The 53,725-nt window shown below is 68.6% G+C and carries 63 protein-coding genes (2 of these 63 running past the window's edge); 20 read left to right on the forward strand and 43 right to left on the reverse strand.

The features are described from left to right. The 5 genes from sdhA to PSV23_RS14335 all read right to left on the reverse strand — a co-directional run. Positions 1-1,272 carry the 5' portion of a succinate dehydrogenase flavoprotein subunit gene (gene sdhA / locus PSV23_RS14315; RefSeq protein WP_300470181.1) on the reverse strand. The gene continues 513 nt to the left of window position 1, outside the view, so only the first 1,272 of its 1,785 coding nucleotides appear in the window; its start codon is at positions 1,270-1,272; the stop codon falls past the left edge of the window. Between the two features lie 6 nt (positions 1,273-1,278). Next, positions 1,279-1,686 carry a succinate dehydrogenase, hydrophobic membrane anchor protein gene (gene sdhD, locus PSV23_RS14320; protein ID WP_300470183.1) on the reverse strand — a complete coding sequence of 136 codons (408 nt, stop codon included), beginning with the start codon at positions 1,684-1,686 and terminating at the stop codon, positions 1,279-1,281. Continuing rightward, positions 1,683-2,168 carry a succinate dehydrogenase, cytochrome b556 subunit gene (gene sdhC / locus PSV23_RS14325; RefSeq protein WP_300470185.1) on the reverse strand — a complete coding sequence of 162 codons (486 nt, stop codon included), beginning with the start codon at positions 2,166-2,168 and terminating at the stop codon, positions 1,683-1,685. Before sdhC ends, sdhD begins: the two co-directional genes overlap by 4 nt. A 117-nt stretch (positions 2,169-2,285) precedes the next feature. Further along, entirely contained in the window at positions 2,286-2,726 is a 441-nt protein-coding gene (locus PSV23_RS14330; RefSeq protein ID WP_300470187.1) for an HIT domain-containing protein, read from the reverse strand. Positions 2,727-2,732: 6 nt separating this feature from the next. Then, positions 2,733-3,635: an SIMPL domain-containing protein gene (locus PSV23_RS14335; RefSeq protein WP_300470189.1), complete on the reverse strand. Its 903-nt coding sequence runs from the start codon at positions 3,633-3,635 to the stop codon at positions 2,733-2,735. Between the two features lie 223 nt (positions 3,636-3,858). Between PSV23_RS14335 and PSV23_RS14340 the strand changes: the two genes are divergently transcribed. Both PSV23_RS14340 and PSV23_RS14345 read left to right on the forward strand, forming a co-directional pair. Continuing rightward, the gene (locus PSV23_RS14340; protein WP_300470191.1) at positions 3,859-4,413 is read left to right on the forward strand and encodes a peroxiredoxin; all 555 of its coding nucleotides are present in this window, start codon (positions 3,859-3,861) and stop codon (positions 4,411-4,413) included. A 199-nt stretch (positions 4,414-4,612) separates the two neighbouring features. Beyond that, positions 4,613-5,146, forward strand: coding sequence for a carboxymuconolactone decarboxylase family protein (locus PSV23_RS14345; RefSeq protein ID WP_300470194.1), 534 nt, complete (start codon positions 4,613-4,615; stop codon positions 5,144-5,146). On the opposite strand, the gene PSV23_RS14350 is transcribed toward PSV23_RS14345, so the two are convergent. Both PSV23_RS14350 and PSV23_RS14355 read right to left on the reverse strand, forming a co-directional pair. Further along, the gene (locus PSV23_RS14350; protein WP_300470196.1) at positions 5,143-5,676 is read right to left on the reverse strand and encodes a hypothetical protein; all 534 of its coding nucleotides are present in this window, start codon (positions 5,674-5,676) and stop codon (positions 5,143-5,145) included. The genes PSV23_RS14345 and PSV23_RS14350 overlap by 4 nt on opposite strands. A gap of 44 nt (positions 5,677-5,720) precedes the next feature. After that, positions 5,721-6,572 carry a glutamate racemase gene (locus tag PSV23_RS14355; protein WP_300470198.1) on the reverse strand — a complete coding sequence of 284 codons (852 nt, stop codon included), beginning with the start codon at positions 6,570-6,572 and terminating at the stop codon, positions 5,721-5,723. A 123-nt stretch (positions 6,573-6,695) separates the two neighbouring features. Here PSV23_RS14355 and PSV23_RS14360 point away from each other — a divergent pair, with 123 nt between their 5' ends. Next, positions 6,696-8,864, forward strand: coding sequence for a M3 family metallopeptidase (locus tag PSV23_RS14360; protein WP_300470200.1), 2,169 nt, complete (start codon positions 6,696-6,698; stop codon positions 8,862-8,864). Positions 8,865-8,967: 103 nt separating this feature from the next. Here PSV23_RS14360 and PSV23_RS14365 read toward each other — a convergent pair whose 3' ends face one another. Further along, the gene (locus tag PSV23_RS14365) at positions 8,968-9,285 is read right to left on the reverse strand and encodes a UrcA family protein (RefSeq protein ID WP_300470202.1); all 318 of its coding nucleotides are present in this window, start codon (positions 9,283-9,285) and stop codon (positions 8,968-8,970) included. Between the two features lie 175 nt (positions 9,286-9,460). Beyond that, complete coding sequence (locus tag PSV23_RS14370; RefSeq protein ID WP_300470204.1) at positions 9,461-9,760, reverse strand: UrcA family protein; 300 nt, start codon at positions 9,758-9,760, stop codon at positions 9,461-9,463. A gap of 337 nt (positions 9,761-10,097) precedes the next feature. On the opposite strand from PSV23_RS14370, the gene ffh reads away from it, so the two are divergent. The 4 genes from ffh (at position 10,098) to PSV23_RS14390 (ending at position 13,312) form a co-directional block, all read left to right on the forward strand. Further along, the gene (gene ffh, locus PSV23_RS14375) at positions 10,098-11,621 is read left to right on the forward strand and encodes a signal recognition particle protein (protein ID WP_300470206.1); all 1,524 of its coding nucleotides are present in this window, start codon (positions 10,098-10,100) and stop codon (positions 11,619-11,621) included. Between the two features lie 25 nt (positions 11,622-11,646). After that, entirely contained in the window at positions 11,647-12,282 is a 636-nt protein-coding gene (rpsP, locus tag PSV23_RS14380; protein ID WP_300470208.1) for a 30S ribosomal protein S16, read from the forward strand. Positions 12,283-12,425: 143 nt separating this feature from the next. After that, on the forward strand, positions 12,426-12,953 hold the full coding sequence (gene rimM, locus PSV23_RS14385) for a ribosome maturation factor RimM (protein ID WP_300470211.1): 528 nt from the start codon (positions 12,426-12,428) through the stop codon (positions 12,951-12,953). Between the two features lie 152 nt (positions 12,954-13,105). Continuing rightward, entirely contained in the window at positions 13,106-13,312 is a 207-nt protein-coding gene (locus PSV23_RS14390) for a KTSC domain-containing protein (protein ID WP_366524247.1), read from the forward strand. Between the two features lie 570 nt (positions 13,313-13,882). On the opposite strand, the gene PSV23_RS14395 is transcribed toward PSV23_RS14390, so the two are convergent. Together PSV23_RS14395 and PSV23_RS14400 are read right to left on the reverse strand one after the other, a co-directional pair. Next, complete coding sequence (locus tag PSV23_RS14395) at positions 13,883-14,560, reverse strand: Mov34/MPN/PAD-1 family protein (protein WP_300470216.1); 678 nt, start codon at positions 14,558-14,560, stop codon at positions 13,883-13,885. 70 nt (positions 14,561-14,630) lie between these two features. Beyond that, complete coding sequence (locus PSV23_RS14400) at positions 14,631-15,428, reverse strand: enoyl-ACP reductase (protein ID WP_300470467.1); 798 nt, start codon at positions 15,426-15,428, stop codon at positions 14,631-14,633. A gap of 193 nt (positions 15,429-15,621) precedes the next feature. Between PSV23_RS14400 and PSV23_RS14405 the strand changes: the two genes are divergently transcribed. Then, positions 15,622-17,703, forward strand: a complete 2,082-nt coding sequence (locus PSV23_RS14405; RefSeq protein WP_300470217.1) for a DNA/RNA non-specific endonuclease — start codon at positions 15,622-15,624, stop codon at positions 17,701-17,703. A gap of 4 nt (positions 17,704-17,707) precedes the next feature. Here PSV23_RS14405 and PSV23_RS14410 read toward each other — a convergent pair whose 3' ends face one another. Further along, a complete protein-coding gene (locus tag PSV23_RS14410) occupies positions 17,708-18,901 on the reverse strand; it encodes a sodium:proton antiporter (protein WP_300470219.1) in 1,194 nt (397 codons plus the stop codon). Between the two features lie 132 nt (positions 18,902-19,033). On the opposite strand from PSV23_RS14410, the gene PSV23_RS14415 reads away from it, so the two are divergent. Continuing rightward, entirely contained in the window at positions 19,034-19,552 is a 519-nt protein-coding gene (locus tag PSV23_RS14415) for a hypothetical protein (RefSeq protein WP_300470221.1), read from the forward strand. A 9-nt stretch (positions 19,553-19,561) separates the two neighbouring features. Here the strand turns inward: PSV23_RS14415 and fabB are convergent, their stop codons facing one another. The 5 genes from fabB to PSV23_RS14440 form a co-directional block, all read right to left on the reverse strand. Further along, on the reverse strand, positions 19,562-20,791 hold the full coding sequence (gene fabB, locus PSV23_RS14420; protein ID WP_300470223.1) for a beta-ketoacyl-ACP synthase I: 1,230 nt from the start codon (positions 20,789-20,791) through the stop codon (positions 19,562-19,564). A 56-nt stretch (positions 20,792-20,847) separates the two neighbouring features. Then, positions 20,848-21,381 (reverse strand): 3-hydroxyacyl-[acyl-carrier-protein] dehydratase FabA, encoded by a 534-nt coding sequence (gene fabA, locus PSV23_RS14425; protein WP_300470225.1) that lies wholly within the window; start codon positions 21,379-21,381, stop codon positions 20,848-20,850. Positions 21,382-21,518: 137 nt separating this feature from the next. Next, the gene (locus PSV23_RS14430; protein WP_300470227.1) at positions 21,519-22,205 is read right to left on the reverse strand and encodes a Crp/Fnr family transcriptional regulator; all 687 of its coding nucleotides are present in this window, start codon (positions 22,203-22,205) and stop codon (positions 21,519-21,521) included. A gap of 108 nt (positions 22,206-22,313) precedes the next feature. After that, positions 22,314-22,529, reverse strand: a complete 216-nt coding sequence (locus PSV23_RS14435; protein ID WP_300470229.1) for a hypothetical protein — start codon at positions 22,527-22,529, stop codon at positions 22,314-22,316. A gap of 102 nt (positions 22,530-22,631) precedes the next feature. After that, positions 22,632-23,198 (reverse strand): SH3 domain-containing protein, encoded by a 567-nt coding sequence (locus tag PSV23_RS14440; protein WP_300470232.1) that lies wholly within the window; start codon positions 23,196-23,198, stop codon positions 22,632-22,634. A gap of 21 nt (positions 23,199-23,219) precedes the next feature. Here PSV23_RS14440 and PSV23_RS14445 point away from each other — a divergent pair, with 21 nt between their 5' ends. After that, a complete protein-coding gene (locus PSV23_RS14445; RefSeq protein WP_300470234.1) occupies positions 23,220-24,206 on the forward strand; it encodes a D-glycerate dehydrogenase in 987 nt (328 codons plus the stop codon). Positions 24,207-24,209: 3 nt separating this feature from the next. Here the strand turns inward: PSV23_RS14445 and PSV23_RS14450 are convergent, their stop codons facing one another. Next, positions 24,210-24,950, reverse strand: coding sequence for a molybdopterin-synthase adenylyltransferase MoeB (locus tag PSV23_RS14450; protein WP_300470236.1), 741 nt, complete (start codon positions 24,948-24,950; stop codon positions 24,210-24,212). A 59-nt stretch (positions 24,951-25,009) separates the two neighbouring features. Then, the gene (locus PSV23_RS14455; protein ID WP_300470238.1) at positions 25,010-25,399 is read right to left on the reverse strand and encodes a BLUF domain-containing protein; all 390 of its coding nucleotides are present in this window, start codon (positions 25,397-25,399) and stop codon (positions 25,010-25,012) included. A gap of 143 nt (positions 25,400-25,542) precedes the next feature. Between PSV23_RS14455 and hslV the strand changes: the two genes are divergently transcribed. The 3 genes from hslV to hslU all read left to right on the forward strand — a co-directional run bounded on the left by hslV (position 25,543) and on the right by hslU (position 28,410). Next, entirely contained in the window at positions 25,543-26,100 is a 558-nt protein-coding gene (hslV, locus tag PSV23_RS14460; protein ID WP_300470469.1) for an ATP-dependent protease subunit HslV, read from the forward strand. Between the two features lie 65 nt (positions 26,101-26,165). Further along, entirely contained in the window at positions 26,166-27,089 is a 924-nt protein-coding gene (locus tag PSV23_RS14465) for a DUF4440 domain-containing protein (RefSeq protein WP_300470239.1), read from the forward strand. 19 nt (positions 27,090-27,108) lie between these two features. After that, positions 27,109-28,410 (forward strand): ATP-dependent protease ATPase subunit HslU, encoded by a 1,302-nt coding sequence (gene hslU / locus PSV23_RS14470; protein ID WP_300470241.1) that lies wholly within the window; start codon positions 27,109-27,111, stop codon positions 28,408-28,410. 22 nt (positions 28,411-28,432) lie between these two features. On the opposite strand, the gene PSV23_RS14475 is transcribed toward hslU, so the two are convergent. Then, the gene (locus PSV23_RS14475) at positions 28,433-28,894 is read right to left on the reverse strand and encodes a hypothetical protein (RefSeq protein WP_300470243.1); all 462 of its coding nucleotides are present in this window, start codon (positions 28,892-28,894) and stop codon (positions 28,433-28,435) included. A gap of 132 nt (positions 28,895-29,026) precedes the next feature. Here PSV23_RS14475 and mmcB point away from each other — a divergent pair, with 132 nt between their 5' ends. Further along, a complete protein-coding gene (mmcB, locus tag PSV23_RS14480; RefSeq protein WP_300470245.1) occupies positions 29,027-29,485 on the forward strand; it encodes a DNA repair putative endonuclease MmcB in 459 nt (152 codons plus the stop codon). On the opposite strand, the gene PSV23_RS14485 is transcribed toward mmcB, so the two are convergent. The 7 genes from PSV23_RS14485 to rph all read right to left on the reverse strand — a co-directional run bounded on the left by PSV23_RS14485 (position 29,470) and on the right by rph (position 34,789). Continuing rightward, positions 29,470-29,940: a hypothetical protein gene (locus PSV23_RS14485; RefSeq protein WP_300470247.1), complete on the reverse strand. Its 471-nt coding sequence runs from the start codon at positions 29,938-29,940 to the stop codon at positions 29,470-29,472. The two genes, mmcB and PSV23_RS14485, sit on opposite strands and share 16 nt — an antisense overlap. A gap of 63 nt (positions 29,941-30,003) precedes the next feature. Further along, entirely contained in the window at positions 30,004-30,960 is a 957-nt protein-coding gene (locus tag PSV23_RS14490; protein WP_300470249.1) for a magnesium transporter CorA family protein, read from the reverse strand. Positions 30,961-30,987: 27 nt separating this feature from the next. Beyond that, a complete protein-coding gene (locus PSV23_RS14495; RefSeq protein ID WP_300470251.1) occupies positions 30,988-31,509 on the reverse strand; it encodes a CHAP domain-containing protein in 522 nt (173 codons plus the stop codon). Between the two features lie 38 nt (positions 31,510-31,547). Continuing rightward, the gene (locus PSV23_RS14500) at positions 31,548-32,690 is read right to left on the reverse strand and encodes an acyltransferase (RefSeq protein ID WP_300470253.1); all 1,143 of its coding nucleotides are present in this window, start codon (positions 32,688-32,690) and stop codon (positions 31,548-31,550) included. Between the two features lie 154 nt (positions 32,691-32,844). Then, a complete protein-coding gene (locus PSV23_RS14505; protein ID WP_300470255.1) occupies positions 32,845-33,624 on the reverse strand; it encodes a DUF3800 domain-containing protein in 780 nt (259 codons plus the stop codon). A 3-nt stretch (positions 33,625-33,627) separates the two neighbouring features. After that, positions 33,628-33,996 (reverse strand): hypothetical protein, encoded by a 369-nt coding sequence (locus PSV23_RS14510; protein WP_300470257.1) that lies wholly within the window; start codon positions 33,994-33,996, stop codon positions 33,628-33,630. A gap of 76 nt (positions 33,997-34,072) precedes the next feature. Continuing rightward, positions 34,073-34,789, reverse strand: a complete 717-nt coding sequence (rph, locus tag PSV23_RS14515) for a ribonuclease PH (protein ID WP_300470259.1) — start codon at positions 34,787-34,789, stop codon at positions 34,073-34,075. Between the two features lie 99 nt (positions 34,790-34,888). Here rph and hrcA point away from each other — a divergent pair, with 99 nt between their 5' ends. Both hrcA and grpE read left to right on the forward strand, forming a co-directional pair. Then, positions 34,889-35,947 (forward strand): heat-inducible transcriptional repressor HrcA, encoded by a 1,059-nt coding sequence (gene hrcA / locus PSV23_RS14520; protein WP_300470472.1) that lies wholly within the window; start codon positions 34,889-34,891, stop codon positions 35,945-35,947. A 47-nt stretch (positions 35,948-35,994) separates the two neighbouring features. Continuing rightward, a complete protein-coding gene (grpE, locus tag PSV23_RS14525; RefSeq protein WP_370461089.1) occupies positions 35,995-36,576 on the forward strand; it encodes a nucleotide exchange factor GrpE in 582 nt (193 codons plus the stop codon). Here the strand turns inward: grpE and PSV23_RS14530 are convergent. From PSV23_RS14530 to PSV23_RS14540, 3 genes are all read right to left on the reverse strand, one after another. Continuing rightward, a complete protein-coding gene (locus tag PSV23_RS14530) occupies positions 36,573-37,478 on the reverse strand; it encodes a dienelactone hydrolase family protein (RefSeq protein WP_300470263.1) in 906 nt (301 codons plus the stop codon). The two genes, grpE and PSV23_RS14530, sit on opposite strands and share 4 nt — an antisense overlap. 74 nt (positions 37,479-37,552) lie before the next feature. Beyond that, positions 37,553-38,137, reverse strand: a complete 585-nt coding sequence (locus tag PSV23_RS14535) for an alpha-ketoglutarate-dependent dioxygenase AlkB (protein ID WP_300470265.1) — start codon at positions 38,135-38,137, stop codon at positions 37,553-37,555. 115 nt (positions 38,138-38,252) lie between these two features. After that, positions 38,253-38,663, reverse strand: coding sequence for a hypothetical protein (locus PSV23_RS14540; protein WP_300470268.1), 411 nt, complete (start codon positions 38,661-38,663; stop codon positions 38,253-38,255). A gap of 282 nt (positions 38,664-38,945) precedes the next feature. On the opposite strand from PSV23_RS14540, the gene dnaK reads away from it, so the two are divergent. The 3 genes from dnaK (at position 38,946) to dapB (ending at position 43,053) form a co-directional block, all read left to right on the forward strand. Next, positions 38,946-40,883, forward strand: a complete 1,938-nt coding sequence (gene dnaK / locus PSV23_RS14545; protein WP_300470474.1) for a molecular chaperone DnaK — start codon at positions 38,946-38,948, stop codon at positions 40,881-40,883. Between the two features lie 169 nt (positions 40,884-41,052). After that, a complete protein-coding gene (gene dnaJ / locus PSV23_RS14550) occupies positions 41,053-42,234 on the forward strand; it encodes a molecular chaperone DnaJ (protein WP_300470270.1) in 1,182 nt (393 codons plus the stop codon). Between the two features lie 69 nt (positions 42,235-42,303). Further along, on the forward strand, positions 42,304-43,053 hold the full coding sequence (gene dapB, locus PSV23_RS14555; RefSeq protein ID WP_300470273.1) for a 4-hydroxy-tetrahydrodipicolinate reductase: 750 nt from the start codon (positions 42,304-42,306) through the stop codon (positions 43,051-43,053). Positions 43,054-43,197: 144 nt separating this feature from the next. Here dapB and PSV23_RS14560 read toward each other — a convergent pair whose 3' ends face one another. The 3 genes from PSV23_RS14560 to coaBC form a co-directional block, all read right to left on the reverse strand. Further along, on the reverse strand, positions 43,198-43,563 hold the full coding sequence (locus PSV23_RS14560; RefSeq protein ID WP_300470275.1) for a hypothetical protein: 366 nt from the start codon (positions 43,561-43,563) through the stop codon (positions 43,198-43,200). Positions 43,564-43,635: 72 nt separating this feature from the next. Continuing rightward, positions 43,636-44,085 carry a dUTP diphosphatase gene (gene dut / locus PSV23_RS14565; RefSeq protein WP_300470277.1) on the reverse strand — a complete coding sequence of 150 codons (450 nt, stop codon included), beginning with the start codon at positions 44,083-44,085 and terminating at the stop codon, positions 43,636-43,638. A 12-nt stretch (positions 44,086-44,097) separates the two neighbouring features. Continuing rightward, positions 44,098-45,324, reverse strand: a complete 1,227-nt coding sequence (coaBC, locus tag PSV23_RS14570; RefSeq protein WP_300470476.1) for a bifunctional phosphopantothenoylcysteine decarboxylase/phosphopantothenate--cysteine ligase CoaBC — start codon at positions 45,322-45,324, stop codon at positions 44,098-44,100. A 123-nt stretch (positions 45,325-45,447) separates the two neighbouring features. On the opposite strand from coaBC, the gene PSV23_RS14575 reads away from it, so the two are divergent. Next, positions 45,448-45,966, forward strand: coding sequence for an S-type pyocin family protein (locus tag PSV23_RS14575; RefSeq protein ID WP_300470279.1), 519 nt, complete (start codon positions 45,448-45,450; stop codon positions 45,964-45,966). Between the two features lie 22 nt (positions 45,967-45,988). On the opposite strand, the gene PSV23_RS14580 is transcribed toward PSV23_RS14575, so the two are convergent. From PSV23_RS14580 to PSV23_RS14625, 10 genes are all read right to left on the reverse strand, one after another. After that, positions 45,989-46,405 carry a helix-turn-helix domain-containing protein gene (locus tag PSV23_RS14580; protein ID WP_300470281.1) on the reverse strand — a complete coding sequence of 139 codons (417 nt, stop codon included), beginning with the start codon at positions 46,403-46,405 and terminating at the stop codon, positions 45,989-45,991. Between the two features lie 168 nt (positions 46,406-46,573). Next, a complete protein-coding gene (gene lnt / locus PSV23_RS14585; protein WP_300470283.1) occupies positions 46,574-48,196 on the reverse strand; it encodes an apolipoprotein N-acyltransferase in 1,623 nt (540 codons plus the stop codon). Further along, a complete protein-coding gene (ybeY, locus tag PSV23_RS14590; RefSeq protein WP_300470285.1) occupies positions 48,171-48,632 on the reverse strand; it encodes an rRNA maturation RNase YbeY in 462 nt (153 codons plus the stop codon). Before ybeY ends, lnt begins: the two co-directional genes overlap by 26 nt. Further along, complete coding sequence (locus tag PSV23_RS14595; RefSeq protein ID WP_300470288.1) at positions 48,629-49,624, reverse strand: PhoH family protein; 996 nt, start codon at positions 49,622-49,624, stop codon at positions 48,629-48,631. The genes ybeY and PSV23_RS14595 overlap by 4 nt, the downstream gene beginning before the upstream one ends. Continuing rightward, on the reverse strand, positions 49,614-51,158 hold the full coding sequence (gene miaB / locus PSV23_RS14600) for a tRNA (N6-isopentenyl adenosine(37)-C2)-methylthiotransferase MiaB (RefSeq protein ID WP_300470290.1): 1,545 nt from the start codon (positions 51,156-51,158) through the stop codon (positions 49,614-49,616). Before miaB ends, PSV23_RS14595 begins: the two co-directional genes overlap by 11 nt. A 9-nt stretch (positions 51,159-51,167) precedes the next feature. Continuing rightward, positions 51,168-51,848, reverse strand: coding sequence for a hypothetical protein (locus tag PSV23_RS14605; protein ID WP_300470293.1), 681 nt, complete (start codon positions 51,846-51,848; stop codon positions 51,168-51,170). Beyond that, positions 51,845-52,324, reverse strand: coding sequence for a Fur family transcriptional regulator (locus PSV23_RS14610; RefSeq protein WP_300470295.1), 480 nt, complete (start codon positions 52,322-52,324; stop codon positions 51,845-51,847). Before PSV23_RS14610 ends, PSV23_RS14605 begins: the two co-directional genes overlap by 4 nt. A gap of 28 nt (positions 52,325-52,352) precedes the next feature. Further along, positions 52,353-52,778, reverse strand: a complete 426-nt coding sequence (locus PSV23_RS14615; RefSeq protein WP_300470298.1) for a GNAT family N-acetyltransferase — start codon at positions 52,776-52,778, stop codon at positions 52,353-52,355. Then, the gene (gene tsaB, locus PSV23_RS14620) at positions 52,775-53,461 is read right to left on the reverse strand and encodes a tRNA (adenosine(37)-N6)-threonylcarbamoyltransferase complex dimerization subunit type 1 TsaB (RefSeq protein WP_300470300.1); all 687 of its coding nucleotides are present in this window, start codon (positions 53,459-53,461) and stop codon (positions 52,775-52,777) included. Before tsaB ends, PSV23_RS14615 begins: the two co-directional genes overlap by 4 nt. A 22-nt stretch (positions 53,462-53,483) precedes the next feature. Continuing rightward, positions 53,484-53,725: the 3' portion of a helix-turn-helix transcriptional regulator gene (locus PSV23_RS14625; RefSeq protein ID WP_300470302.1), read on the reverse strand. The gene runs 148 nt beyond the window's last position; only the last 242 of its 390 coding nucleotides appear in the window; the start codon falls outside the window, past its right edge; the stop codon is at positions 53,484-53,486.

Here is a 53,725-nt window from a genome sequence, read left to right on the forward strand (position 1 = left end):
CACGACCTCGCCGCACCGCAGCCCGGCGGCGCGGCCGAACACGACCAGATCGGTCAGGCTGTTGGAGCCGAGGCGGTTGGCCCCGTGCACCGAGACGCAGGCCGCCTCGCCCACCGCCATCAGGCCGGGCACCACGCTGTCGGCATTGTCGCCGACCTTGGTCAGGACCTCGCCGTGATAGTTGGTGGGGATGCCGCCCATATTGTAGTGGACGGTCGGCAGGACCGGGATCGGCTGTTTCGTCACATCGACGCCGGCGAAGATCTTGGCGCTCTCGGAAATGCCCGGCAGGCGCTCGTGCAGGATGGCCGGATCGAGGTGGTCGAGGTGCAGGTGGATGTGGTCCTTGTTCGGGCCCACGCCGCGGCCTTCACGGATTTCGATGGTCATGGAGCGGCTGACCATGTCGCGCGGGGCCAGGTCCTTCACGGTCGGCGCATAGCGCTCCATGAAGCGCTCGCCCTCGGAATTGGTCAGATAGCCGCCCTCGCCGCGCGCGCCCTCGGTGATCAGGCAGCCGGCGCCGTAGATGCCGGTGGGGTGGAACTGCACGAACTCCATGTCCTGCAGCGGCAGGCCGGCGCGCAGCACCATGGCGTTGCCGTCGCCGGTGCAGGTGTGGGCCGAGGTGGCGCTGAAATAGGCGCGGCCGTAGCCGCCGGTGGCCAGGATCACCAGCTTGGCGCGGAAGCGGTGCATCGTGCCGTCGTCGAGCTTGAGCGCCGTCACGCCGGTGCAGGCGCCGTCCTGCATGATCAGGTCGAGGGCGAAATATTCGACGAAGAACTCGACCTCGCGGCGCACCGACTGGCCGTACAGGGTGTGCAGGATGGCGTGGCCGGTGCGGTCGGCGGCGGCGCAGGTGCGCTGCACCGGGCCCTCGCCGAAATTGCGCGTCATGCCGCCGAAGGCGCGCTGGTAGATCTTGCCCTCATCGGTGCGCGAGAAGGGCACGCCCCAGTGCTCAAGCTCATAGACGGCCTTGGGCGCGTTGCGGACCAGGTATTCGATGGCGTCCTGGTCGCCGAGCCAGTCCGACCCCTTGACGGTGTCGTACATGTGCCACTGCCAGCTGTCCTCGCCCATGTTGCCGAGCGAGGCGGAGATGCCGCCCTGGGCCGCGACGGTGTGGGAGCGGGTCGGGAAGACCTTGGTGACGCAGGCGACCTTCAGCCCCTGCTGGGCGGCGCCGAGCGCCGCGCGAAGGCCCGAGCCGCCCGCGCCGACGACGACGACGTCATAGGCGTGATCGACGAATTCATAAGCAGCCATCAGCCGTCAGATCCCGAAACCGGCGGGCAGGGGCGCGGAACCCAGCGCCAGCCGCACGATGAAGAAGACTCCCGCCGCCGCGATCACGAGGCAGAGCAGAAGGATCAGGCCCAGCAGCGCGCCGCGCGAGCCGGGCTTGTGGATATAGTCGTCGACGATGACCTTCAGGCCCATGTTCATGTGCCAGACGCTGACCAGCAGGGTCACGGCCAGAATTACGGCGTTAACCGGAGAGGCGAACCATTCGCGCGCGCCGTCATAGCCGCCGCCCGACAGGACGAAGCCGCTCCACAGACCCCAGAGGGTCAGGGGAACGAGGATCAGGGACGACAGCCGTTCGGCGGTCCATTCGCCGGCGCCGTGGCGCTCGGAGACCTTGACGCCCTTCACGAAGGCCTTGGTTTCGGCGCTCACAGCACGACCCTCCCCGAGGTGAACAGGAAGGCCCAGAACGCCACCGCTCCGACGACGCCCAGGATGATGGAGCCCCACGACAGGGCGTCGGCCGTCCGGGGCGACAGGCCCACGGCCGCGTCCCAGATCAGGTGGCGCACGCCCCCGGTCAGGTGAAGGAACAGGGCCAGGGTCAGGCCGAACCAGACCAGCAGTCCCAGCGGCGACCCCATCCAGCCGGTGAAGGTCGCATAGGCGTCAGGCCCGAAGGCCAGGGCCATCAGCCACAGGGCGATCAGCACCGATCCGACCGATAGCGCGCCGCCCGTGAACCGGTTCAGGATCGAGGCGAACATGGTGACGTGCCAGCGCCAGATCTGGAGATGGGGCGACAGGGGTCGGACGCGGCCATTGGGCTGAATCACGAAACGGCCGGTCTGGTCGTCGCCAGAATTGGGGGTCGGATCGTTGGAGGCGTCGCCCGGCAGGGGAGAGGTCGACATATTGCGAATGGTTCTCAGAAACCTGAGCAAAATCAGGCGCTCGAAATCGGTGATCAGGCTTTAGTCCAGCGGAGCGGCGGGGGTCAACGAAGCTTGAGAGCGGGCGGCGATATGGCGCTATCCCGCCGGCGAACGGCGAGTCTCCTGGCGAAGGCCCGACACCGCCGCCTGCAGGGCGCTGGCGCCATAGGGAAGGGCGGCTCCCCGGCCCCAGACCGGGTCGGGCCACAGTCCGTCGTCGTGACGACGGCCGACCACATGCACATGCAACTGCGCCGTCACATTGCCCAGGGCCCCGACGTTCAGCTTCTCAACCGCCCGTCCCGCCGCCCCGCCCAGCATCCTCACCAGCTCGCCGGCCCGGACGACCTCGTCCATCAGCGTCGCGCGATCAGCCGGCGTCAGGTCCTCCAGTTCGCGCAGGCCCGCGCGGCGGGGGATCAGGATCAGCCAGGGAAAGCGCGCATCATCCTGCAGCCGCACCTCGCACAGGGGCCAGTCGCAGACGACGGCGGAGCCGGCCTCGAACGCGGGATCAGCCTTGAACGGAGCGGTCATCCTGCGTCAGTTCAGCCCGTAGACGACACAGGCCCGGTCGGTCAGTTCGCGCAGCGGCGGCTGCAGCGCCAGCCGGGCCGCCTCGATCTGGGCTTCGGACGGCGCGGCGCCGGGCGCGGGCGGAGGGGGAGGAGCCGACGGTGCAAACCCGCGCTCCATCCGCGATCCGGTGACCGCGATCTCGTCCACATTGGTCGCCAGCCCGGGCCCCGAGGAATAGGATGGCCAGCCGGCCAGCACGTCGGTCTCGCAGGCGCGGCCCGTCGGATCGATCACCCGCACCCCGCCCAGCGACGTCCCGGCGTTGGACGCGGCCTCGCGCGCTCGCCGCGCCGCATCCTTCACGGCCTCGCCCTGCAGCCAGGTCTTGGTCGAATTGTCCGGTTCGAGATTGAAGGAGACCGCGCTGGCCGAGGTGGGCTGGGCGGCGATCACCGTCGCATAGACCCGCTCCAGCACCGAAACATCGCGGATGGTGACGCTGACGTTCGCATTGGCCTGATAGCGCTCGATCTGGTCGGCCCGGGCGTTGTCGCGCAGGACGCCGTTCTCGTCGCGATACTGGTCGTATAGGGGGCGCGTCGTCAGGCTGGTCTCGACCCTGACCTTGTCCACGCCATAGGCTGCCAGGGCCTGGCTCAGCGCCCGCACCTGATCGGCGGCCTTGCGCGAGGCGTCGGCGGCCGAGCGGTCGATCGCCAGGAAGGTGGCGCCGAAGTTCGCCCGGTTGGCGGCGACCTCGGTGCGGACATGGCCGACCGAGGCGATGACGGGATCGCGCATCCACCAGGGCGCCGGCACATAGCGCTCGCCGATCGTTGCCGGTGGCGTCTGGGCCGCGGCCAGGCCGGGGGCGGCGGCTGCGGTAAGGGCGGCGGCGGTCAACAGGGCGGCGGTCAGGCGACGCATGGGTGTGTCTTCCTCTGATGTGCACGCCGACCTTGCCGGTCGGGCCCCCCTTCGTAAAGCCGCGATCCGGACCGACGGCGCCCATGTGAAGTATAGATAAAATCTATGGATCAATATGATGTCCACTCATTGACTTTGTGCACCGCACAAGCCATTTCGCGGTTGCAGCGCCGCTCCCCCGGCGCTCCGGATTCTTCCTTCAATCGACTTCAGGAGAACAGCCATGCTGGGCGTTGGTCAGAAACTGCCGGACTTCAAGATCATCGGCGTCAAGCCGGGCTTCAACAACCACGAGGAAAACGGCGTTTCGGCCTTCGAGGCCGTCACCCAGGACAGTTTCGAGGGCAAGTGGAAGGTCATCTTCTTCTACCCGAAGGACTTCACCTTCGTCTGCCCGACCGAGATCGCCGAATTCGCCTCGCTGGCGCGGGACTTCGAAGACCGCGACACCGTCGTTCTGGGCGGCTCGACCGACAACGAGTTCGTCAAACTGGCCTGGCGCCGCGACCACGCCGACCTGTCCAAGCTGCCGATCTGGCAGTTCGCTGACAACGGCGGCAAATTCGCCCGCGACCTGGGCGTCCTCGACGAGGCCGAGGGCGTCGCCCTGCGCGCCACCTTCGTGGTCGACCCGCACAACATCGTGCAGCACGTCTATGTCACCAATCTGAACGTGGGCCGCGCCCCGGCCGACACCCTGCGTGTCGTCGACGCCCTGCAGACCGACGAGCTGTGCGCCTGCAACCGCCCGGTGGGCGGCGAGACGCTCGCTGCGTAAGGCGGCGTCCTGAGTAGCGGGAGGCGGCAGCGTTTGTATCGCCGCCTCCCGCGCTCGCTGTTTTTTGGGCGCTATGCTCGGCTCGCGGAGCCTTGCGACTTGAGCGCGGTCGCGCCCGACCACCCATGACTTCATGCGGCTCAAGCAGCGCGCGACCGCGTCGCGTGCGATAATCGCTTCCCGAAGGGAACCTCCCAAAATGTCGATCGACGCCCTGCGCGACCTGATGCCCGCCTACGCCAGGGACATTTCGCTGAACCTCGGCTCCCTCGCCTCGGAGACGGTGCTGAACGACCAGCAGAAATGGGGCTGTTTCCTCGCCTCGGCCCATGCGGTCGGCGTCGCTCCGGTGGTCAGGGCGATCGAGGCCCAGGCGGCGACCATCCTGTCGCCCGAGGCGATGAATGCGGCCAAGGCCGCCGCCGCCATCATGGGCATGAACAACATCTACTACCGGTCGCTGCACCTGATGAAGAACCACGAATACACGACCATCCCCGCCCGGCTGCGGATGAACGTCCTCGCCAATCCGGGCGTCGAGAAGATGGATTTCGAACTGTGGTCGACGGCGGTCTCGGCCATCAATGGCTGCGGCTCCTGTCTGGACGCCCATGAGGGCGCGCTGCGCAAGCACGGCGTGCCGGCGACCCAGGTGCAGGCGGCGCTGCGCATCGCCGCGGTGGTCCACGCCGCCAGCCGGATCGTGGCGTCGGAAACGGCGCTGGCCGCCTAGGATCCGGACTCCGCCGGGGCCTCGCCGTACTCCAGATAGTGGAGCCAGCGCTGGTAGCCGGCGCCCATGACCGCATCGACATCGTCGGCCATGGCGCCGATGCCCGGGCCTTCGACCGTCATGGTCCAGGTCGGGGTCCAGCCCCGGTTCGCCGCGGGCCAGCTGACCACCAGTTCCGCCCGGGTCGTCTTGCCGCGCAGCGGTCCGAAGGGCGCGTCGAACACCATGCGGTCGGCCGTGACCGAGACGGTGCGGCCATGGTCGAAGTCGGTCCCGTCGGCCAGTGTCTCGCACCAGCAGCCGCCGGGCGCGAGGTCGAGGCTCAGATTGGCGGCCGAGCCGGTATAGGTGTGGGCGGCGTCCCACCACCGGGGGAGCGCCTCGAATGCGGCTGGAATGTCATCGGGCGCGATCTCGGCGCCGACCGCATAGCGCAGGGTGAAGCTGTCGGCGGTGCGCGACACGACCTCGGCGGCTGCCGGCGCGGCCGAAAGGGCCAGGACGGCGGTGGCGATCAGGGGCTTGAGCATGGACGATCCTCCCGCCGCCATGGGGTGACGAACGGCGCCGGTCGTCAAGCCGGGGTGAAGGTCAGGGGCGCGCCCCAGAACTGGCTGACCAGGTCCGACTGCGGCCCGGCCTTGCCGCTGGTCAGGAAGTCCCGGCGGCCCGAGCCGCCCAGATCGTATTCCGGATGCCGCTCGAAATAGCGCGCCAGGGCGTCCGCCACGGCCGTCGGCTGGTGGATCACCGGCGTGCCGGGCGGCAGGGCCGCGGCGAACAGATCGGCGACGATCTCATAGTGGGTGCAGCCGAGGATGGCCTGGTCGGGATGGCGGCCGATGCGGCGCCGCAGGGCGTCGACATGGTCCTCGACCACCACCTTCAGCTCCTCGAGCGGAGCGCCCAGCTCGATCAGGCCGGCCAGGCCCGGACAGGGCTCGGAGAAGACCGCCAGATCCTCGCGCCGTTTATCGATCTCGATCTCATAGACCCGGCTCATCGCCGTGGCGGCGGTGCAGAAGACGCCCGTGATGTCGATGGCCTCGATCTTGTCGGGGCGCCGTTCGGCCTCATAGGTCCAGGGCAGGCCGGTGGCCGCCTCGATGGTCGGAACGATGATGCCCAGCACATTGATCGGGCGGCCGTGGCGCGCCCGCGCCTCTGGCACCCAGCTCTGCTGCAGCCGGCGCAGGGCGATGGCGCTGGCGGTGTTGCAGGCCAGGACGATGACATTGGCCCCGGCCTCGAACAGCCGTTCGCAGCCCGCGCGCGTCAGCTCGACGATCTCCTCGCCGCCGCGCCCGCCATAGGGGGCGTTGGCCTGGTCGGCCAGATAGACGAAATCGCGGTCGGGAAACCGCCGCGTCAATTCGCGGTGGACCGTCAGGCCCCCCACGCCGGAGTCGAATACGCCTATCGCCATGGCGCGGGCTTTAGACTTGCTGCCCGTCCCCGTCCACCAACGAAGATTACGGCCCGTTCATGTGACAGTCAGCGGCGCGAGCGCCTAGAGTCATGGCAACGAACGCCACGCACGGAGTTTCTCATGCACAGACGTCACCTTCTCATCGCCGGGGGCAGCATGCTCGCCCTCTCGGCCTGCGCCTCGAACGGAATGCCCATGGGCGGAGGAAATCCGACCGCGGCCCTCGCCGCTGACGCCGCCTTCGCTCGCGCCGTCCTTCCGGTTCAGACGCCGCGGGCCGAACTGCTGCAGCCGTGGACCGGACCGTTCGGCGGCGTGCCGCCGTGGGACAAGGTGACGGCGCCCAAGCTGCGCGCAGCCCTGCTGGAAGGCATCGACCTGCAGCGCGCCGAGATCGAGGCGATCGCCAACAATCCCGAGCCGGCGACCTTCGCCAACACCATGGTGGCCATGCAGATGGCCGGCGAGCCGCTGGACCGCGCGGGTTCGATCTATGGCGTCATGACGTCGAATATCGGGTCTGACGACTACAACGCGGTCGACACCGAGGTGTCGCCCCTGCTGTCGGCCGCCGGCGACGAGATCACCTTCAACGAAAAGCTGTTCGCCCGCATCAGGACGGTGGCCGACAGCGCCGCCTCCGCCGGACTGACCGCCGAGCAGACCCGGATCGCGGAACGCAGCCGCGACGCCTTCGTGCGCAACGGCGCCGCCCTGGACGCCGCAGGCAAGGCCGAGCTGGGCCGGATCAACACCGCCCTCGCCAACGCCTTCACCGCCTTCAGCCAGAAGGTCGTGGCCGACGAGAACACCTGGACCGTCATTCCGACCGAAGCCGGCGTGGCCGGCCTGCCCGCCTCGAACAAGGCCGCCGCGGCCGCCGCCGCCCGTAGCCGCAACGTCCAGGGCTGGGCCATCGTCAACACCCGCTCCAGCGTCGATCCCTTCCTCAGCTTCGCCGACGACCGGGCCTTGCGCGAAGTGGTCTGGAAGAAATTCGTCAACCGGGGCGACAACGGCGACGGCAACGACACCAATGCGATCATCGCCCAGATCGTGAAGCTGCGTCAGGATCGCGCCCGTCTGCTGGGCTTCGGCAACCACGCCGAGTGGCGGATGCAGGACACCATGGCCAAAACGCCGCGCGCGGCCATGGATCTGATGAACCGCGTCTGGGCCCCGGCCAAGGCCCGGGTGACCGAAGAGGTCGCCGACATGCGCGCCATCGCCGGCCACGACATCGAGCCGTGGGACTACCTCTACTATTCGGAGAAGGTCCGGAAGGCGAAGTACGACCTCGACCAGAACGAGCTGAAACCCTATTTCGAGCTCAACAACGTCCGCGCCGGCTCGTTCGAGATGGCGCGCCGCCTGTACGGTTTCACCTTCGACAAACTGCCCGCGGGCGCCGTGCCGGTCTTCCATCCGGACGTGACCGTCTATGAGGTCAAGGACGCCGGCCGGCCCATCGGCCTGTACTACGCCGACGACTATTCGCGCGCCGGCAAGCGTTCGGGCGCCTGGATGACGACCTACCGGTCGCATTCGACCTATGACGGGGAGAAGAACACCCTCGGCTCGAACAACAACAACTTCGCCAAGGCCGAGGGCACAAACCCGATCCTGATCTCGCTCGACGACGCCGAGACGATGTTCCACGAGTTCGGCCACACCCTGCACGCCTATGCGTCGAAGGTGACCTATCCGGCGCTCGGCGGCACGCCGCGCGACTATGTCGAATATCCGTCGCAGGTGCATGAACACTGGGTGCTGAGCCGGCCGATCCTGGACGGCTTCATGAAGCACTACCAGACCGGCGAACCGATGCCGCAGGCGCTGGTCGACAAGGTCCAGGCGGCCCAGACCTTCAACCAGGGCTATGCCACCGTCAGCTATCTGTCGTCGGCCCTGGTCGACATGGACCTGCATACCCGGACCACGCCGCCGACCGACATCGACGCCTTCGAGCGCGAGAGCCTGGAACGCTACGGCATGCCGAAGGAGATCGTGATGCGGCACCGCCTGCCGCAGTTCAATCACCTGTTCACCTCGGACGCCTATTCGGCCGGGTATTATTCCTACCTCTGGTCAGAGGTCATGGACGCCGACACCTGGGCCTATTTCGAGGAGTCGGGCGACGTCTTCAATCCGGACATCGCGAGCCGCTACAAGGCGATCATCCTCGCCGAGGGCAACACCACCGACCGCGCCGAGGCCTATCGCCGCTTCCGCGGCCGCGACCCGGACGTGACGGCCCTGCTCAAGGTCCGGGGCTTCCCGGTCTCCTAGGGAGCCCTACCGCCCTTCGGGCTGCTTGAGGGCGCCGCGCGGAGCGCGGGTGCAAAACGAGAGAGGCCGGCGAGCGATCGCCGGCCTCTTTTGTCTGTGCGGTTCAGGCCGGCCAGGCGGGGGCGACCATGGCGAGGATGCGGTCGCCGCGACGGGCGCGGACGTAGTCGTCCTGGCGGGCGGTCGGCAGACCGCGCACGGCCTCCTGCTGCACGCGGCGGACGCAGTTGTCGTTGACGAGGGCGCGCGGCCCGATGGCGCACGCCTCGCGGGCTGCGGCGGCCGTGCGGGCGTCGAAGGTCTCGGCGCCGGCGGCGGTCGACAGGTTGAGGTCGCCGAACGGCACGCGGACGGTCTGGGCGGCCGCCGGGGCTGCGTACAGCAGGGTCGCGGCGGCGAGGGCGAGGGCGGTCTTGATCATCTGAAAATCCTCCTGTCGCGGGGGAGTGCGACGACAAGGCAGATGAGGGTCTCGTGTGACAGCCGCCAGACCGGAAATACGACAATTACTCAACATCAGACCGAGAACTGACCAACAAATCACAAGCATGACTTATGTCAGACAGGGCCGCCCCTGCAGGCGGCCCCGCTTGATGTCAGGCGACCAGGGGAAGGCGGCTCAGGGCGTAGTCGACCTGCACCGGGCCCGGCAGCAGCCGCACGGCTTCCGCCTGCACGGCGGCGCGGCAGAAGGCCCGGTCGCTGATGCGGCTGCCGGGCTTCTTCGCCCCGCGGCACAGGGATCGGGCGGCGGCTTCAACACGGGCGTCGAAGGTGTTGGCGCCGGCGGCGCTGGACATGTCCAGATCGCCCCAGGCGATGCGCGCCTCCTGGGCCGAAGCGGAGCCGGCGGCGGCGAGGGCGAGGACGGCGGCGAGAGAAGCGAGGGTTTTCATGGCGAACTCCTGCGGAGATCAACGTCGCTCTTGGCGGCGACAGGGCGTCTGATGCGCCCGGCCCGTTGCAGCCTCGTGAGCGTTCCGCGGCGAAATAGCGACGCCGCATGAATTCGCGGAAACCTGAACGGCGATCAGCGAAAACCGTCCGCCGCCTTGTCTTCGCCCCGCTTTTCCGCCATAAGCCGCCGCTTCCGACGCAAGTGAACCTCGCGTCTCCACCCACACGACCCTGGTTTCGACCAGACGAGGTGGGCGAGAACCCTCTGCCGACGTGATCGTCGCCAGAGGCTATTTCTCTATGGGGACCGAGCCGCCCGTCGCAACGAGGTTGTGAATGTTCGAGGCTCTGAACGAGCGGCTGACAGGCGTCTTCGACCGGATCACCGGGCGCGGCGCCCTGTCCGAGAAGGACGTCTCCGAGGCGATGCGCGAAGTCCGCGTGGCGCTGCTGGAGGCCGACGTCGCCCTGCCCGTCGTCAAGGACTTCATCGCCTTCGCCACCGAGCGCGCCACGGGCGAGGACGTCATCCGTTCGGTCAAGCCCGCCGATCAGGTGGTCAAGATCGTCTATGACGGCCTGGTCGAGATGCTGGGCGGGGACGAGCCGACCCCGATCAATCTGAACGCCACGCCGCCCGCCGTCATCCTGATGGCCGGCCTGCAGGGCTCGGGCAAGACCACGACCTCGGCCAAGCTGGCGCTGCGGCTGACGAAATTCGATCGCAAGAAGGTCATGATGGCCTCGCTGGACACGCGTCGTCCGGCCGCCATGGAGCAGCTGCAGACCCTCGGCAAACAGATCGAGGTCGCGACCCTGCCGATCGTGGCCGGCGAGTCGCCGATCCAGATCACCAAACGCGCGCTGCAGTCGGCGAAACTGCAGGGCTACGACGTCCTGATCCTCGACACCGCCGGCCGGATCACCCTCGACGAAGCCCTGATGGCCGAGGTGGCCGAGGTCGCCGCCGTCTCCAAACCCGTCGAGACCCTGCTGGTCGCCGACAGCCTGACCGGCCAGGACGCGGTGCGCACCGCGAAAGCCTTCCACGACCGTCTGCCGCTGACCGGCCTGGTCCTGACCCGCGCCGACGGCGACGGTCGCGGCGGGGCCATGCTGTCGATGCGGGCCGTCACCGGCCTGCCGATCAAATACATCGGCGCGGGCGAGAAGGTCGACGCGCTGGAAGTGTTCGACGCCCGCCGCGTCGCCGGCCGCATCCTGGGTCAGGGGGACATCGTCGCCCTGGTCGAGAAGGCCTCGCAGGAGCTGGACCAGTCCAAGGCCGAGGCCATGGCCCGCAAGCTGGCCAAGGGGCAGTTCGACCTGAACGACCTCGCCGCCCAGCTGCAGCAGATGAAGAAGATGGGCGGTCTTCAGGGCATCATGGGCATGCTGCCCGGCGTCGCGAAGATGAAGGCCCAGATGGCCGACAGCGGCGTCGACGACCGTATGATCGCGCGCCAGGAAGCCATCATCTCCTCGATGACGAAGCTGGAGCGCAAGAAGCCCGACCTGCTGAACGCCAGCCGCAAGAAGCGCGTCGCCAAGGGCGCCGGCGTCGAGGTTCAGGAGATCAACCGCCTGCTGAAACAGCACCGCCAGATGGCCGACATGGTGAAATCCATGTCGCGCGGCGGCGGCAAGGGCATGAAGCAGATGGCCGCCATGATGGGCGGCCTCGGTGGCGGCGGTCTCGGCGGCGGCCCCGACATGGCGCGACTGAAGGCGATGGGGGGCGGCCGCATGCCCGAACCCGGCGCCGACGAATTGAAAGCCCTTCAGGACCGCATCGCGGGTCTGGGCGGCGGACAACTTCCGGGGGGCCTTCCGGGCCTGCCCGGCCTTCCCAAGAAATAATCCGACTTAACGAAAGAGACTGAAAATGCTGAAGATTCGTCTGGCCCGCGGTGGCGCCAAGAAGCGCCCCTACTACTACATCGTCGTCGCCGACAGCCACTCGCCGCGCGACGGCAAATTCATCGAGCGCGTCGGCACCTACAACCCGATGCTGCCGCGCGACGGCGAGCAGAAGCGCGTGACGCTGAAGACCGACCGGATCTCGGAATGGCTCGCCAAGGGCGCCCAGCCGACCGACCGCGTGGCCCGCTTCCTGAGCCAGGACGAAGCCCTGGCCGGCAAGGTCAAGTGGACCCAGTCGAACAATCCGAAGAAGGCCGAGCCGGGCAAGAAGGCCCAGGAACGCGCCGCCGAACGCGCCCAGCGCGAAGCCGACCGCGCCGAGGCCGAAGCCGCCGCCAAGATCGAGGCCGCCGAGGCCGCCGTCCGCGCCAAGGAAGAAGCCAAGGCCGCCGCCGAAGCCGCCAAGAACGCGCCGGCGCCCGAGCCCGAAGCCGCTGCTGAAGAGGCTCCGGCCGAAGCCGCCGCTGAAGAGGCCCCGGCCGCTGAAGAGGCCCCGGCCGCTGAAGCTGAAGCCGTGACGGAAGAGGCTCCGGCCGAAGCTGCTGCTGAAGAAGCCCCGGCCGCTGAAGCGACCGAGGAAGAGAAGACCGAGGCCTGAGCCTCATCCGTGCATCCCGGCGAATGCCGGGATCCAGATGACAGAAAGCAGCGCCCGAAGCTCGGGCGCTGCTTTTCTGCTATCTGGCGGCGGAGTTTGGATCTGGGTCCCGGCAGTCGCCGGGACGCACGGAGTTTCTTGCCATGACGACCGACAGCAAACTCATCCTCGTCGGCCAGGTCGCCGGCGGGTTCGGGGTCAAGGGCGAGGTGCGGGTGACCGCCTGGACGGCCGATCCCATGGCCCTGCTGTCGTACGGCGTCCTGCTGCGCGCCGACGGCACGCCCGGCCTGACCCTGACCTCCGCCCGGCCCGAGAAGACCGCCGTGGTCGGCCGTGCGAAGGAGATCGCCACCAAGGAACAGGCCGACGCCCTGCGCGGGCTGAAGCTCTACATCCACCGCGACCGCCTGCCCGAGCCCGACGAGGACGAATTCTACCTGACCGATCTGGTCGGGCTGGAAGCGCGCGACCCGGACGGCGTCGTGCTGGGATCGGTCCGCGCGGTGCAGAATTTCGGCGCCGACGACATGCTGGAGATCGCCCCGGCCCTGGGCGGGCCGACCTGGTACCTGCCGTTCACGAAGGAGGCCGTGCCCAAACTACACATCGCGGACGGCTGGCTGCTGGCCGTCAAGCCGACCGAGATCGGCGAACGCGAACCGGACTGAAAGGTCCTGCAAAGACCGCCATTCGACGGCACCGCATGAACTGCAACGGGTGAACGGCCATTCTCGCCATCAGCGCCGTTCCCGCCGATCCGGCGAAGGCCGCCGCCGGAGCCCGCGCCGGCCTGCCGCGTTTGCCCGTCATGCCGTCCAGCGTGATCCGCCGCTTCAGCTATGATGAACCGCATCGCCGCCTGCGGGTGACCTTCACCTCGGGCGACGTCTACGACTATGCGGGCGTGCCGCCGGAGGTGGAGGCGGCCTTCCGCGCCGCCTTCTCGAAGGGCCGGTTCTTCGCCTCGGACATCCGCGACCGTTATCCCTATCGTCGAGTCGAAGTTTCAGTGACTGAATCGAGCTAGAAAATTGGCTGCTCGAGTCTCCAGCAAGACATCAGGTTCGCCGTTGCCGCTCTTCCAAATTCCGCAATCAACCCTCCATTGCTGCTGACCTCAACCCGCGTATTCATCGTGTGGTCGGGTTGAGTTCCTCGACCCCAGACGGTGGTGCCAAGGCCGTCAGCCGTCAGCGTAACCGGGCGGCGGCCGGACGGCTCTGCTTCCGATGGACTAACTCCAGCGATCTCAATGCGGGGCGCGGCCAAAACCGTCATCCAGACCAATGTGTTATAAAGTGCGGGACAGTCTCGCGAGCTTGCCCAGGTGATTTGTCCCGCCTCACCCCGCGCCCCACTAACCCGACGGGCTGCATATTCAATCCAAGGGACGCCGGTAGGCAGCCTTGTCTCCCGGTTCGGAACCGTAAAGAAATCTACCGTCTGCCAATCGCCGGTGATGGCCTCGACCGTCGAATAGCCGCCTTGCGATCGGGCCCCGTTGAATAGAGGCGCCGACGTGGCGGCATCTGCGGCCTGCTGAGCGGTAGCCGACGATGCTGTTCCAAGCGCTATCGCTATGAGGATCCAGTAACGACTAGTTTGAACAAGGTTGGGCATCGGGATTTACCTCGGGGCCAGGATTGCTTTCATCCCCATTCAGATTGGTCTCATTGTAAATTCGAATCTGCAACCGCGCTGGGCCTCCGGGATCCGCCCGCGTTCCCACCATATACAGCCTGAGCGCATGCGGATCACCGCCGGCGTTCTGTATGGTCGAGAAGGCTGCTGGAAAGACATCCGTCTGGTCGGGCCCGGAAGGATAAGGTCCCGATCCAGGATGAGAATGCATCAAACCTATAATGTGAGCCGGATTGATGCCTGTAAAATCCCATCCAACCGTTCCAGCCCCCAGTTCTCCCACAAGCATGTTCCCCGAATAAACAATTCCCGTCGCAGGATCGCGGGCGATTACGATCGAGCGCTCCCGGCCATCCAATAGCGGGTCATCAGCATCCGCTTGCATTCTTCGCAGCCCCTCTGCCGCAGCCGCGTCGGTGTTCCATTCCTTTGCCGTTCCGGGACTAGCGCAAGGATCGACGTAGGTACCCGGGGTCGGGTCCTCGTCACCTACCTCCTGCTGGTGGGTTTCCCCGTCATCCCCTGTGCCCCCACTTCCGCCGGCGCCGGCGGGCCGGGGGAAAAGTCCGCCCTCAGTGCGGCGCTGGCCGGTCACCCAGATGTCGCCCGGATTGGTTGGTGGTTGATCCGTCATCCCGATCTCCTTGCGGAAACAACCTGACATTCAACAACTCACCCCCGTCGAATCACTTATGGTTGATTGGTCAAGCTTCCTCGTCCGCCGCCATGCCCATCATGTGGAAGCCGGCGTCGACGTGGATGACCTCGCCCGTGGTCGAGAAGCCGAGGTCCGAGCACAGCCACAGGGCGGCGCCGGCGACGCCCTCCATCGAGGTGTCCTCCTTCATCGCCGACATGGCCCGGCCCTGGCTGATCATGCCGCGGCCGCCCGAGATGCCGGCCAGCGACAGGGTGCGCATGGCGCCGGCCGAGATGGCGTTGCAACGGATGCCGCGCGGCCCCAGGTCGCGGGCGATGTAGCGGGTCGCCGCCTCCAGCGCCGCCTTGGCCACGCCCATGGTGTTGTAGTTGGGGATGGCCCGTTCCGACCCGAGATAGGTCATGGTCACCAGCGAGCCGCCGTTGGGCATCAGTTTCGAGGCGCGCTTGGCCACGTCGACGAAGCTGAAGGCCGAGATGTTCATGGCCAGCAGGAAGCTGTCGCGGCTGGTGTTGTCGACGAAGCTGCCCTTGAGTTCGTCCTTGTTTGCGAAGGCCACGGAATGGACGACGAAGTCGATCGTGCCGAAGGCCTTTTCCAGCTCGGCGAAGGCGGCGTCCATCGAGGCGTCGTCGGTGACGTCGGCCTGGATCAGCAGTTTGGCGCCGACGCTCTCGGCCAGCGGCCGCACGCGGCGCTCAAGCCCTTCGCCCAGATAGGTGAAGGCCAGTTCGGCGCCCTGGGCCGCCAGCTGGGAGGCGATGCCCCAGGCGATGGAGTTGGCGTTCGCGACCCCCATGATCAGGCCCTTCTTGCCCTTCATGAGTTCGCCGGTCGGCATGTTCCAGCCTTCGGAAGCGGCCATGGGATGCATCTCCATCTTGCGTCGGCCGCTCAGGTCGGGGCCGTTCGGTGTGGCCGGAGGGGTAGCAGCGGCGGCCGCGCGGGGGAAGCCGCGTTGGCGCCCCGGGCCCGCCGCGTTCCCCTTGTCGCAAATCGACGTTATGGTTGTACCGCTTCGACAGGAGGACGGCATGAGGGTCGATCGTCTGAAGGGGGTGGTCGAAACCACCGGGGCCCGCATCGTCCACGAGGTCGCGCCGCCGGCCTCGGGTCGGGCCGCGCCCATGGAGGCCAGGACGGCCGAGGCCGTCGATCTGCTGAAGGCGCGCGTCGACGCCACCGTCCCCGGTCAGCTGGAAACCCCCGAACGGCAGGCGCTGCGCACGCTTCAGCTTCAGGAGGGGGGCCGCAAAGCCTCCCTGTCCGAGCTGGAGCGGACCATCGGCAGCGACGACCTGGTCGACCTCAACTATCTGCTGCGGGGGCTGGACGCGGCGCGGCCGGTGGGGCGGATCACCATACTGGACGGCGGCGGGCGGGCGCTGGGCGACGCCACCGGCTTTCTGATCACGCCGAACCTGCTGCTGACCAACCAGCACGTCTTTCCCGATGCGGCCACGGCCGCCGGATCGCGGGTCGATTTCGACTGCGAGCTGGACAGACTGGGGTTTCCGCGCCCGACGACCACCTTCGCCTTCGATCCGGGCCGGTTCTTCGTCGTCGATCCCGCCCTGGACATGGCCCTGGTCGCGGTCCGCGCCCAGCCGCTGAGGGGCGACGGGCGGCTGTCGGATTTCGGCTGGCTGAGGCTCAGCCCCGAGGTGGGCAAGATCAACGTCGGCGAGGCCATCACCATCATCCAGCACCCCAACGGCCGGACCAAACAGGTGGCGATGCGGGAGAACCGGCTGCTGGACATCACCGCCGACCACCTGACCTATGAGTCCGACACCGCGCCGGGGTCGTCGGGCGCGCCGGTGTTCAACGATTCCTGGCAGGTCGTGGCCCTGCACCATTCGGGCGTGCCGCGTAAGGACGCACAAGGGCGCTGGCTGCTGCAGAACGGCAAGCCGGCGACGGACGATGACGACGACGCCGACATCGACTGGATCGCCAACGAGGGCGTCCGCGCCAGCCGTATCGCCACCACGGCGCTGGCGCTGGCGCCCGCCGGGGCGCTGCGGGGCGAACTGGAAGCCTGCTGTCTGGGCCGGGCCGAGTCCCCGGTCCCGGCGACGGAGCGGTCGATGGCCCCGATGCCCGGGGGCGCGCCCATCAGCCCGTCAGCCGCAGGGCCGGGCGGGTCCACGGTCCTGACCGTGCCGCTGACCATCACCGTCAGCCTCGGCCAGACGACCGGGTCGGCCATCGCCGCGAGCGCGGGCGCGGGAGCCGGCGCGGTCGAGAAGGTGGTCGAGCCCTGGCACGACCCGGACTATCCCTCGCGGACCGGCTACGACCCGCGTTTCCTCGGCGTCTCCGTGCCCTTGCCGACGCTGCGGGACGCCTCGGCGGCCGCGCGGATGCACGACGGCGGGGTGGTCGTGCCCTACCAGAATTTCTCGCTGGTCATGCACAGGGCGCGGCGGCTCTGCCTGTTCACGGCCTCCAACGTCGACGGGTCCCCCACCGCCAAGGAGCCGGATCCGACACAGTCCTACAACCGCGACGCCCTGGGCGGTCTGGGCGAGAACGATTTCGAGCGCTGGTTCCTGGACCCCCGCCTGCCGGCCGACGCCCAGCTGCCGGACCGCTTCTTCGACAAGGACCGCAAGGCCTTCGACAAGGGCCATCTGGTCCGGCGCGAGGAGGTCTGCTGGGGCGCCGACTACGCCCAGGTGCGCCGCGCCAACGGCGACACCTATCACGTCACCAACTGCACCCCGCAGGTGGCCGGCTTCAACCGCTCGAACCGCCGGGGGGTCTGGGGCCTGCTGGAGAATCTGATCGAGGCGCAGGGCCGGGTCGAGCGCTATTCCCTGTTCGCCGGGCCGTTGCTGGCGGCGGATGACCCTGTCTTCGTCGGCGTGGATGACGATGGGCAGACGCAGGTGAAGGTCCCGCGCGCCTACTGGAAGGTGGTGATCGCGCGCGGTCAAACCGGGCTGGAGGCGTTCGGCTTCCTGCTGGAACAGGACCTGACCCAGGTCGCGTTCGAATTCGACGTCGACCCGGTGTGGCGCGCCCGCATGGTCCCGCTGAAGGCGCTGCAGGACCGCATCGGCCTGATCCGCTTCCCCCGGGCGGTGATGCGGGCCGACAAGGGCGTCTGAGGCGTCAGCCCGCCTCGGCCTCGCGCCGCCGCGTCAGCCGCCGCAACAGCGGGGCGGCGGTGACGCCGTGAACCAGGATCGACACCAGGATGATGAAGCCGACGATGGCCCACAGCCGCTCGCTGTCGCCGAACTCGCCGTGGTTCAGGGCATAGGCGATATAATAGACCGAGCCGACGCCGCGGATGCCGAGGAAGGACAACAGCAGCCGCTCGCGCATCGGCTGGCGCGATCCGATCATGGCGATCATTCCCGCCACCGGCCGCACCACGAAGACCACCGCCATGCCGATCAGGGCGTCGGTCCAGGTCAGGGAGACCAGCAGGCCGTTGGCCAGGGCGCCGCCGAACAGCACCAGCAGCAGCATCATCAGCAGGCGTTCGATCTGGTCGGAGAAGTCGTGCATCTCCTGATGAAACTCGTGATCCCTTTCCCATGCGCGCAGGGTCAGGGCGCAGACGAAGACGGCGAGGAAGCCGTAACCGTGCGCCAGCTCCGCCGCGGCGTAGGCCAGCAGGGTCGCCGCCACGGCCACCAGACCGTCGCCGAACCGGGCGGCCGCCTTGCCGCGGCGGAAGACCAGCCGCCCGAACAGCCGGCCGCACAGGACGCCGACGCCGAGGCCCGCCACCAGCTTCCAGCCGACCTTGATCGTGAACCAGTCGGTCAGACCCGGGGTCGTGGCGAGGCCTCCGGCAGCCGCCAGTATGGCCAGATGCACGAAGGGGAAGGCCAGGGCGTCGTTCAGTCCGGCTTCCGAGGTCAGGCCGAAGCGGACCTCGTCCTCGTCGCCCGATTGCGGGGGTCCGACCTGGACGTCGGCGGCCAGCACCGGGTCCGTGGGCGCCATGGCCGCGCCCAGCAGCAGGGCCATGGCCAGGCCGAAGCCGAGGCCGGCCATGCCCAGCCAGGCCACGGTGACAATGGTCAGGGGCATGGCGATGGCCAGCAGCCGCCAGGTCGAGGCCCACCGCCGCCAGCCCAGCGGCCGGTCGAGTTTCAGCCCCGCGCCCATCAGGCTGATGATGACCACCAGCTCGGTAAGCCGCTCGGTCGCCGTGTCCCAGGTGCGCGGGTCGGGGTTGAACGACAGCAGGCCGGTGCTGAACACCACCACGCCCAGGGCCACGCACAGTATGGCCAGGGTCAACGGCAGCTTTTTCAGCCCCGTCGGCGCCCAGGACACCAGCAGGACCACCGCCCCGAGGCCGAGCAGGAACAGGATGTAGGGGTCGAGGGTCAGGTCCGGCTCCCGCGCGTCAGGTTGTGAGGGGTTTCATTACCGGAAAACCCGGTCAGGATGCAGGGAACGCCGAGCGGAGTCATTCGGATGCGCGCCTTGATCCTTCTGTCCGCCCTGGTCGTGTGCGGTTTTGCGGCCCCGGGAGGCGCCATGGCCCAGGCCGGTCCGCCGCCGTTGCGGGTCAAGGTGCTGCTGGCCTCTTCCCCGCATCTCGACGCTACGGCGCGGACCCGACACGAGGCCATGCTGCAGAGCCTGTCGGCGGGCGGGTCGTCCGGCGGCTGGTTCGAACTTCTGCCGACCGGGCTGGACCTTGCCGAGTTCGAGCACTGCACCATCTCGGCCCAGGACACCCGCACCTGCGCCAGCCGCCAGTTGGCCGAACAAGGGGCGACGGGCGCGACCATCGTCGTCCTCGCCGGCGGCGCGGGGGAGCGCGCAAGCTGGATCTGCGTGGGGACGGGCCCGCAGCCGTCCAGCCCCGACCGGCAGTTCATCCGCTTCGACCTGAACGCGGCGCTCGACACCGCATCTCCAAAACGCATGGGGACCCGCGCGGCGGCGGCTGGCTGCATCACCAGCGCGGGCGCCGAGAGCGGCTGGTAGAGCCGCCGGTCAGACCTTGCTGAGGATCAGCGTCCCGTTGGTCCCGCCGAAGCCGAAGCTGTTGGACATGACGTGCTTCAGTTCGCCGTCGTGGCGCTTCCTGAGGATCGGCATGCCCTCGAACTCGGGGTCGAGGTTTTCGATATGGGCGCTCTCGGCGGCGAAGCCGTGCTTCATCATCAGCAGGCAGTAGATGGCCTCCTGCGCCCCCGCGGCGCCCAGCGAATGGCCCGTCAGCGACTTGGTCGAGGAGATCATCGGCATCTGGTCGCCGAAGACGTTGCGCACCGCGCCCATCTCCTTGGAGTCGCCCACGGGCGTGGAGGTGCCGTGCGGGTTCAGATAGTCGATCTTCGGGTTGCCGGCCATGTCGAGCGCCAGCTTCATGCAGCGCTCGGCGCCCTCGCCCGAGGGGGCGACCATGTCGTAGCCGTCGGAATTGGCGCCGTAGCCGGTGACCTCGGCGTAGATGGTCGCGCCGCGCGCCACGGCCCGTTCATATTCTTCCAGCACCACGATGCCGGCCCCGCCGGCGATGACGAAGCCGTCGCGGTCCTTGTCATAGGCGCGGCTGGCGACCGAGGGAGTCTCGTTGAAGTTGGACGACATGGCGCCCATGGCGTCGAACATGTTGGACATCGACCAGTCGATGTCCTCGCAGCCGCCGGCGAAGACCACGTCCTGCTTGCCCCAGGCGATCTGCTCCGCGCCCGCGCCGATGCAGTGGGCGCTGGTCGCGCAGGCCGAGGAGATGGAATAGTTGATCCCCTTGAGCTGGAACCAGGTGGCCAGAACGGCCGAGGGGCCGGAGGCCATGGCCTTGGGCACGGCGAACGGGCCAATGCGCTTGGGCGAGTTTTTCTCGATCGTGGTGGCCGCGGCCTGAAGGATGATCTGGGTCGAGGGGCCGCCCTCGCCGACGATCAGGCCGATGCGCTCGGACTGGATCTCCTCGGCGGTCATGCCGGAATCCTTCAGCGCCTCCTCGAAGGCGATGTGGCCCCAGGCGGTGCCGTTGGCGAGGAAGCGGGCGGCGCGGCGGTCGACCAGCGGGGCCCAGTCCTCGGCTGTCACGCCCAGCGCCGGCGGGGCCCAGACCTGCGAGCGGAAGCCGTATTTGATGTGGTCCGGCGCGGCCACGACGCCCGAACGCGCCTCGCGCAGCGAGGCCGTGACCTCCTCCTGGCCCGTGCCGATGGAAGAGACGATACCCAGGCCGGTGACGACGACACGCCGCATGATGGTTTCCTTCTTGAACTCGGTTCGCCGCGTTGGCCGCGATCTTGAATTGACGGTTAGCCGCCGACGGGTTCCGTCGCGCCGAACAGGCCGACCCGCATGTCGGCCGCCGTATAGATGGGGACGCCGTCGGCTTCGAGCACCCCGTCGGCGATGCCCATGACCAGGCGGCGGTTGATGACCCGCTTCAGCTCGATCTTGTAGACGACCTTCTTGATGTCCGGGGTCACCTGGCCGGTGAATTTGACCTCTCCGACGCCGAGCGCCCGGCCGCGTCCGGGTCCGCCGATCCAGCCGAGGTAGAAACCGACCAGCTGCCACATGGCGTCCAGGCCCAGACAGCCCGGCATCACGGGGTCGCCGATGAAGTGGCACTGGAAGAACCAGAGGTCCGGATGGATATCCAGCTCGGCCTCGACATAACCCTTGCCGTGGGAGCCGCCGTCGCCGTTGATCTGCGTGATCCGGTCGAACATCAGCATCGGCGGGGCCGGAAGCTTGGCGTTGCCCGGACCGAACAGATCGCCCCGGCCGGCCGCCAGCAGGGCTTCATAGTCGAACGACGACGACGGATGTTGGGTCTGGCTCAACGCGGCGCTCTCTTGCTGGAGCCCGGCCCGCTTGCGCGGCCTTTGGCCCGGTGTCGCCGTGGAGGTACACGACGCGAACCGGACGCTCAATGTTTTAGAGGCGGGGTTTGAGAGGGCGGGATTCCGGAGGCTGGGCCTCAGACCAGTTGGTCCGGCACGGGCGTGGGGCCGGCGCGATAGCATTCGCAGGCCACGCGTTCCAGCGCCGTGCGGTCGGTGATCGTGACCTTGCCGCGCGAATAGGTGATGGCCCCCGCCTTCTGCAGGGTCTGGGCCGCCTCGTTCACCGTGGTGCGCTGCGAACCCAGCATCGAGGCGAGATATTCCTGCGTCAGGTTCAGAGTGTCGCCCTCGACCCGGTCGTGGCAGCGCAACAGCCATTTGGCGAACCGCTGGTCGGCGCGGTGCAGGGCGTTGCAGGCCGCGGACTGTTCGAGCTCGTTCTGGACCGCGACGGCGTAGTCCGCCAGCACGGTGCGCAGGCCCGGCCGTTCGTTCATCAGCGCGCGCAGGCGAACGGCCTCGACGCGGCGGGCGCTGCCCGCCGCCTGGGCGGCCAGGCGGGAATAGGTGTGGGCCGAGGCCGCGGCCGCGGCCGGACTGGTGACCCCCTCGGAGCCGACCATATAGGCCTCGACAGTGCGTCCATCCTCCATCACCGCCATCGCGGAGATGATGCCGGTGTCGACGAAATACAGGTGGGTGACGAGGTCGCCGGCCTCGCAAAAGACGTGGCCCAGCGAGAAATCATGGGGCGTCGCCGCCGCGGTCAGCGCGTCACGATCTTCTGGAGTCAGTTGCGCAATCAAATGGTTGCGAAGCATGGCCGGAGGCATCTTCGCCGCTTAGGGGAAGCCGGAATGATCCGTCCGTCGAAATCCGACTTTTACGGAACGTCGCGCTGGCCCGCCCTTGTTCTAGCACGTCGCGGACTACGGGTTCCCATGCCAAATAGCCGGATCGGCGGGTCGCTCGAGACGCAGGACCATGCGGTCGCCGTCGAACACCTCGACCCCGCTGCATGTGCCGTGCTGGCCCAGCTGGCGTCCCGCGTTGCGCGCCGCCTCGCCGTCGTCGGCGCATTCGATGAAGTCGAGCGCCGGCGAACGGCCCCGACGGTCGAAAAACAGAAACTGGTAGGTACGCATTGGACGGACCTCCCCCATACGGACGACATGACGTCAGCCGTCCGGCATCCTTATGTCGGCTGCTGGACCTTGTCGAAACACAGCTGCGCGACTGTGACGCTTCTAGCGGCCCCGTCCCGCCGGCCGCGAGGCGCTGCACAGCGCCCGCTCCTGGGCGCCGAAGACCGCCGTCTGGCGGACCCAGCCCCGCAGGCGGCGTACGCGGACCTCGCACCAGCCGTCCTCGCAATTGTCCATCGAGGCCAGGGCGTGGGGGCTCAGGCGGGCCCGTACGGCCGCCGTGTCCGAACGGCCGGCGCGGATCGGGATTTCGGCGTCCGAGGCGTTCAGCAAACTGCGGCGGCTGGACACCACGCTGCGATGGACCCAGGCGACCGCGCCCTCGGGGTCGCAGATCTTGCGCCATTCCGTCGTCTCGGCGACGACCTGAACCGGCAGGCCCGAGGCCCGGTATTCCCACAGGATGCGGTAATCCAGTCCGGGGCCGAAGCGGGCCCGGACCTCGGACGACTTCAGCGACAGCCAGCGCGGCACCGGCTGACCGCTGGGCGTCGGCCGTCCGTCGGGCATGGTCTGGCCCGCGCCGGCGATCACGCCGGCGCCGAGAACCGCCGCGATGACAGCCAGCCTTTGGAGGCGGGAGCGAGCTTTGCTAGACACCGTCTGCATCCGTGAAATCCAAGGCTTCGAATGTCAGCGCCCCGGCTTAAGGTCGTATTAACCAGACGCCTTCCGGACGCGGTCGAAATCCGCGCGCGCGAGCTGTTCGACGCCGAACTGAACCTGACCGACCGTCCGATGGACCGGGCGGCGCTGGAGGCGGCCGTCCAGCGCGCCGACGTGCTGGTCCCCACCATCACCGACGTGATCGACGCCGATCTCATCTCGAAGGCCGGCGACCAGCTGAAGATGATCGCCAATTTCGGCGCGGGCGTGGACCATATCGACATCGACGCCGCCGTGGCGCGCGGGATCATCGTCACCAACACGCCCGGAGTCCTGACCGAGGACACCGCCGACCTGGCCATGGCCCTGATCCTCGCGGTCAGCCGGCGCATCGTCGAGGGGGCCCAGGTGGTGGCCGCGGGCGGGTTCGAGGGCTGGACCCCGACCTGGATGTGCGGGCGCAAACTGTGGGGCAAGCGGCTGGGCATCGTCGGCATGGGCCGCATCGGCCAGGCCCTGGCCCGGCGCGCGAAGGCGTTCGGGATGCAGGTCCACTATCACAACCGCAAACCCGTCCCGGCCATGATCGCCGAGGAGCTGGGGGCGACATACTGGGACGATCTGGACCAGATGCTGGCGCGGATGGACCTGATCTCGCTGAACTGCCCGGCGACGAAGGACACCCATCATCTGCTGTCGGCCGAACGGCTGGCCCGGCTGCAGCCGCACGCCATCCTGATCAACACCGCCCGCGGCGAGCTGATCGACGAGGCGGCCCTGGCCGAGGCGGTGGCGCGCCGCGCGATCGCCGGCGTCGGGCTAGACGTCTATGAGCACGAGCCCGCCATCCATCCCGGCCTGCTGAATCACGCCAATGTCGTTCTGCTGCCCCACCTGGGCTCGGCGACCCTGGAGGCGCGTCAGGACATGGGCGACCGGGTCATCGCCAACATCCTGACCTACCAGAACGGCCACCGCCCCGCCGACCGGGTCATTCCGGCCATGCTCTAGGTCTCAGCCGTTCGCGCAAACCGGACAGTGCGGATCGGCGGCGATCCGCGCCACCCGGGATGAGCCGGCCAGACCGTCGTAGATCAGCAGGCGGCCCGTCAGGGGCTCGCCCGCGCCGGTGATCAGCTTGATCGTCTCCAGCGCGGCCATCGAGCCCACGACCCCGGCCAGGGCCCCGATCACCCCGACGCGGGCGCAGGTCTCGGCGTCGGGCGGGACCCCGGGCGTCAGACAGCGGTAGCAGGGACGGCCCCGGAATACGCCGACCTGCCCGCTCCAGCGACCCAGGGCGCCCGACACCAGCTGAACGCCCGCCGCGACGCAGGCGGCGTTGACGGCGAAGCGCGTGGGAAAGTCGTCGGTGCCGTCGATGACGACGTCGCAACCCTTGATCAGGCGCGCGGCGTTGGCGCCGGTCAGCCGCTCCGCGACCGGCTCGATATGGACATGAGGATTGAGAGCGGTCAGGGCGTCGGCGCCTGCCTCGACCTTGGCGCGCCCGATGTCTGATGTGGCGAAGGATACCTGGCGCTGCAGGTTGGACAGCGCCACCGCGTCGTCGTCGATCAGCCGAACGGCCCCGACACCGGCCGCGGCCAGATACAGGGCCGCGGGCCCGCCGACCCCGCCCATGCCCACGACAGCGACGCGGGCGGCCTTCAGCCGTTGCTGACCGGGACCACCCACCTCGGAAAGGACCAGATGGCGGGCGTAGCGTTCGATTTCATCGTCGGAAAAGCTCACCCCTCTCCGTTAGGCCGTGATCGGCCCGACGTCACGGGTTGACGTCACGAGGATTGGCGTCACGCCGCCGTGCGATACTCGAGTATGGCCTGGGCCTCGTTCGCCGTGATGCTCGACAGGCAGCTCAGACCCAGTCGCCCGAGCAGGGTGGCGGGATCGGAGCACAGCCCCATGGGTTCGGCGAGCATGCGCGCGGCGACCGGCGTGTCGACGAGAATCCGGTGACCCGAATGGCGAGGATCGACCAGTAGCCGGCGCATCAGGCGGTCGATGTCGGTGCGCGCCCCCTCGATGACCTGAAGGATATGCCCCTGATGGAACATCACGCAGCTGGTGATGTGGTCGCGCCGGTTATTCCGTTCGGCATGGCCCAGAATCTGGGCGACAGACAGGGTCGACACGCCGGTCGCGCCGACCGCTTCGCTGGAATAGATAACGCGATGAAGCACGATATTTGCTCCGACTACCTGAATGTCTGGAATGGATGTTCAAATTTACCGGGTTACATAGGCTAAAACGTGACATGTTCTCGTTGTTGTATTTGCTCGACTTCCGGCTTGCCCCGCCGCATTTCGGTCGCCATGTCTGGGGCATGACAAACGCGAACCCTTCCTTCCCCGACTGGCACGGCACCACCATTCTGGCGGTCCGAAAGGACGGCCGCACCGTGATCGCGGGCGACGGCCAGGTCTCCATGGGCCCCACCATCGTCAAGGGCGCGGCGCGCAAGGTCCGCGTCCTGGCCGGCGGCAAGGTGCTGGCGGGCTTCGCCGGAGCCACCGCCGACGCCTTCACCCTGATCGAGCGGCTGGAAGCCAAGCTGGAGCAGTATCCCGACCAGCTGGCCCGCGCCTGCGTCGACCTGGCCAAGGACTGGCGCACCGACCGTTATCTGCGCCGGCTGGAAGCCATGCTGCTGGTGGCGGACAAGACCTCGATCTTCACCGTCACCGGGGTCGGCGACGTGCTGGAGCCGGAACATGGGGTGGCGGCGGTCGGGTCTGGCGGCAATTTCGCCCTCTCGGCCGCCCGCGCGCTGATCGACCATACCGAGCTGGACGCCGAACAGATCGCGCGCCGGGCCATGGCGATCGCCGCCGACATCTGCGTCTACACCAACGGCAATCTGACGGTTGAGGCGCTGGACTGATCTTTCCGCGATTTAACGGGACAGGTCCGCGCTTATGGCGATGAATGGCGGCGGGAGATCTGCTCATGCGCATGTTCGTCATCACCGCAATCATCGCCGCCGCTTCGCCCGCCGTCGCCCGGACGCCTGACGCCGCGCCCGTCGTGGCGGCCGAACGGGGCTTCGCGGCGGACGCGCCCTCGATGGGTATCGCCGGCAGTTTCAACAAATGGTCGACACCGGACGCCATCGTGATCGGCGGCGGACAGGTGCTGCGGATCGGAGAGGCCTATCCCGACGGCCCTCGTCCCGCTGACGAGCCACTGCTGGAATGGTGGCCGAATTTCGCGGGCATCTCGCGCTCGGGCGACATGGGCTTCACCACCGGCGGGGTGCAGGTCGGCGGACGCCGGACGGGGCACTATTTCACCGTCTGGAAGCGCCAGCCCGACGGCTCGTGGAAATGGGTCTACGACGGCGGCTCGGGGGCCAGCGCCGCGGACGTGCCGGGCCCGGACAGCGAGCCGGTCATCCTGCCGGCAGCCCCTCTTCCCGGCACCTATCGGAACCCGGCTCTGGACGTGGAAGGCATGACCCCGGCGCTGCCTTCCGAGGCCGCGATGGCGGCCGTTCAGGACGAGGAAGCCGCGCTGGCGGCCAAGGCGGCGGCCGACCAGAAGGAGGCCCATCTGCGCGTACTGGCTGACAACGGGCGGCTGTACGTCGCGCCCCTGCCGCCGGCGATCGGGCGCGGCGCCTTTGCGGAAGCCTTGTCGGGCTGGCCGGCGACGTTCGAGTTCGGGCGCACCGAAGGCGGCGGAGCGTCGCAGGCAGGCGACATGGTCTGGACCTACGGGCCCGCGAGCTGGACCCGTGACGGTCAACCCCGGCGGGGCCACTACGTCCGCATGTGGCAGCGGCAGGCCGATGGCTGGAAGATCGTTCTGGCCCAGCTGATCCCGGCCCCTCCCCCGCCGCCGGCGCCGCCACCCCCTCCCGCTGCGGGCTGAGCCGCCCTATCTGCTTTCCATGACCGACCTCTCCCCCCGCGAAATCGTTTCCGAACTCGACCGTTTCATCGTCGGCCAGGACGACGCCAAGCGCGCCGTCGCCGTGGCCCTGCGCAACCGCTGGCGCCGCAAGCGCGTGCCCGACGAGCTGCGCGACGAGGTGACGCCCAAGAACATCCTGATGATCGGCCCCACCGGCGTCGGCAAGACCGAGATCGCCCGGCGCCTGGCCCGACTGGCCGGATCGCCCTTCCTCAAGGTCGAGGCCACCAAATTCACCGAGGTCGGCTATGTCGGCCGCGACGTCGATCAGATCATGCGCGACCTGGTCGAGGCGGCTCTGGTCATGGTCCGCGACAAACGGCGGGCGGGCGTCAAGGCCGCGGCCGAGGGCCTGGCCGAGGAACGGATCCTCGACGCCCTGGTCGGACCGGGCTCCCAGCCGGCCACGCGGGAAAGCTTCCGCAAGAAACTGCGGGCCGGCGAGATGGACGACAAGGAGATCGAAATCACCCTGGCCGACACGGCCTCGCCCATGCAGGGGCTGGACCTCCCCGGCGGCGGCAATGTCGGCATGATCAATCTGTCGGAAATGCTGGGCAAGCTGGGCGGCGGGCGCACCAAGACGGCCAGACTCACTGTCCGCGACGCCGTCGGGCCCCTGACGACAGAGGAAAGCGACAAGCTGCTGGATCAGGAAAGCCTGACCACCGAGGCGATGGCGCTGGCCGAGAACGAAGGCATCGTCTTCATCGACGAGATCGACAAGGTGGCGGGCCGCTCGGACCGCTCGGGCGGCGACGTGTCCCGCGAGGGCGTGCAGCGCGATCTGCTGCCGCTGATCGAGGGCACGACGGTCTCGACGAAATACGGGCCCGTGAAGTCGGACCATGTGCTGTTCATCGCCTCGGGCGCCTTCCACGTCGCCAAGCCGTCGGACCTGCTGCCGGAACTTCAGGGCCGGCTGCCGATCCGGGTCGAGCTGAAGGCCCTGACGCGCGACGACTTCGTGCGCATCCTGACCGAGCCAGAGGCCAATCTGATCCGCCAGAACCAGGCCCTGCTGGCCACCGAGAACGTCACCCTGACCTTCACCCCGGACGCGGTCGAGGCCATGGCGGACGCGGCGGTGGCGGCGAACGGCGCGGTCGAGAATATCGGCGCCCGGCGGCTGGTGACGGTGATCGAGCGGGTGCTGGAGGAAACCAGCTTCAAGGCTTCGGACCTGACCGGCCAGACCGTGGCGTTCGACGGCCCCAGGGTGCGCGACCTCGTCGGCGATCTGGCGCGGGACGCCGATTTGAGCCGGTTTATCCTGTAGGGGCCGCCACCGGCGGCGGGGCCTACCGGAGACCCGTCGACCAACCCTTTCGAATCGTGAGGGAGACCAGCGCGGCGGCGATTACGATCATGGCCAGACCCGTCTCGCGGGGATGCATGTCCGTCCAGCTCGGATAAAAACCGTCGCGCCGTTCGGCTATTGTGGTCGCCAACAGGCAGATCAATCCGACGTTAAGAAACATCACGGCGGCGGCGATCAGCGCGGTCGTGCCGCCGGCGCGGGCTCCGCCTTGCAGACCGATCAGCCCCGCTACGGCCACGGCGGGAAGGCCGAAGATCGGCAGGTAGAACTGCCAGGCAATGTCCGCCGAGGCGCCTCCCTGCATCCCCCATTCAAATGCCCGGAACAGCCATTGGATCAGGCAGGAAACGAGGACGATCGCCGCAGCCGCGGACGCGGCGACGGGATGCAGCCGCCATGTTTCACTGTCGGCGTTCCGGAGGTTGTTCGGCGCTCGGCGCATTGGGACTCGTTGCAAAGCCAAGGATCGGACGCAATGGCTCCCTGAGTCGATCACAGAACTCCATCAGGAGCGAGGCGCGTAGTGACATACGCCCTGGCTTGAAACCGGAACACAAGCGGAACATAAAGCGGGATGCCCGCGGAACTCCTGCAGATCGACCTCGTCTTCAGCCGCCCCGAGACGACCCTGTCGGTCACGCGCGGCGCGGCGCGGCTGATGGTGGATCTGGGCTATGCGCCGCTGCTGGAGGTGGGCCTGCCCAATGGCCGGCGGGCCGACGTCATGGCCATCGGGCCGCGCGGCGACATCGTCATCTGCGAGGTCAAGTCGGGGCTCGACGACTATCGCGTCGACCGCAAATGGGGCGAATACGGACCCTTCTGCGACGCCTTCTATTTCGCCGTGGCGCCCGAGTTTCCGTCCGACATCCTGCCCGACCACCCGGGCCTGATCGTCGCCGACGGCTTCGGCGGGGCGGTGGTGCGCGACGCGCCGCTGGCCCCCCTGGCGCCGGCGCGCCGCAAGGCCCTGACTATCGCCTTCGCCCGGCTGGGGGCCATGCGGACGCTGCGCGACTACGCCGCCGGCTGAGTCTCCACCACCGGCCCGCTCTCGCCTGCGGACATGATGGCCGCCGCTGAGGCGGCGCAGCCGCTCAGACTGGTCTCGCCGATCCTGACCATGGCCGTCAGCGGATAGGTGCGGTCGCTCATTCCGTCCGAGCATTCGGTGGCGACGAGGGTGATGCTGAACGCCGTTCCGGCCGCCGTCTTCGACTCCCACGTCGCCGTGGTGCCCTGCACGACCGGCCGGGGCTGGGTCGCGCGGTGCTCGGGCGGCTCGGGGCTCGTATAGACCAGCTCCGTCCCGGTCAGCTCGACGCTCCAGAAAGGCTCGGTCCCCAGCGCCCGCAAAGGCTTGGTCAGATCAACGCCCGCCAGCGTCGGCGCCGGTTCGGCGGCCGGCGGCGCGGCCTCGGGCTCTCCGCCCTGTGAACAGGCCGACAGGGCAAGGACGGATGCGGCGGCGAGGGCGATCAGACGCATGGGGGGTCTCCGGAATCTGCGCGCAAAAAGCGCGGCGCGGACGTCGCGGTCAAGTCCGGGGCGTCAGAGCCAGCCCTTCCGCTTGAACCATGCCAGCGGCAGCATGACCGACACCACCATGGCCGTCAGGGCGGCGGGATAGCCCCAGGGCTTGGACAATTCGGGCATGAAGTCGAAATTCATGCCGTAGATCGAGGCGATCAGGGTCGGCGGCAGCAGGGCGACCGCGGCCACCGAGAAGATCTTGATGATCGACGACTGCTCGATGTTGATCAGGCCCAGCGCCGCCGACAGCTGGAAATTGATCGAGGCGGCGATCGTGTGATTGTGCGCCGACAGGCTCTCGGCGTCCCGCGACAGGGAGCGCAGATGGGCGCGGGCCTCGCCCTTGCTCATCCGCTCGTCGATGCCGACGAAGGCGAAGATGCGCGTCAGCCCGGCCAGGCTCTGCTCGATGCGGGCGTTGGTCATCTGCGCCCGGCCCAGTTTGGTGATCAGCTTTCCGAACCCGACCGTCCTGCCGCCCGAGAAGACGTGGCCGGCGATGCCTTCAACCCGAACCACCGTTCCGGACAGGATGTCGGAGGCCCGGTCGATCACCGTCTCCATCAGATGCAGGAAGATATCCGTCCCCGTGGCGCAAAGCCGGGGCTCCCGATGCAGCTTTTCGACCATCAGGGCGAAGGGCTTGGGATCGACGTAGCGGATGGTCACCAGCGGCCCGTCGGTGACCACGAAGGTCACGGGTTCAACGCCCGGAATCTCCTCGTCGCCGTGGGTGATGATGTCGGCGGTGGCGTAGGTGGCGCCGTTCTCGCGATAGACCCGGCTGGACGCCTCCAGCTCGGCCATTTCCTCGCGCGTGGGAACCGACAGGCCGAGCGCCTTCTCGACGGCGGCCTCTTCCTCGATGTTCGGCTTGACCAGGTCGATCCAGACCGCGTCGGGCGGCAGCACCCAGTTCGAAAGCTCGACGGGCGGTTCACAGGCCGAACGGCCGGCGCAATAGACACGGATCATGCGGGAAACCCGCGGCCGGCGATCAGGTCAGGGCTGACCCGAGGAGGCGTCCGCCGAGGCCATGAGCACGCCCTCGACGGTCTGGGCCGGGGCTTTGTAGATGAAACCGTAGGTCGGATAGACGGAGGTGCCCAGATCATGGATCGGGTTGTACCAGACCTTGACCGCGCTCCAATCACCCGAGGGCGAAACGTCGACCACGGTGACGTTTTCCTCGACCCGGCCGCGGCTGCCGCCCCAGTTGGCGTGGGTCACGCGGATCACCCGGTCGGTCAGGATGTCGGAGACGACGGCGACGTGACCCCGGCTCATCCGGCCGCTGGGCTGGAAGGCCAGCACGGCGCCGGTCTCGGGACGGCCGCCGGTGCGGAACTTGCCCTGGGCCTGCCGCCACCACGTCAGGGCGTCGCCGAAGATGTTGATGCCCGAAAACATGCGGGCGAAGGTCACGCACTGCCAGTACGGCTCATCGGCCTTCGCAACGGGCGCATAGCCCAGCGCAGAAAATCCGAGGGTCGCCGCAACCGCGGCGGCTGTGAGCCGTTTCATCATGCTGGCGTGTGTCCCCGACGTCCGATGACCAAGCCTTAGACGATAGTTTTCGTGGGTTGAAGAACCCTTTCAGGCGAATCCGTGTGCGGTTTTGTCGCACTTCGTCGCGCCCGACGCTGATCGGCCAGACCCCTCAAAGCCTTGCGGGCCGGGCGTTCGACCAGGTGATAGGTCGCCATCGCCGTGACCGGAATGGCCGCGACCACGACCAGCCACACAATGATGTGAAATCGCTTGTCGTCGGCCCCGGTCACCCGCGCCGCGACATTGGTCATGACCAGCAGCACCGGCGCGCAGACCATGTAGATCGAATAGCTGATCTCCCCCAGATAGACCGCCGCCTTCGACCCCATCAGGCCCGCGCGGGCGTTGTCCAGCGAACCGAGGCCGAGAATCAGCCCACCCGCCAGCAACACGGTCACGGGGTCCCACAGGCCCAGCGATGCGCTGACGATCAGGCCGAGACCGCTGATCAGGGCGACCGGTCCGGCGTACGGGACCGGCGCGCGGCGATAGACCAGGTACAGGGCACAGCCGAGGGCGAAACAGGGCACGATCCTGAGCGCGCCCCAGCGGAACGTCGCCTCGGTCAGGGAGAAGCCGGCCAGCGGCTGGAAGATCGCGTAGATCGCCAGCGCCAGCGCGACCGCTCCCGCCACGGCCACGAACGGGCGATCCCGCAGTCGCCAGGCGACGAGGGCGTAGAGCGGGAAGGTCAGATAGGCGAACCATTCGGCCGAGATCGACCAGGACGGATGGTTGAAGGCCGAGATCGGGGCCAGACCCCAGGCGTGGGTCATGGTCAGGTGGGCCGGCAGGGCGCGCCAGTCGGTCAGGCTGCCGTCGATGCTCAGACCCGCCGCCGTGCCGGCGACCCCCAGGGCGACCATGCCGAACAGGGTGACCAGATGCAGCGGATAGACCCGCGCGATCCGCGCCCACAGGAAGCCGCCGTAGGAATACCGCTTCCGGCCCGCCGCCTCGAGATAGACGTGGCTGAGGATGAAGCCCGACAGGACGAAGAAGACCTCGACGCCCAGATATCCCCTGGTCACGGCCACAGGGACCCAACCCACATCCAGATGCGGCCACGCCGTATAGAGCACCACCCAGAGGGCGGCGAGAAAGCGGAGGCCGGTAAGGGCGCGCAGGTCGGGAGGGGTCTGAACAGGCGTCATGGCCAGCGAAGGTAGGCTCCTGTGGTCTAAGAACCATTAAACCGCAGGCAGGGCTGAGTTGTTTGTTTACGGTTGCCGGCCTATATATGGCGCGTCAGCCGGGTGTGGATTTGCGTCAGCGAGTCCCAGCTTCGGCCCCGGTTGGCACCTCATTTCATGGCCAAATCTTGCTGCCAATCCCCGGGATGAGCGCGATCTTGTTCTTGATTTCCAGGACCGTTTGTTCAGAGCGGGATAAATTCGCAGCAAGCCAGACAGGGTAGCTTTCGCGAGGCTGTGGCAATGCGAGAAACGTTTCTATCTTACGTCTACCTATCCGATACCCCTTCAGCGTGAAGTAGGTCAGCATATCTACTGCTTGAATGATGCGGTTGTTGTGTGACTGCACAAAGTGGACGGAGTCGATGATCGACTGAACCTTCACGCTCTTGTATCCCCAAGTCGTGGCGAACTCTTTGAAGATAGCAAAGTCGTCAATTAGATTTTGGCTCACTTCGTGGTTTTCGTCCGCAACAAGAAGCCCTAGTGCGCCCTTCCTCTGCAGATAGGGCTCGAGATTCTCGACGAGAAATTGAAACGCGATACGGTGGGGATGGGCATTGGCAAACGACCGCAGCTTATCGACTCCGAAGTAGCTGAAACTGTCCGAATGTCGCGAAACGGCATCCACGATCTCGCCAATGGTGTCGATCCGGACTTGGGGCGCGACCCCCTTTGCCCATCCTGAGCCGCCGTACAAATCGGCTGCATGAAGCTCAAATCCCGGACGCCTACAAAGTAGGGGAAAGCGCCGGTTCACGACTTCGGCCAGTGCATCCTCGAGTGGCCGAACCTGCGAATCTTCAACCAGCAGACAACCGATCAAATGAATCGGTTGATCGGGATCAGGTCGGGCGCCGGTGTTCCCGGATTCATCAAGATAAGCGAGGAACAAACGCTAAGCCGCGCATTCCGCTGGCCTGGCCTCGCCCGGCGCATACATCTCGCAGGAGCGATCGATCTCGCCCTGGATCATGGCGCAGGGATTGGCGGCGTTGCAGGGCGGATGGGTCGCGGGGCTGACGGCGATGCAGCGCTGGACCAGCCGGGCGGAGGCGTCGGCGCCGACCTCCGCCAGACAGGAGCCCGGCTCGCCGGTGGCGGCGGTCTGGTCCGGGACCTCTTCCTGCGGCGGCGCGTCGGCCGGCATTTCGGGCGGCGCGGCGTCCACCGCGGCGGGTTCGCCTTCGGCCGTCGTCGAGGCGGGCTGCTGGCAACCGCCGATCAGAAGGGCGATGGTCGCAAGGGCGAGAACGGTCCGGCGCATCAGGCTCTCCGATCAGTCGCGAGAAGGGTCACCTTAGGCATGGTTCGCGCCCCCGCGAAAGCCCGCCGGGCCGGGCTTATCGGCCCAGGGCGGCCCGCTGCATGGCGAACAGGTCGGCGCAGCCGCCCTCGGCCAGCTGGAACAGCCGGTCGAACTCGGCGCGGGTGAAGCCGCGCTTCTCGCCCGTGGCCTGGATCTCGACGATGGTCCCCGAGCCGGTCAGGACGAAGTTGGAATCGGCCTCGGCGGTGGAATCCTCCTCATAGTCGAGGTCCAGCACCGGCTGATCGCTGCACACGCCGCAGCTGATGGCCGCGACCTGGTCGAGGATGGGATCGGTCTTCAGCACGCCCTCGGCGCGCAGATAGTCGAACGCGCTCGCCATGGCGACCCAGGCCCCGGTGATGGCCGCCGTGCGCGTGCCGCCGTCCGCCTGGATGACGTCGCAGTCCAGCACCACCTGGCGCTCGCCCAGCAGCTTCAGATCGACCACGGCGCGCAGCGAGCGGCCGATCAGCCGCTGGATCTCCTGCGTCCGGCCCGTCTGTTTGCCGCTGGCGGCCTCGCGCCGGCCGCGGGTGTGGGTGGCGCGGGGCAGCATGCCGTATTCCGCCGTGACCCAGCCCGACCCCTTGTTGCGCATCCAGCCGGGGACGTTCTCTTCCACCGACGCCGTCACCAGAACCTTCGTGTGTCCGAAGGTGACCAGGCAGGAGCCCTCGGCGTAGCGGTTCACGCCGGTCTCCAGCGTGACGGCGCGGAGTTGTTCGGGCGTGCGTTCGGACGGGCGCATTGCGGTATTCCTTGGAAGCGGCGGCTGGGGTGCTTATCCTGAAACCGTGACCCTGTCCCCCGTGAAGACATGAAGCCCCCCCTGCTGACCTCGACGGCAATGGAGACGGGCAGCCTGACCGGCCTGGATCAGCGCGCCCGCGACATCTTCCGCCGCATCGTCGAGACCTATCTGGAGACCGGCGACCCGGTCGGCTCGCGCACCCTGTCGATGACCGGGGTCGCCCTGTCGCCCGCCTCGATCCGCAACACCATGCAGGACCTGACCATGGCGGGGCTGCTGGGCGCGCCCCACACCTCGGCGGGCCGGATCCCCACCCACGCCGGCCTGCGCCTGTTCGTCGACGGCCTGCTGGAGATCGGCGACATCGGCGCGGACGAACGGCGCGAGATCGATGCCCGCCTCGCTGGCCGCGGCCGCAGCTTCGAGGAGGCGCTGAACGAGGCCTCCAGCCTGCTGTCCGGCCTCGCCGGCGGGGCCAGCATCGTCGCCAGCCCGATCCGCGAGGCCGGGGTCAAGCACGTCGAATTCGTCGCTCTCGGCCACGACCAGGCCCTGGCCGTTCTGGTCGGCGACGACGGCTCGGTCGAGAACCGCCTGATGCCGCTGAAGGCCGGGGTCACCCCCTCGACCCTGACCGAGGCGTCCAACTTCCTCAACGCCCGCCTCAAGGGCCGACCCCTGCACGAGGCGCGCACCGAGATGCGCACCGAACTGGACGCCGCCCGCCGCGAGCTCAACGCCGCCGCCGCCCGCCTGGTCGAGGACGGCATGGCCGCCTGGTCGGGCGGGGCCGAGCGGGAACGGTCCCTGATCGTGCGCGGCCGCGCCAATCTGCTGCACGACCGCGAGACGGCCGAGGATCTGGACAAGGTCCGCATCCTGTTCGACGACCTGGAGCAGAAGGAGCAGCTGATCGGCCTGCTGGACGGAGTGTCCTCGGCCCAGGGCGTGCGCATCTTCATCGGGGCGGAAACGCGGTTGTTCTCACTTTCGGGTTCCGCCGTGATCGCGGCGCCCTATATGACGGGCCGACAGCGGGTCCTGGGCGCCATCGGCGTGATCGGACCCGCGCGACTGAACTATGCCCGCATCATACCGTTGGTGGACTACACCGCCCGGGTGCTGGGGCGAATGCTGGACGGACAAGAGCCTTGAGCGACACACACGACGACTTCCCCCACTCCGAAGAGCTGGCCGCCGACATCGCGGAGGCCGGGGCCAACGCCGAGGCCGGCCTTGACGACGGCCTGGGCCCCATCGACGCCCTGATCGCCGAGCGCGACCAGTGGAAGGACCGCGCCCTGCGCGCCGTCGCCGAGGCCGAGAACACGAAAAAGCGGGCCGAGACCCAGTCCAACGACGCCCGCGCCTACGCCATCCAGCGCTTCGCCCGCGACCTGCTGGGCGTGGCCGACAATCTCGAGCGCGCCCTTGCGGCCGCGCCCAGGGACGCCGACGCCGGCGAGGCGGGTCTGGTCACGGGTCTGGAGCTGACCCAGAAGTCGCTGCTGTCGGCCTTCGAGGCCAACAATCTGAAACGCGTCGCCCCCGAGCCGGGCGAGGCCTTCGATCCCCACCTCCATCAGGCCATGATGGAACAGCCGTCCGACACCGTTCAGGGCGGTCAGGTGATCCAGACGCTTCAGGCCGGCTACGCCCTGTTCGGCCGCACCGTGCGACCGGCCATGGTCGTCGTCGCCGCCAAGGGCTCCGGGGCCGCGGCCGGAAACGCCGCCTATGTCGCGGCCGGCGCGACCGGCGGCAATTTCGACGGGAAAGCCTAGGCTTTCAGCCGGGCCTCGAACAGGGCCAGCAGCTTGCCCCACCCATCGGCCGCGTCCGTCGCGCGGTAGCTGTCGCGATAGTCGGCGTGGAAGCCGTGCGGCGCGGCCGGATAGACGTCGATCCGGCTGTCCGTCTGGCCCGCCCGCTGCAGGGCCGCGCGCATGGTCTCGACGCTGGGCAGGGGAATGCCCCGGTCCGCCTCGCCGTACAAGCCCAGCACGGGCGCCTTGAGATCGGCGGCCAGATCGACCGGCCACGGCTGGCCGGCGGCGATCTGTTCGGGGGTGGCGTTGGCCGCCGGCGCCAGGCGGCCGTACCAGGCCACGCCGGCGTCGATCGCGGCGAAGCGCGCCGCCGCCTGCCACACCACCTTGCCGCCCCAGCAGAAGCCGGTGATCCCGACCTTGTCGGTATTGGCCCAAAGCTGCGAACTGGCCCAGTCGAGGGTCGCGGCGATATCGCCCATGACCTGCTCATAGCCCGCCGCGGCCACGATCTGCTGGATGCGCGTCATGTCCGACAGCGGCGCCGGATCCTCGACCCGTACGAAAAAGGCCGGGGCGATGGCCGCGTAGCCGGCTTTCGCCAGCCGGCGGCAGACGTCGCGGATATATTCGTGGACGCCGAAGATCTCCGACACCACCACCACTACCGGGAAGGGACCGTCGCCGGTCGGGCGGGCTATGTACGCCGGCAGGCCGAAGCCGTCGGGCGCCGGACAGGTCGTCTGCTCGATGGTCAGGCCGTCGTCGCCCGTGGTGATCGGCGCCGCCTGACGCGCCAGCGCCGCGGGGGCGTAGCCGGCGAAGGCCAGTCCGCCGACGACCCCGGTCGCCAGGGCGCGGCGGCTGAAGCGGAAATCATCGGCCTCCGGGCCCTCGGGGCGGATCAGGTCGGTCATCGGCGGCCTCCGGCTTGAAGAGGTCGGACCTTGGCCCGGAGCCCGCGGGCCGTCCATTCACGATTGCTGTGAAGCTACGAGGCCCTGCGCAGGGTCAGATTGATGCGCCCGCCGCCGGGAACGAGGCTCGACGAGCCGGCGATCACCCGGTCGATCCCGTGCCGCGCCAGCCGCGCCGGACCGGTCAGGGCGCAGACGTCGCCCGACGCCAGCCGGATCGATTTCGTCGGCCCGCCGCCCGCCGCCCCGATCCGGAACACCGCCGCGTCGCCCAGCGACACCGACAGCACCGGCGCCGTCATGTCCGCCTCGTCCCGGTCCTGATGCAGACCCATCTTCGCCCCGTCGCGGTACAGATTGACCAGACAGGCGTCCGGCGACGCCGCCCCCGTCAGCTCCCGCCAGAGGTCCAGCAACAAGCCCGGAATCGGCGGCCAGGCCGCACCCGTCACCGGATGCGTCGCCTGATACCGGTAGCCCGCCCGGTCCGACACCCAGCCCAGCGGCCCCAGACTGGTCATCCGCACCGAGAACGGTCGCCCGCCCGGCGTCACGGGCCGGTAAAAGGGCGCCTGCGCCTCGGCCGCCAGCACCTCGGCCAGCAGGCCGCCCTGTTCGGACGCGGAAAGGGCTCCCGGCCAGAACCGGAAGCCCTCCATTCCCGTAGCGATCTCAGGGCGCGCGCTGCTCATCCTGACAAGGTAGCCACGCACGGCCCGGCCTCAAGTAGCCCAAAGGGCGACAGGCCCCACGAACAGGCTGGGCGCTCCGCGATCAGCGCGTGTAATAATAATCCGCGATCTCGCAGACGTTGATGTTGTTGCGGATCAGGCTCTGGCCGTTGGTGAAATCGGCCTTGAAGTCGAACAGGCAGGCGCCGGTGCCGTCGTCGATGTTCATCACGATGCTGGCGTTGTTGGCCAGGACGTCGTCGCCCAGGATGTCTTCCTCCCAGTCGCTCCGGCTCGTGTTCGACGCATAGAAACGCAGCATGACCCAGCCGGTATTGTTGTGGATGCGGACGCGGCGGTTGCGGCCGTCGCGCGATTGCACCGGCGCGGAGGCGGCGGCGGGCGTGACGACGGCGGCCCGTTCGGGGGCGGCCACGGTGACGGCGGCGGCCGCGGTCGACGCCAGAGCCGCGAGAATCAGGGCGGCGCGGGCGATGGTCTTGTGAATGTTCATTTCGGTTTCTCCCCGGAGACCAGCCCCCCTCAGGCCGGTTAAGGCCCCATTTACTACACCAATGTTCGTCGAAATCATCCCTTCTGATGCAAGATCGAATCTTCGCTCCAGGGCGTTTGGGACTTGCGGGCGGGGGGGTGTTTCCCATATCGGCCACAACCGTCCTAAAACCCCGCAACGCGTGGGGCTTTGTGGCCGTAACCGTACCAATCGACCTCAAGACCCTGACACCGGGGGCGGTCACGCGCGGCGCTTCGCTTTAAAAGGCCGCCGCACCGCCCGCTGAAATGGAGTGAAAGACCACACATGGCCAAGATCATCGGCATCGACCTGGGCACGACGAACTCGTGCGTCGCCGTCATGGACGGCAAGAACCCCAAGGTCATCGAGAACGCCGAGGGCAACCGCACCACGCCCTCCGTCATCGCCATCCAGGAGGGCGGCGAAACGCTCGTCGGCCAGCCCGCGCGCCGTCAGGCCGTGACCAATCCGACCAACACCTTCTTCGCCATCAAGCGCCTGATCGGCCGCTCGTTCGACGACCCCGTGGTCGCCAAGGACAAGAAGATGGTCCCCTACGAGATCGTCAAGGGCCCGACCGGCGACGCCTGGGTGCGCGCCAACGGCAAGGACTATTCACCCCAGCAGATCTCGGCCTTCACCCTCGGCAAGATGAAGGAGGCCGCTGAGGCCTACCTCGGCGAGACCGTGACCCAGGCCGTCATCACCGTGCCGGCCTATTTCAACGACGCCCAGCGTCAGGCGACCAAGGACGCCGGCAAGATCGCCGGCCTCGAGGTCCTGCGCATCATCAACGAGCCGACTGCGGCGGCCCTGGCCTATGGCCTGGACAAGAACGACGGCCAGAAGATCGCCGTCTACGACCTCGGCGGCGGCACCTTTGACGTCTCGATCCTCGAGATCGGCGATGGCGTCTTCGAGGTGAAGTCGACCAACGGCGACACCTTCCTGGGCGGCGAGGACTTCGACCTGCGCCTGGTCGACTACCTGGCCGACGAGTTCAAGAAGGAGCAGGGCGTCGACCTGCGCTCCGACAAACTGGCCCTGCAGCGCCTCAAGGAAGAGGCCGAAAAGGCCAAGAAGGAGCTCAGCTCCACGACCCAGTACGAGGTCAATCTGCCGTTCATCACCATGAACGCCTCGGGCCCGCTGCACCTCAACATCAAGCTGTCGCGCGCCAAGCTGGAGGCCCTCGTCGACGACCTGGTCCAGCGCACCATCGAACCCTGCGCCAAGGCGCTGAAGGACGCGGGCCTCAAGGCCTCGGACATCGACGAAGTGGTGCTGGTCGGCGGCATGACCCGCATGCCGATGGTCCAGGAAGCCGTGAAGAAATTCTTCGGCAAGGAGCCGCACAAGGGCGTCAACCCCGATGAAGTCGTGGCGCTGGGCGCGGCCGTTCAGGCCGGCGTGCTGCAGGGCGACGTCAAGGACGTGCTGCTGCTTGACGTGACCCCGCTGACGCTGGGCATCGAAACCCTCGGCGGGGTCTTCACTCCGCTGATCGAACGCAACACGACGATCCCGACCAAGAAGAGCCAGGTCTTCTCGACCGCCGACGACAACCAGTCGGCCGTGACGATCCGGGTCTTCCAGGGCGAGCGTCCGATGGCCGCCGACAACAAGGTGCTGGGTCAGTTCGACCTGATGGGCATTCCCCCCGCGCCGCGCGGCATGCCGCAGATCGAGGTCGCCTTCGACATTGACGCCAACGGCATCGTTCACGTGACCGCCAAGGACAAGGCGACCAACAAGGAACAGTCGATCCGCATCCAGGCCAACGGCGGCCTCTCGGACGCCGACATCGACAAGATGGTCAAGGAAGCCGAGGCCAACGCCGCGGCCGACAAGGCCAAGAAGGAAATGGTCGAGGCGGTCAACGCCGCCGACAGCCTGATCCACTCGACCGAAAAGGCCATGGCCGAACACGGCGACAAGGTCGGGGCCGAAGAGAAGACCGCGATCGAGACTGCCCTGGCCGAACTGAAGACGGCCAAAGAGGGTACGGATCCGGAAGATATCCGGACGAAGACCAACACCCTGGTCCAGGCCTCGATGAAGCTGGGCGAGGCCATGTACGCCTCGCAACAGGGCGCCGGCGACGACGCCTCGGCTGAAGCCCCCGCCGACGACGGCGTGGTCGACGCCGAGTTCGAGGAAGTCTCGCCTGACGGCGACGACGAGAAGAAGAGCGCGTAGGCCACACCGGCTCCGCATTCACCCCGGCCCCGCCTGTCTGATGACGGGCGGGGCCGTTTCATGAACTTGCATCATTTTCCCGGGCGCCCATGTCAGCCCGGTCAGCCGTTTCGGTCATTCGCCCGCCAAGAGGCGAGACCGTCGGCACGGGTAAGAGGACGAACGCCTGATGGCGACGCGTGACTATTACGAGGTTCTCGAGGTCGAACGGACCATCGACGCCGCCGGCCTGAAATCGGCCTATCGCAAGCTGGCCATGAAGCACCACCCGGACAAGAACGGCGGGTGCGAGGACGCCATGGCGCGTTTCAAGGAAATTTCCGAAGCCTATTCGATCCTGTCGGACGACCAGAAGCGCGCCGCCTACGACCGCTTCGGCCACGCCGGAGTCAACGGCGGCGGCGGCGGGTTCGGCGGCCAGGGCCAGGGCTTCACCGACGTCAACGACATCTTCTCCCAGGTCTTCGGCGAGGCGTTCGGCGACGTCTTCGGCGGCCGTCAGGGTGGCGGAGCCCGCCAGCATGGCCCCCGCCGCGGCTCCGACCTGCGCTACGACCTCGAGATCACGCTGGAGCAGGCCTACAAGGGCGCCGACGTGGAGATCGCCGTTCCCACCACCGCGGCCTGCGACACCTGCGAAGGCACGGGCGCCAAGGCCGGCACCAAGCCGACCACCTGCACCACCTGCCAGGGCGCCGGCCGGGTCCGGTCAGCCAACGGCTTCTTCCAGGTCGAGCGCACCTGCCCCCGCTGCGGCGGCCAGGGCCAGATGATCGCCGAGCCCTGCACCAGCTGCGCCGGCCACGGCCAGGTGCGCAAGAACCGCAAGCTGCAGCTCAAGGTCCCCGCCGGCGTCGACGACGGTTCGCGCATCCGCCTGTCGGGCGAGGGCGACGCCGGCATGCGGGGCGGTCCGCGTGGCGACCTGTACGTCTTCCTGTCGGTGACGCCGCATGAACTGTTCGAGCGCGACAACCTCGACCTGCTGGTCACCGTCCCCGTGCCCATGACCACGGCGGCCCTGGGCGGCGAGATCGACGCCCCCTGCCTGACATCCGAAGCCTGCGACGGCCGCTGCCGCGCGCCCGTCAGCGTCCCCGCCGGCTCCCAGACCGGCAAGACGGTGCGCATCAAGGGCAAGGGCATGCCGCATCTGAACGGCAAGAACCGCGGCGATCTGGTGGTCGAGCTGTTCGTCGAGACTCCGACCGACCTGACGGCGCACCAGAAGGAGCTGCTGCAGGAACTGGCCGCCTCGCTGGGCGAGAGCCAGACCCCGCGCAACTCGTCCTTCGCCGGCAAGGCCAAGCGCTTCTGGGCCGACATCCTGGGCTCGGAAGCGCCGCAGTAGGTCGGGCGTCCCGGGATGACGGCGCTCGCGAATGCCGCCACTATGTCCGTGAACTGACAGGGGTCTGAGTTGAGCGTCATTTTCCACGCCGGCATCTCCGGCGCCCGTGGCCGCATGGGCCGGGCTGTCTCAAGCGTTCTGGACGCCCGCGACGACGTGGTTGTCGCCGCCCGGTTCGACCGCGGCGAGACGCCGGACCTGTCGCTGTGCGACGTCATCATCGACTTCTCGACGCCCGAGGCCTCGGTCGAACTGGCCCGGGCCTGCGCCGAACGGGGGGGTCCGGCCCTGGTCATCGGCTCGACCGGCCTGACGCCCGAGCAGGAGACCGACATCCACAAGGCGTCGGAAAGGATCGCCATCGTCCGCAGCGGTAATTTCTCGCTGGGGGTCAACATCCTGATCGGTCTGGTCGAACATGCCGCCCAGCGTCTTGACCCGCGCGACTGGGACATCGAAGTGCTGGAGACCCATCACCGCAAGAAGGCCGACGCCCCGTCGGGCACCGCCCTGATGCTGGGCGAGGCGGCCGCCAACGGGCGCGGCGAGGATCTGGCCGACGTCCGCACCCCTCCCTATGACGGTATCACCGGCGAGCGCGAACCCGGCAAAATCGGCTTCGCCTCCCTGCGCGCCGGCGGCGTCATCGGCGAACACACGGTCCTGTTCGCCTCCGAGGACGAGACCCTGACGCTCAGCCACTCGGCCATCGACCGCTCGCTGTTCGCGCGCGGCGCCGTCGCCGCCGCCGCCTGGGTCCGCGGCCGCAAGCCGGGCCTCTACGACATGCAGGACGTTCTCGGTTTTCGCCAGGCCTGACGGCCTCCCTGGGGCGCTACCGCTCCCGACGCGGTCGGTCGCTGCTTGAGCGCAAGCATGCGCGAAGCGCCAGGCCGCGTCGGGTCGGGAGGTCCCGAAGGGCCGACGACCGCGGCCCACCAAAGATGCTGAGGCCCTTGGGCCTCAATGCGCGTGACGGCTGCGGCCGTGACCGCGTCCGACGAACAGCGACTTGATGAAGAAGAAGACCGCGATGACGATCGCATAGCCCAGGAACAGGGCCAGCACGGTCATCCAGAAGGTCAGGCTCAGCAGGTTCGGCAGGACCATGGCTCCGCCGTCCAGCATGGGCCGCAGCACACCGATCAGGATGTGCACGAGGGCCGCGCCCAGCGCCGTCGCCCACAGGCGGCTCCAGGCAGGCATCATCAGGGCCGCGATCACGGCGATCAGCAGGCCCATGATCTGGTTGACGCTGTCGAACCCGCCCTGGGCGAGGCCGAAGATGCTGGTCAGAAACGCGCCGATCGAATCGAACAGGGACTCCATACGCCAACCTCCTGGATACGGCCGAGCTTGGCCGGAAGCAGGGTTAACGCGCCCCGGGACGAATGGCTCCGCTTAACGTCCGGTCGAGCCGAAACCGCCCGCGCCGCGCGCCGTTTCGTCCAGCGCCGCGACCTCCGTCATCTCCGCTTGGGCGTACGAAGCGATGACAAGCTGGGCGATGCGCTCGCCGCGGCGGATCACGAACGGCTCTTGGCCGTGGTTGATCAGGATCACCCCCACCTCGCCGCGATAGTCGCTGTCGATGGTGCCGGGTGAATTCAGGCAGGTGATCCCGTGCTTGAGCGCCAGACCGGACCGGGGCCGCACCTGGGCCTCATAGCCGGGCTCCAGCGCGATTTTCAGGCCCGTGGGCGCCAGAACCCGCGCCCCCGGCGTCAGCGTGAGGGGCGCGTCCTCCGGCACCGCCGCCCGCAGGTCCATTCCGGCCGACCCGGCGGTCTCATAGGCGGGCAGGGGCAGGCCTTCGGCATGGGGCAGGCGTTCGACGCGGACGGTGGTCATGCGAAAGAGCTCTCAGGCTTTGAAATGATCGGCGATTCTGGCGGCCAGCTTCCTCGCCACCTCGGTCTTGGACTGGCGCGGCCAGCTTTCCGCCGAGCCGTCGCGGGTGAACAGGGTCACGCTGTTGCCGTCCGACCCGAAGACGTCGTCGGACACGTCATTGCCGACGATCCAGTCACAGCCCTTGCGCGACAGCTTGGCCCGGGCGTTGACCTCCAGATCGGTCGTCTCGGCCGCGAAGCCGACGACCAGTTTCGGGCGCCGCTTTCCGGGGGCTGACACGCTGGCCAGAATGTCGGGGTTCTCGATCAGGGCCAGCGAGGGCGGCCCGCCGGGCGCCTTCTTGATCTTGCCCGAGGCCACGCCGTCGACGCGCCAGTCGGCCACGGCGGCGCTCATCACCGCGATGTCGGCAGGCAGCGCCGCCTCGACCGCATCCTTCATCTCGCGCGCGGTCTCGACCTGGATGCGCTCGACCCCGACCGGCGACGGCAGGGCCACCGGCCCCGACACCAGCGTCACACGCGCGCCCAGTTGCGCCAGGGCCTCGGCGATGGCGTAGCCCTGCTTGCCGCTGGAGCGGTTGGTCAGGCCCCGCACCGGATCGATCGGCTCGAACGTGGGACCGGCCGTCACCACCGCTCTCCGCCCCGCCAGCGGGCGGCCGTCGGGCCCGGCCAGCAGGCCCTCTATCGCCTGCAGGATCGCTTCCGGCTCGGCCATCCGGCCCGGGCCGAACTCGCCGCAGGCCATCTCGCCCTCGTCCGGCCCGACCACGGCGACACCGTGGAAGCCGTCGAAGCTCTTCAGCCGCGCCATGTTCGCCTGCACCGCCGGATGCAGCCACATCCGAACATTCATCGCCGGGGCCAGCAGCACCCGCTTGTCGGTCGCCAGCAGCGTGGTCGAGGCCAGATCGTCCGCCAGTCCGTTGGCCGCCTTGGCGATCAGCCCCGCCGTCGCCGGCGCGACCACGACAAGGTCAGCCCAGCGCGACAGTTCGATATGGCCCATGGCCGTCTCGTCTCCGGGCATGAACAGGGCCTGGCGCACCGGATGGCCGGTCAGGGCGGCCAGCGACATTGGGGTCACGAACTGGGCGCCGGCCGGAGTCAGCAGGCTCATCACCTCGGCCCCGGCCTTCTTCAGCAGGCGCGTCAGCACCAGCGCCTTGTAGGCGGCGATGCCGCCGCCGACGATCAGCAGGATCTTGCGTCCGGACAGGGCGGCGGTGGTCATGCCGGTCATCTAGCCATCCCGGCGCCCGACGTCGAGGGAACGGCGCGCAAAACGGAACATTGCACGAACACAAGACCTGTGGTTATGGTGAAGCTCCAGTGTTTCAACCATGGGAGGATTGCGATGGTGTCGAGATTCCGGATCGGGGGCGCGGCGCTCCTCCTGCTGGCCGCGTCGGCCTGCGGCAATGGCGGCTCGGCTGTCGAGACGCGCGACCGCGCCGCGGGCGGCGGAGACGCGACCCTGACCGCCGCGCCGGATGCTCCGGCCCGGGCGGCCCGCGGAGAACCCGCAGCGGCACAGGCGAAACCGGTGCTGACGGCCAACCGGCGCGAGACGGTCGACGCCAAGATCACACGGCTGTTCGAGCGCAACGGCGCGGATTTCGGCGCCCGGACCCCGCGGGACTATCTGGCGAAAATCGAGGCCTTCACCAGCCGGCCGCCGGCGGGCACGGACCGGGTCGAACGGCCGAATGGCGATGTGCTGCTGTATCAGGCCTCGACCAACACCTTCGCTGTCGTGTCGCGCGACGGCGTGCCCAAGACCATGTTCAAGCCGCGCGAGGGCTCGGTCTACTGGGTCGAGCAAAAGGAGCGCGCACCCGCGTTCGGCCAGCGGCGGGCGCCGGCGGCTCGATAGGCGGACGTTGGACCGACCAGGGTCAGGCCTCGTCCGTTTCCTTGCGGTCGGCCATGTCGCGGATCAGTTCCAGCGCCAGTTTCTGCTGCCGGCTGGACAATTGGGGCGCCAGGCGGCCGATCTCGATGGTGTAGCGCGTGGCCGGGAAATCGTGCTCGTACGCCGCGCCGCCCTCGGCCATGCCCGCCGCCTGGGCGCCGTTCAGACCCTCGAAGAAATAGCCGATATCAACCTTGAAGAAACGGGCGATATCCCAGAGCTTGGAGGCCGAAATCCGGTTGGCCCCTTTCTCGTATTTCTGGATTTGCTGGAAGGTCAGACCCAGGGCGCGCCCGAGGTCACTCTGGTTGTAGCCGAGCGCCAACCGTTTCTCGCAAACGCGCCGGCCGACATGCCGGTCCACGGGATGAGGGCCGTCTTCGCCCTTGCCTCTCGCCATCGTTACTCGTCCTTCGGTTGGTACCGTCGAGCCTGAATGCGCCCGGCAATGGCCGCTGTCATCAAAAAATGCAAAAACCCCGCCGCCACGCCCAGCCCTGGTTGAGTAACGGGTTCCAGGCCTCGCGTGACGCGCGAAACTCCCCTGAAAGGGGAATTCGCACCGGCGTCAGGCGTGCAACTGGCGGCGGCGCAGCCGGCTCCACGGCGCCGCCAGGGCCAGTCCGGCCAGGACTGCCAGCCAGAACGGCAGGTCTCCGAACCGCCCATACGGGGTCACCCCCACCGGTTGCGGCAGCCGCGCATCGATGACCCCGCTCTCGCCCGGCTCCAGCCGCTGGTCGCCGACCACCCGGCCCCAGGGATCAATCATGGCCGAAACGCCGGTCGGCGTGGACCGGACCACCGGCAGGCCCGTCTCGATGGCGCGGTAGCTGGCCAGGTTCAGATGCTGCAGGGGCCCGGAGGTGCGGCCGAACCAGGCGTCGTTCGAGATGTTGACGATCCAGCCCGGCCGCCCGGCCCCGCCCGGGGTGAAGCCCGGATACAGGCTCTCGTAGCAGATCAGCGGCTGGGCCCTCGGCGCGCCGGGAATGTCGATCGGCGAGGGCAGCGGGCCGGGGCTGAAGTCGGTCGGCATATGCGTCAGGCTGCGCACGCCCAGCGCTCCCATCAGCCCGCCCGCCGGCAGGTATTCACCAAACGGCACCAGCCGGTATTTGTCATAGGTGGCGGTGATGCGAAGACCGCCGGCGCCCTCGTCCGTCAACACGAACAGGCTGTTGTAGTAGCGCCCGCCCTCGGGCGCCGCCGGGTCGGGCACGCCCCGGCCCAGGCCCATGATCAGGCTCTGGCCCGGCTGCACCGCCCGGGCGATCGCCTCGGCGTCGGGCGAGCCCGGGGCGAACACCTGGTTGGCCGAGGCCGGCAGCGCCCCTTCGGGCCAGATGATCAGGTCCGGCGTAACCGCGCCCGGACGGGCGGTCAGATTGACGTAGCGGTCCACGATTCCGCGGTAGGCCTCGGGCGACCATTTCGATTCCTGGGGCACGTCCGCCTGGACGATCCGGACCACGGTGTCGGTCAGCTCCAGCCGCGCCTGCGACAGCCGCATCGCCCCGCCCACCGCCAGCGCGCCCAGCGCCGCCGCCCCCAGAACCGCCGCGCCGATCCGCGCCTTGCGCGATCCCGCGCCCGCCAACGGGCCGAAGGCGGCCGCGCCGGCCACCGTGACGAGGCCCAGACCATAGACGCCCGCCACCGCGGCGAACTGCGACACCGCCGAGCCGGCCTTCCAGCTGGCCCCGGCCGGATTCCACGGGAAGCCGGTCAACACATGGCCGCGCAGCCACTCCAGCAAGCAGAACAGGGCGGCGAAGACCAGCACCCGCCGGACCCCGTCGGGCATGAGGCGCCGATAGAGGGCCGTCGCCGTCCCCCAGAACAGGCCCAGGCCGATCGGCAGCAGGCTGGCCGCGAACGGCGCCATCCACGCCTGGGCCGGATTGACCAGGAAGGCCTCGGCCACCCACCAGCAGCTGATGAAGAAATAGGCGAAGCCGGCCAGCCAGCCCATCCAGAAGGCGCCGCGCGCCCCGGCTGACCGTTCGGCCAGGAACATCAGCAGGGCGTAGCCCAGCAGGCCGGGCAGGACGCCGAACGGCGGATGCGCCAGCGCCGCCGCCGCCCCGGCCGCCAGCGCCAGGCCGATGCGGCCGAAGCGCAGGATCAGCCGCGCGCGCGGTCCGTCCCTGAGGCCGTCGTTTTCAGGCTTCGCCGTTGAGTGAGTCATCGCGCCTGTATGGGTCGGCGACGCCCAGGCTGGCAAGAATGGATCGCTCCTCGCCCTCCATCGTCTCCGCCTCGGCCTCGGCCTCATGGTCGCGGCCCAGCAGGTGCAGGACGCCATGCACCGTCAGATGACTCAGATGGTCGGCCAGGGTCTTGCCCTGCGCCTCCGCCTCGGCCGCGCAGACACCGTAAGCCAGCACCAGATCGCCCAGATGCGGTGCGGCGCTCCCGGCCGCCGGGAAGGACAGCACATTGGTCGGCCGGTCCCTGTCGCGGAACCGGGCGTTCAGGTCGCGCACAGCCGCGTCGTCCGTCAGCAACACGACGACGTCGCCCTCGACGCGACCCAGGGCCGCCGTCGCCGCCCGCTCCGCCACGGCTGCGGCCTCGGGCAGGGCGGCGGTCCAGGCCGCGTCCTCGATCTCGACCTCGATCACGAGTCGGGGTCCTCGAGATCGGCGGCGGGACGGCGGCTGGCGGCGTCGGCGTCATAGGCGCGCACGATCCGCTCGACCATGGCGTGGCGCACCACGTCCTGGGCTTCGAACCGCTGCACCCCGACCCCCTTCACGTCCTCGAGGATGCGCAGGGCGTGCTTCAGACCCGAGTCGCGCGGGTTCAGCAGATCGACCTGCGACGGGTCGCCCGTCACCACCATCCGCGCGCCCTCGCCCAGCCGGGTCAGGACCATCTTCATCTGCAGCCGCGACGTGTTCTGCGCCTCGTCGACGATGATGTAGGCGTGGGCCAGGGTCCGGCCGCGCATGAAGGCGATCGGGGCGGCCTCGATCTCGCCCTTGTCGCGCCGGCGGCGCACGTCCTCGGGACCGAGGATGTCGTTCAGCGCCTCCCAGATGGGGGCCAGATAGGGATCGACCTTCTCGTTCAGGTCGCCCGGCAGGAAGCCCAGCTTCTCGCCGGCCTCGACGGCCGGTCGGGTGATGACCAGCCGGTCCACCTGCCCCCGTCGCAACAGGGACGCGCCATAGGCCGCCGCCAGGAAGGTCTTTCCCGTGCCCGCCGGGCCGACGCCGAACGTCAGTTCGCAACGCGACAGCAGGGACAGATAGTTGGCCTGGGCCGCCGTCTTGGGCGCGATCGCCCCGCGCCGTCCGACCGGCAGGGCGATGGCGTCGGGCGCCACGCTCCCCTGCCCCGCCCGCGGCTGGGTCGCCGCGGCGCCCAGCGCCGTGCGCACGTCGGCCTCGGTGATCTCGGCGCCCGTCTCGGCGCGGCTGGCCAGGGTCTCGATGACCCGCTTGGCCTGCGACCGGTCGCGGGCCGAACCATTGATCGACACCCCTCCGCCGGGCGTCTCGACCAGAACCTTGAAACGGTCCTCGATCAGGGCCAGGTGCCGGCTGCCGGGACCGATGACGGCGTGCAGGGCCTCATCGCCCAACGCCAGAAACTCACTCTCACGCGCCATGCACACTCCCAAGGCCGTCATCCTCGGGCTTGACCCGAGGATCAGATGTCGTGCGTCCTGTTGAGGAAAGCGAGGCGCCCATCGCGGGCCAACCCGACACATCCAGATGCGGATCGTCTGATCCTCGGGTCAAGCCCGAGGATGACGGAACTGGGGTCAGGAGGCGGCCGGCCAAGGAGTTCTGTTGTCCCTTCAGGATCTCGACAGGAACGATCCGGCCGATCAGATGATCCGCGTCGTCGACGTGAACCGATTGCAGCCACGGCGAACGCCCTATCGCCTGCGCCCCGTGACGCCCCTTCTTCTCGAACAGGACATCGAACGTCCGCCCCGCCTTGTCCACATTGAACGCCAGCTGCTGTTCCGCCAGCAGGGCCTGCAGGGCATGCAGCCGTTCGCGCGACACGTCGTCGGGAACCTGACCGGCCATGGTCGCGGCCGGCGTGCCCGGGCGTGGCGAATACATGAAGGCGAAGGCGGACGCGTACCTGACCCTGCGGACGAGATCCATCGTCTCCTCGAAGTCCCGATCCGTCTCGCCCGGGAAGCCGACGATGAAGTCGCCCGCTATGGCGGTGTCGGCCCGGCTGTCGCGGATGCGGCCGATCAGCTCGAGATATTTCGCCCGCCCGTGCTTGCGGTTCATCAGCCGCAGGATCCGGTCCGATCCCGCCTGCACCGGCAGATGCAGCCACGGCATCAGGGCGTCCAGCTCGCCGTGCGCCGCGATCAGCTCATCCGACATGTCATTGGGATGGCTGGTCGTATAGCGGATGCGGTCGATGCCGGGGATCCCGGCCAGGGCCCAGGCCAGCCGCGCCAGGGTCGACGGTTTCCCGTCCGCCCCCTCGCCGTCATAGGCGTTGACGTTCTGACCCAGCAGGGTGACCTCGCGCACCCCCCGGGCCGCCAGCTCACGCGCCTCGGCCAGCACCGCCGCCAGCGGCCGCGACCATTCGGCGCCGCGCGTATACGGCACGACGCAGAAGGTGCAGAATTTGTCGCATCCCTCCTGCACCGTCAGGAAGGCGGTCGGCCCGCTGACGCCCCGGGCTGACGGCAGGGCGTCGAACTTGTCGACGGGGGCGAAGTCGGCCCCGATCCGCTCGCCCCGCGCCCGCGCCGTGCGGGTCAGAAGCTCCGGCAGCTGATGATAGGCCTGTGGTCCCACCACGATGTCCACCGCCGGCTGACGGCGCATGATCTCCTCGCCCTCCGCCTGGGCGACGCAGCCGGCCACGGCGATGATCATTCCCGGCTGGCCGGCGGCCAGGCGGATGTCCCGCATCTCGCGCAGCTTGCCCAGTTCGGAATAGACCTTCTCGGCCGCCTTCTCGCGGATATGGCAGGTGTTGAGAATGACGAAATCCGCGCCTTCGGCCGTGTCCGTCGTGGCATAGCCCAGCGGCCGCAGCACATCGGCCATGCGCTCGGAGTCATAGACGTTCATCTGGCAGCCGTAGGTCTTGATGAACAGGCGCTTCGGCGCGGCCTGTCCGTCCGACGCCGCGGGCGGGACGAGGGTCTCGGTCATGGGCTGCTTTTAATCCGGCCCGGACCCGCGCGCCAGCAAGGCGCCGCCGCCTGCGCCGCCCGTGGTCAGGTAGTCGTCGATCAGGTAATCCGCCGCGTCCGGAACCCCGCCGACCACGGTCACCTCGCGGATGACGTCCAGGCGCCTGCGCAACCGCCGCCAATCGCCGTAGCTGTGCCGCAGCATGGGGGTGAAGGTCGCCAGACCCCGCCGGACGGGTTTGCGCCGGGTATTGCCCGTATTGAACGCCGCCAGTTCGATGTCGGCGGCGTGACGCCGGGCCAGACCCAGGGTGTCGAACACCAGCACCCGTTTGACCGCCCCCGCGTTCGCACGCGCGCCCAGCAGACCGGCCAGGCTCTTTTCGTCGGGCCAGAAGAACACCCGCCCGTTCAGCATTTGCAGCCACTCGGCGGCGGTCAGGCCGTCATCCAGACAGGCCGCGAGCGCCGTCTCGCTGAGTGGAATATTGTCGGTGATCACGGCGCGGCCGTGCGCGGGATGCTGGAGGGCGATCGATGTCGGGCGCCGCCGCCGCTCGATCGCCCCGCGCTGCTCCGGCGGTGTCCCGAACAGGTCCAGCAACCGCGATGTCGACAGCAGGCCGTGCCGGCGAACGCCCTCGAGCGCATCGGAGGCGGCGACGTGATAGAGCTTGGGGTGCAGGGCCGCGAGGTCTTCGGGCGTCACGAATCCTGGATCGGATCGACCCGCGCCGCGTGGCGCTTGAAGATCAGGCCTTCGCGCTTGCCCGGCTCGGCGCCCTCGATCGGCTTGCCGTAGAGCTCCAGCTTGTGGCCGATCAGTTCGAAGCCCAGCCGTTCGGCGATCTCGGTCTTCAGCCGCTCGATCTCGGCGTCGAAGAATTCGATCACCTCGCCCGACCGGGTGTCGATCAGATGGTCGTGGTGGTCGTCGCCCGCCTCTTCATAGCGGCTGCGCCCATCGCCGAAGTCATGTTTCTCGACGACGCCCGCCTCTTCAAACAGCCGGACGGTGCGATAGACGGTGGCGATCGAGATATGGGGGTCAATGGCCGAGGCGCGGCGGTACAGCTCCTCGACGTCCGGATGATCCTCGGCGCTCGACAGCACGCGCGCGATGACGCGGCGCTGTTCGGTCATCCGCATGCCGCGTTCGGCGCAAAGCTTTTCGATCCGGTCCATGCGCGCAAGGATAGGCGGGCCGCCCGACTTATGGAAGCCGTGCGGTCAGGTCGAGAGCCAGCAGCAAGGCGTCCCGTCGCGAACCATCCGCCCGGGCGTAATAGCGGGGCCGCCGCCCGACCTCGAGGAACCCCGCGCGGGCGTAGAGGGCGCGCGCCGCCGCATTGTCCTCGGACACTTCCAGAAACAGCCGCATCGCCCCGCGCGCCGCCGCATCGGCCGCGCCGCACGCCACCAGTTCCGCGCCAAGGCCGCGCCGCCGGGCCCCGGGCCGCACGGCCAGGGTCAGGATCTCGGCTTCGTCGGCGACCGTCCGCATCAGGATGAAACCGTCCGGGTCCTCGGCCAGATGAACCCCGGCCTGGTCCAGCAGACTCTCGAACGCCCATGCGTCCCACGCCGCGTCGAAGGCCTCGGCGTGCAGCGCGGCCAGCCGTTCGGCGACATCGGTCATGACGGCCGCGCGGGCCGGGCCTGCCCCGGCAGGCGGCTGGGCGGGGTGGCGTCGGGCGCCCGCAGATACAGGGGCCGGGGCGGCGATGTCGCTGGATCGGCCGCCGCCGCCAGCCGGGCCAGCGCCTCGGGGCCCGGTCCCGCCAGCGGCCTCTGCGTCAGGGACGGGAACGCTTCGGCGAACAGCGCCGCGCCCGAGCCGATCAGCACGGCCCCGGGCGCCAGCGCCGCGATCCGCCCGGCCGCCGCCTCCAGCGACAGGGCCTCGGGCGGCCCCCCGGCGACGCCCGCCGTCCAGAACCGCGCATAGACCTGCCCCCGCCGCGCATCGATCAGGGCCGCCACGGAACCCGTCGGCGCCCCCGCGGACTCCGCCAGCGCATCCAGACTCGACACCCCGACCACCGGTCGCCCCAGGGCCGCGCCCAGGCCCTGGGCGAAGGCCAGGCCGACCCGCAGACCCGTGAACGACCCCGGCCCCACCGTCACCCCGATCCGGTCGACAGCCTCGAACGCCAGCGCGGCCTCGGCCATGGCGTCACGCGCGAACCCCGCCAGCCGTTCCGAATGCCCCTTGGTCATGAGCTCTGACCGCAGGCCCAGCCGGCGAACCTCCGTCCCCTCGACCTCGAATGCGCCGGCGGTGCACAGGCCCAGCGCCGTGTCGACGACCAGAACCCTCACGCCCCCGCCTCCGAAGACCCGCTCAGGGCTCCCCCGCCAGGGCCTGAACGATCCGCGCCACCGCCTTGCGCACCTCGCGATCCTCGATCATCGGAAAGCCCGTCGCCACGGTCCGGCCGTCGGTCGTGGCGGTGATGAAGCGCAACCCGGCCCAGCCGTCGTCGACCGCGCCCCGGGCCGTCTCGACCGGGGGAAAAAAGCTCTCGACCGAGGTTCCCAGCACCGTCGCGGCCCGGTGCAGCCGCGAGGCCGAAATGCGGTTCT

Origin of the sequence: Brevundimonas sp. (genome assembly GCF_029946145.1) — a bacterium.
GTDB lineage: Bacteria > Pseudomonadota > Alphaproteobacteria > Caulobacterales > Caulobacteraceae > Brevundimonas.

What these genes read in the sequence shown, in the direction of transcription:
- sdhC (WP_300470185.1), bottom strand. Translation starts at nt 2,168, where the DNA reads ATGTCGACCTCTCCCCTGCCGGGCGACGCCTCCAACGATCCGACCCCC.
- PSV23_RS14330 (WP_300470187.1), bottom strand. Translation starts at nt 2,726, where the DNA reads ATGACCGCTCCGTTCAAGGCTGATCCCGCGTTCGAGGCCGGCTCCGCC.
- PSV23_RS14335 (WP_300470189.1), bottom strand. Translation starts at nt 3,635, where the DNA reads ATGCGTCGCCTGACCGCCGCCCTGTTGACCGCCGCCGCCCTTACCGCA.
- PSV23_RS14340 (WP_300470191.1), top strand. Translation starts at nt 3,859, where the DNA reads ATGCTGGGCGTTGGTCAGAAACTGCCGGACTTCAAGATCATCGGCGTC.
- PSV23_RS14345 (WP_300470194.1), top strand. Translation starts at nt 4,613, where the DNA reads ATGTCGATCGACGCCCTGCGCGACCTGATGCCCGCCTACGCCAGGGAC.
- PSV23_RS14350 (WP_300470196.1), bottom strand. Translation starts at nt 5,676, where the DNA reads ATGCTCAAGCCCCTGATCGCCACCGCCGTCCTGGCCCTTTCGGCCGCG.
- PSV23_RS14355 (WP_300470198.1), bottom strand. Translation starts at nt 6,572, where the DNA reads ATGGCGATAGGCGTATTCGACTCCGGCGTGGGGGGCCTGACGGTCCAC.
- PSV23_RS14360 (WP_300470200.1), top strand. Translation starts at nt 6,696, where the DNA reads ATGCACAGACGTCACCTTCTCATCGCCGGGGGCAGCATGCTCGCCCTC.
- PSV23_RS14365 (WP_300470202.1), bottom strand. Translation starts at nt 9,285, where the DNA reads ATGATCAAGACCGCCCTCGCCCTCGCCGCCGCGACCCTGCTGTACGCA.
- PSV23_RS14370 (WP_300470204.1), bottom strand. Translation starts at nt 9,760, where the DNA reads ATGAAAACCCTCGCTTCTCTCGCCGCCGTCCTCGCCCTCGCCGCCGCC.
- ffh (WP_300470206.1), top strand. Translation starts at nt 10,098, where the DNA reads ATGTTCGAGGCTCTGAACGAGCGGCTGACAGGCGTCTTCGACCGGATC.
- rpsP (WP_300470208.1), top strand. Translation starts at nt 11,647, where the DNA reads ATGCTGAAGATTCGTCTGGCCCGCGGTGGCGCCAAGAAGCGCCCCTAC.
- rimM (WP_300470211.1), top strand. Translation starts at nt 12,426, where the DNA reads ATGACGACCGACAGCAAACTCATCCTCGTCGGCCAGGTCGCCGGCGGG.
- PSV23_RS14395 (WP_300470216.1), bottom strand. Translation starts at nt 14,560, where the DNA reads ATGACGGATCAACCACCAACCAATCCGGGCGACATCTGGGTGACCGGC.
- PSV23_RS14400 (WP_300470467.1), bottom strand. Translation starts at nt 15,428, where the DNA reads ATGCCGACCGGCGAACTCATGAAGGGCAAGAAGGGCCTGATCATGGGG.
- PSV23_RS14405 (WP_300470217.1), top strand. Translation starts at nt 15,622, where the DNA reads ATGAGGGTCGATCGTCTGAAGGGGGTGGTCGAAACCACCGGGGCCCGC.
- PSV23_RS14415 (WP_300470221.1), top strand. Translation starts at nt 19,034, where the DNA reads ATGCGCGCCTTGATCCTTCTGTCCGCCCTGGTCGTGTGCGGTTTTGCG.
- fabB (WP_300470223.1), bottom strand. Translation starts at nt 20,791, where the DNA reads ATGCGGCGTGTCGTCGTCACCGGCCTGGGTATCGTCTCTTCCATCGGC.
- PSV23_RS14430 (WP_300470227.1), bottom strand. Translation starts at nt 22,205, where the DNA reads ATGCTTCGCAACCATTTGATTGCGCAACTGACTCCAGAAGATCGTGAC.
- PSV23_RS14435 (WP_300470229.1), bottom strand. Translation starts at nt 22,529, where the DNA reads ATGCGTACCTACCAGTTTCTGTTTTTCGACCGTCGGGGCCGTTCGCCG.
- PSV23_RS14440 (WP_300470232.1), bottom strand. Translation starts at nt 23,198, where the DNA reads ATGCAGACGGTGTCTAGCAAAGCTCGCTCCCGCCTCCAAAGGCTGGCT.
- PSV23_RS14445 (WP_300470234.1), top strand. Translation starts at nt 23,220, where the DNA reads ATGTCAGCGCCCCGGCTTAAGGTCGTATTAACCAGACGCCTTCCGGAC.
- hslV (WP_300470469.1), top strand. Translation starts at nt 25,543, where the DNA reads ATGACAAACGCGAACCCTTCCTTCCCCGACTGGCACGGCACCACCATT.
- PSV23_RS14465 (WP_300470239.1), top strand. Translation starts at nt 26,166, where the DNA reads ATGCGCATGTTCGTCATCACCGCAATCATCGCCGCCGCTTCGCCCGCC.
- hslU (WP_300470241.1), top strand. Translation starts at nt 27,109, where the DNA reads ATGACCGACCTCTCCCCCCGCGAAATCGTTTCCGAACTCGACCGTTTC.
- PSV23_RS14475 (WP_300470243.1), bottom strand. Translation starts at nt 28,894, where the DNA reads ATGCGCCGAGCGCCGAACAACCTCCGGAACGCCGACAGTGAAACATGG.
- mmcB (WP_300470245.1), top strand. Translation starts at nt 29,027, where the DNA reads ATGCCCGCGGAACTCCTGCAGATCGACCTCGTCTTCAGCCGCCCCGAG.
- PSV23_RS14485 (WP_300470247.1), bottom strand. Translation starts at nt 29,940, where the DNA reads ATGCGTCTGATCGCCCTCGCCGCCGCATCCGTCCTTGCCCTGTCGGCC.
- PSV23_RS14490 (WP_300470249.1), bottom strand. Translation starts at nt 30,960, where the DNA reads ATGATCCGTGTCTATTGCGCCGGCCGTTCGGCCTGTGAACCGCCCGTC.
- PSV23_RS14495 (WP_300470251.1), bottom strand. Translation starts at nt 31,509, where the DNA reads ATGAAACGGCTCACAGCCGCCGCGGTTGCGGCGACCCTCGGATTTTCT.
- PSV23_RS14500 (WP_300470253.1), bottom strand. Translation starts at nt 32,690, where the DNA reads ATGACGCCTGTTCAGACCCCTCCCGACCTGCGCGCCCTTACCGGCCTC.
- PSV23_RS14510 (WP_300470257.1), bottom strand. Translation starts at nt 33,996, where the DNA reads ATGCGCCGGACCGTTCTCGCCCTTGCGACCATCGCCCTTCTGATCGGC.
- rph (WP_300470259.1), bottom strand. Translation starts at nt 34,789, where the DNA reads ATGCGCCCGTCCGAACGCACGCCCGAACAACTCCGCGCCGTCACGCTG.
- hrcA (WP_300470472.1), top strand. Translation starts at nt 34,889, where the DNA reads ATGGAGACGGGCAGCCTGACCGGCCTGGATCAGCGCGCCCGCGACATC.
- PSV23_RS14530 (WP_300470263.1), bottom strand. Translation starts at nt 37,478, where the DNA reads ATGACCGACCTGATCCGCCCCGAGGGCCCGGAGGCCGATGATTTCCGC.
- PSV23_RS14535 (WP_300470265.1), bottom strand. Translation starts at nt 38,137, where the DNA reads ATGGAGGGCTTCCGGTTCTGGCCGGGAGCCCTTTCCGCGTCCGAACAG.
- PSV23_RS14540 (WP_300470268.1), bottom strand. Translation starts at nt 38,663, where the DNA reads ATGAACATTCACAAGACCATCGCCCGCGCCGCCCTGATTCTCGCGGCT.
- dnaJ (WP_300470270.1), top strand. Translation starts at nt 41,053, where the DNA reads ATGGCGACGCGTGACTATTACGAGGTTCTCGAGGTCGAACGGACCATC.
- PSV23_RS14560 (WP_300470275.1), bottom strand. Translation starts at nt 43,563, where the DNA reads ATGGAGTCCCTGTTCGATTCGATCGGCGCGTTTCTGACCAGCATCTTC.
- dut (WP_300470277.1), bottom strand. Translation starts at nt 44,085, where the DNA reads ATGACCACCGTCCGCGTCGAACGCCTGCCCCATGCCGAAGGCCTGCCC.
- coaBC (WP_300470476.1), bottom strand. Translation starts at nt 45,324, where the DNA reads ATGACCACCGCCGCCCTGTCCGGACGCAAGATCCTGCTGATCGTCGGC.
- PSV23_RS14575 (WP_300470279.1), top strand. Translation starts at nt 45,448, where the DNA reads ATGGTGTCGAGATTCCGGATCGGGGGCGCGGCGCTCCTCCTGCTGGCC.
- PSV23_RS14580 (WP_300470281.1), bottom strand. Translation starts at nt 46,405, where the DNA reads ATGGCGAGAGGCAAGGGCGAAGACGGCCCTCATCCCGTGGACCGGCAT.
- lnt (WP_300470283.1), bottom strand. Translation starts at nt 48,196, where the DNA reads ATGACTCACTCAACGGCGAAGCCTGAAAACGACGGCCTCAGGGACGGA.
- PSV23_RS14595 (WP_300470288.1), bottom strand. Translation starts at nt 49,624, where the DNA reads ATGGCGCGTGAGAGTGAGTTTCTGGCGTTGGGCGATGAGGCCCTGCAC.
- miaB (WP_300470290.1), bottom strand. Translation starts at nt 51,158, where the DNA reads ATGACCGAGACCCTCGTCCCGCCCGCGGCGTCGGACGGACAGGCCGCG.
- PSV23_RS14610 (WP_300470295.1), bottom strand. Translation starts at nt 52,324, where the DNA reads ATGGACCGGATCGAAAAGCTTTGCGCCGAACGCGGCATGCGGATGACC.
- PSV23_RS14615 (WP_300470298.1), bottom strand. Translation starts at nt 52,778, where the DNA reads ATGACCGATGTCGCCGAACGGCTGGCCGCGCTGCACGCCGAGGCCTTC.